We start from the raw sequence: 50,010 nt of genomic DNA, 5'->3' as shown, positions 1-50,010 counted from the left end.
GACTGCGGCTATTTTACTGATTATATTCTTAACCTTTATCTTCATTCTTCTACCTCCTCTTTTAGTCATAACGAAGTGCATCGATAGGATTGAGCTTTGCTGCTTTCTTCGCCGGCATATATCCGAAGAATACACCGATTCCGGCGGATATGCCGAAGGCTGTAAGCACTGCCGTTATTGTAGGGACAACGGTTATTGATTCCTGCAATATCTGCACAATCAGCTCCGTTGCCACTCCGGAGAATATATATCCGAATATAATTCCGATTATACCGCCGATGGCACTGGTCATTGCCGCCTCTATAACGAACTGCGTCAATATGGTCTTTTCCTTTGCTCCCAACGCCTTTCGTATACCGATTTCCTTCGTTCTTTCCGTTACCGATACAAGCATTATGTTCATGATACCGATACCGCCGACAAGGAGCGATATGGCTGCAATTCCCGTAAGAATTGTTATCATTATGTTCTGCATATCGGTGAGCATATCAAGCATTTCGGAAAGTGAAATAATCATATATGCGTCATCATCTTTAAAATATTTATAAAGCTCCTTATCAAGGAGATCCTTTGCCTCACTTGCATGGTCGGTATCTCGGAAAGACACCGTATACGAGCTTATAATGCCGTTTCCGGAAAGTCTTGAAACTGTTGAATACGGAAGATAAATACTGTCGTCCGTTGAAGATTCTTCGCTGTCGGCTTTTTCCTCAAGCACTCCGACTATTGTATATGTATTTCCGTTTATCTTTAACGTATCGCCAAGCGCCTGACCGCCATAGTATGCCTTGTTTACATACGAACCGACTATACATACATGAGCGCGGTTTTTCATGTCCATATACTGAAAGCCTCTGCCCTGACTGATATTGTAATCATATATGCTGAAATACTGCTCATTTATGCCCTTTATTGATGTTGTGTCAAGTGTTTCCGTACCTACCTTTGCAACACCGTTTACCGTAACATCGGGTGAAACATATTCAAAGGTATCTATGTTGTCATCAACAAGCTGCTGCATATCGTCATAGGGCATTGTCTTTGAACCTCGTCCCATTATGCTTACGGTAAGAGTATTGGTTCCCATACTTTCAAAGGATTCGGTCATATAATTTTGCATACCGTTTCCAAGACCGGTTATAAGTATAACGGCGGCAACACCGATAATTATACCGAGCATTGTAAGTATAGATCTTGTTTTATTGGATTTTATGTTTTTTATCGCCATTGAGAAGGCTTCCGCTATATTCATTCCGCTTATTCCTCCTCTCCGCCATCGCCCGCGTGCAGACCGAATTCGGAATGTACAAAGGCATCGGGATTGTCCGAAGGTCCGTCATATACAACGTGTCCGTCCTCAAGTCTTATTATCCGCTGTGCAGTTGCGGCGATTGAATTATCATGTGTGATAAGAACTATTGTGTTTCCTTTTTTATGAAGGCTCTGGAGTATCTTAAGCACCTCTCGTCCTGTTTTGGAGTCCAAAGCACCGGTTGGCTCATCGGCAAGTATAACCGAAGGCGTTCCTGCAAGTGCCCTTGCTATCGAAACTCTCTGCTGCTGACCGCCGGAAAGCTGGTTGGGAAGGTGATTTGCTTTTTCTGCAAGACCGACTCCTTCAAGGGACTTCATGGCAAGCTCTTTTCTTTTTGCCTTCGGAACTCCGGCATACATAAGCGGAACCTCCACATTTTCTTCAAGATTAAGCTTAGGCAGAAGATTATACTGCTGGAATATAAAGCCCAGCATTTTGTTTCGTATTTCCGCAAGCTGATCGGTATTCATTTTTCCGACATTGTTTCCGCCGAGAAAATACTCGCCTTCACTGGGAACGTCCAGACAGCCGATTATGTTCATACAGGTGGATTTACCGGAACCGGACTGTCCGACAATGGCGATAAACTCGCCTTTATATATTTTAAAGCTGATATGGTCTGCGGCTCGTATTGTTTCATCACCCATGTGATAAATCTTCGATACGTCCTTAAACTCAATCAGCGGTTCAATGTTATTCATAGGCTGATTCCTCCTTTATTGAGGTCCGCCGCCGGGTGCTCCGCCACCGGCATCTCCACCGCCTCCGCCGTAAGAGCCGCCGCCACTGGGTGCTACACCGCCGCCCATCATCATTGCAAACGGATCAACCGAGCTGCCTGTTTCGATATATGCTACGGAATCGCCTTCATTTATACCACTCTTTATTTCAACAAAATCATCACTGCTTACGCCTGTTTCAACCTCAACATATTCATAGCCCGAAGGAATGCTTGTATCGTCGAATTTATTTCCGGTCTGAACAAGAACTCTGTTGCCTCTTGAAATAGCTGCGGCAGGAACACCAAGAACGTCCTTAACCTCATTTACTACAATATAAGTATCTACGTTCATTCCCGGAAGAAGATTGCCATAATCTGTTATCTGAACCTCAACTGGATATGTTGTAACTCCGTTTGTAGTTGTTCCGGCAAGGTTTACGGAGGTAACCTTACCTTCAAAGGTCTGTCCGCTTACCGCATCGGCTGTAATCTGAACCTTCTGTCCGACAGATACCTTGCTTATATCAAGCTCATCAACATTCATTGTTATCTTAAGGTAAGAAAGGTCATAAATTGTGCAGAGCTTTGTGTTTGAATCTATTGTGTCTCCTGCCTTCTGGTCTTTGCTGATTATTGTGCCGTCGATGGGAGATTTGATTGTGAAATCGTCAAGATTGTCATACTGGCTTTCAAGAGAAAGCTGTGCATCCTTAACACTGTCAGCCGCCGCACTTACGGAATTTCTTACGCTTGAGCTTTCGAGTGCGATAATTGTTGAGCCGTTGGAAACCCTTGTTCCTTCGTCTGCAACTATTCTTGAAACATCGCCGCTTACCTCTGCATATACGGCTCTGTTTTCTTTATATGTAAATGTTCCGCTTGATGTTGAAGCACTTGAGCCAACCTCAGCTGTTGCAATCTGGCTGTCGGAAATGGCTCCGGGATTTGTTACGTTTATTTTAACCTTTTTAACTATTGTGTTGCCTGTGCCTACGTTTGTTGCTCCGCTTATTTCGGCTACATTACCGTTAAGTGTTTCGAATGAGCCGTAAAGAGTTACAACAGCCGACTCGCCTACATAGAAGTTTTCTGCCTCATCGGCCGGGAAATCAAGCTCAAGCGACATTGTTGAGTCATCTCTTACAGTTGCAACCTGCTGTCCTGCGTTAACCTTATCGCCTAACTCGACAAGCACATCAACAACAGTACCGTTTACCTTGCTCTTTACATTAAGGTCGGACAGATTTTCCGATGCTGTCGAGTAATTTCTCTGTGCGGAAGAAGCGTTGAGCTGTGCTTTTTCGATTGAACGCTGTGCATCTGATGAATCCATCTGGTAGAGCACCTGATTCTTCTTTACAACGTCGCCTTCTTCAAATGTATCTGAAAGAATTTCTCCCGAAAGAAGAGTTGATACAGTGTACTGGTCAGCCGGCTGTAATGTGCCGCTTCCCGAAAGCGACTCGGTTATATCCATGTTCTCCGCCGTAGCAAAGGTATACTGAGATGAACTGTCGTTTTTCTTTTTGCCGCCTCTTGCAAGTGCGGAAACAACGATGATTATAACAACAATAACGGCTATAATCGCAATTATTTTCTTTTTTGGCTTTCCCTTAAGCTTGGGAATCTTTGACGTGCTTTCGCCGTCAATATTATTTTTTTCCTCCATGATTCCATTCCTTTCATATTTAATATTAATTCATATTTTTCATAAACTCGCCGATAACATCGTTTCCCGATGACGCCTTAACAAGAAGAGCAACAAGAGTTTTTTTCTCTTTTTCAGTCAGTCTGTAAAAGATTTTGTTAAATGCCTCTGACGCCCTTTCTACAAGAATGACTCTCTGTTTTTCACCTTCATCTGTAAGAGCGATTTTAACGCATCTTGAATCCTCATCGGAACGTGTTCTTTCGATAAAGCCGAGTTCTTCAAGCTTATCGATGGTTCTTGACATAGCCGGAGTATCGGTTACGCATATTTTTGCAATATCCTTTTGTGTAAGCACGTTTTTATCATAAACGCCGACAGACAGCAGAACCTTTGCCTGATTGACCGAAAGATTGCACTCAATGGCGGCCGTTTTCAGCTCATCGGCAAAATGTGATGACAGCTCACATAAAAGTACGCCGTTAATTTCCATATATAGACCTCCTTATATATTTATTGTTTATAACAATCTATTTTAAGCTTTTTTAATGATATTCCTATTTTTAAGCATTGTCAATTACAACAAAATTATAATCTAATTAACTTTTTTAATTTTCTTATCGTTTTAGTTCCAATATACATCAAAAAATATAGTTCGTGTACGGAATATCTATCAAAAAAGCTGATAAAATCAATGTTTTCGTCAATTTAATATTTAATTAAAACAGCTTAAAAAATTATTAAAAATTTCTAATAATTCTATTATTAATATGAATTATTTATTCTGTTACACATGTAACAATCATATATTTATCTTTGTGGTTTATTATTTTACCGATTCGTTCGGATTGATAAATAAAAGCCATTCTATATATAAACATTTACAGCTCCCCGCCAAAATTTTTTCAAATATAAATAAAATCATATTGACTCTATAATCGTTATAGACTTTACACTTATTTCTGTTAAAATAAACATAAGGAGCATATTTTTATGGAAAGAAATCTAACAGAAGGCAGTGTACTCAAAACGGTTATCTATTTTTCACTTCCGTATCTGCTTTCATATTTTTTACAGACATTATACGGCATGGCAGATTTATTCATAATCGGACAGTTCAACGGCGTTGACAGCACAACGGCTGTTTCGGTCGGCAGTCAGGTAATGCACATGCTTACCGTAATAATAATCGGGCTTGCCATGGGGACAACGGTGATGACCGGCCGTGCCGTCGGCGAAGGCAACCGCAGGAAAATATCCTGTGCAATAGGCAACACTATAACGCTTTTTGCTATACTTGCGGCTGTTGTTACGGTCGTTCTTCTTCTTTCTGTCAACGGAATAATCTCACTTATTTCCACACCGACGGAGGCGGTTCCGCAGGCAAAGGATTACCTCATCATCTGCTTTATAGGCATTCCGTTCATAACCACCTACAACATAATCAGCTCTGTTTTCAGAGGCATCGGCGATACCAAAAGCCCTATGTACTTTGTTGCGGTTGCCTGTGTTTTCAACATAATTCTCGATTATGTTTTCATCGGCTTTTTCAAGCTCGGTGCGGCAGGAGCGGCTTTGGGCACGACTCTTTCGCAGACGGTCAGCGTAATTATTTCTCTTGCGGCAATACACAAAAAGCAAATGCTGCCGAAAATAACAAAATCGGACTTAAAGCCGGACAGAGCCACAATGGGAAGTCTGCTTAAAATCGGCATACCGGTTGCCGTCCAGGACGGATTTATACAGGTATCGTTCATAGTCATAACAATATTTGCAAACCGAAGAGGCTTAAACGATGCGGCGGCAGTAGGAATAGTCGAAAAGCTTATCGGAATATTTTTCCTTATTCCGTCCTCCATGCTTTCCACCGTTTCTGCCCTTTCCGCACAGAACATCGGTGCAGGAAAGCCGGAGCGTGCTGTTCTTACATTAAAGTATGCGGCAATAATCGCCGTTGCCTTCGGAGTGACGACATCGATAGCTATGCAGTTTTTTGCCGAAAATGCAGTTTCACTCTTTGCAAGCGATTCTACTGTAATACAGCTTGGCGGAAAATATATGCACAGCTATGTATGGGACTGCGTATTTGCCGGAATAAATTTCAGTTTCTGCGGATATTTCTGCGCATGCGGCCTGTCCAACATTCCGTTTATGAACAACTGCATTTCGATTCTTGCCGTAAGAATACCCGTTGCATACATGGCATCAAAATTTTTCACGGCATCACTTTTTCCCATGGGACTGGCATCGCCGTTAGGCTCTCTGCTTTCGGTATTTATTTCGGTAACGGCATATATGTGGCTCAAACGACACCCGGAGAAGGTTATGCTGAATATATAAAACAGGAGAAAACATGGATAAAAAGGATCTTTTTCAAATCGGCGATGTGGCAAAAATGTTCCACCTTAGCGTCGGTTCATTAAGGCATTATGAAAAAATAGGCTTATTAAAGCCGGAATATACGGACAAAGAAACAGGCTACCGATACTACGGAATGCAGCAGTTTGAGGTTTTGACAATGATACGCTTTCTGCGTGTACTTGACATGCCTTTGGACGAAATACGGCTGTTTCTTTCTGACCGAAAAATTCAGACAACACAGGAAATGCTGAAAAAACAGAAAAAGATTATATTGCAGAAACAGACCGAGCTTAAGCTGATAGAACAGCGTATAAACCGCAGTCTTGCGATGATAGACGATGCCCTTTCCTCTGAGGTAAACATAATAACGGTCAAACACATTCCGCAGAAGAAGGTGGCATGGCTGAGAACCAGTGTATCACCGAAGGCATATTTCGATTTAGAGCCGTCCATACGTGCGTTGGAAAAGGACAGCAATGATGCCGTTGTATATCTCGGCAAGGTCGGCATAGGCATAGCAAAGGATAAGCTGACAAAAGGCATATTTGATGAATACGACATGGTCTTTATCACTCTTGAGCAGGAGGACAGCTACTACGGCGAAACCGACATATGGGAGGAAACCGATTGCGTATGTATACGGTTTCACGGAAGCCATAGAGACGCACCGGAGTATTACAAAAAGCTCATTGAGTGCATCAATGAGCATGGTATGTGCATAAGCGGTTTTTCAAGAGAGATAACAATGATAGACAACTGCATAACGGACGAAACGGATAAGTTCGTAACGGAAGTACAGATACCGGTAACATATGGGGCTTTGCCACAAACCCTACAAAACTTTAATTAACTACATTCATAGAATGTAGTTTTAGGAAATAATTAAAATTGACTACAAAAGTTAGATTTTGTATTTTCAAAATTGCGTTAAGATCGAGCAGCATTCCTGCGAATGTATATGGTTATATTTGGGAGTATCCTAAAGTTTGTGTAAACCTCCAAACTGATGTAAGATAAAATTACTCAGTTTGGAGGTTATTTTTATGGCAAGAAGAAAAGACAGCCCACAAAAAGCAGCAATGAGAGAAATGATGCGTGACTATCTGAAAAATAATGATATCAGTATCAAAGATGGCACCGATGTAAATAGTATCATGCGTGACATGATGTCTGTCATTTTGGAAGGTGCTTTGGATGAAGAACTGGATGAAGAATTAGGATATTCCAAGTATGACTATCGAAACAAAGAAACAGATAATAGTAGAAATGGACATTCCAGCAAAACCATGCACACCAGTTATGGAGATATGGATGTGGCAATCCCAAGGGATCGTAATGGTGATTATGAACCACAGTTGATTAAAAAATATCAGAATACCGTAACTCAGGACATGGAAGAAAAAATACTTTCCATTTGCCATATCTGTACCGCCCTTTACACTTCTTAATCATCATAGTGATTAAATTCATTAAATAACCTCATATTCTATATCTTTTTTACTCATAACATCATAAACCTATCATCTCAAATTCTTGTTTGATATAAGAATAGCACATTTTTTCCCCATTTTAAGTCGCATAGTAGGCGACATTCTTTCATTGCATTTATAAATATTATAGCATCTATAATTCTTCCGACAATATAAAAAATACCGGTAGGTTTATCCTATCGGTATTTTTATTAAAGTTTCGGTTCACAATTTTTAAAGGTTTATTGGAGGTGTAGTTCTAACCTCTTAAATATTATAGAACGACTTCATTCCTCTATATTCCGCACTTTCTCCCAGCTCGTCCTCTATTCTGAGCAGTCTGTTATATTTTGTAACTCTGTCGCTTCTTGCCGGAGCACCGGTTTTAATCTGTCCGGCATTTACCGCAACGGCAATATCGGCTATTGTCGTGTCCTCTGTTTCGCCTGAGCGGTGGCTTACTATTGCGGTCATGTTATGTCTGTTGGCAAGCTCGATTGCATTGAAGGTTTCCGTTAATGTTCCGATCTGGTTTATTTTGATGAGTATTGCATTTCCTGCATTAAGCTCAATACCCTTCTGAAGGCGTTTTGTGTTTGTAACAAAAAGGTCATCGCCAACAAGCTGAACCTTGTTGCCAAGCTCTTTGGTGAGCAGCTGCCAGCCTGTCCAGTCCTCTTCCGCAAGTCCGTCCTCGATTGAAATGATAGGATATTTATCGCAAAGCTTTTTCCAGAGCTCCACCATTTCATCACTTGTTCTGATTACTTCTCTGCCGGTCATTTTGCTTTCGCCGGGAAAATGATACTTTCCGTCATTTTCATCAAAAAGCTCACTTGTTGCCGGATCCATTGCGATTTTTATATCACTGCCCCAGCCATAGCTGGCGTTTTCGACAGCCTCTTTAATAAGGTCGATAACCGAATCCGCTGTCGGAAGGTCGGGAGCAAAGCCGCCCTCATCACCTACCGCAGTTGAAAGTCCTTTTGACTTAAGCACATTTTTAAGGCTGTGGTATATCTCCGCACACATTCTTAAGCCTTCCTTAAATGACGGTGCTCCTACCGGCATAATCATAAATTCCTGGAAATCTACCGTATTGTCTGCATGCTTTCCACCGTTCATAATGTTCATCATAGGCACAGGAAGAACCTTTGTGTTAAAACCGCCGAGATATCTGTAAAGTGGCTGACCGAGGCTTGCGGCTGCGGCCTTTGCGGCGGCAACGGAAACACCGAGTATTGCGTTTGCTCCGAGTCTGCCCTTGTTCTCTGTTCCGTCAAGCTTAATCATTGTGTTGTCAATGCCTGTCTGATCAAGAACGTCCATGCCAATTACTACCTTTGCGATTTCTTCGTTTACGTTATTAACAGCTTTTTCAACGCCTGCACCGCCGAAACGTGTTCCGCCGTCACGAAGCTCCACTGCCTCAAACTGTCCCGTTGATGCACCGCTGGGAACGAGTGCAACGCCCTTTATGCCGTTCGCAGTTGTTATTTCCACCTCAACTGTCGGATTTCCTCTTGAATCAAGTACTTCTCTTGCATAAACCTCTGTAATTTTTGTATTCATAAGACATCTTCCTTTCTATTTATTATATACATTATTCTAAGGGCTCTGCCCTTAAACCTGCCACCCTTTAAAAAGGTTGGATCCAAACTTTGTCAACCTATTTCTGCGAAATAGGTTTAGAATAGTATTAAAGCATAAATTTCAATATTTTCCCTAACTACATTCGTTAGAATGTAGTTAATCAAAGTTTAAAAGTTTGAATCAAAACTTTTTTAAAGTTTTGTGGGATTTGGGGCAACGCCCCATGGTTTTGACTTTATTATTTTCCAACTGCCTTGATTAATCTAAATACCTCTTCGGCGGTATGTGCCATGTTTTTCTTTGAGTTTTCCTTATCCACTGCCTCTTCAAGCGTCATTGCTCTTGGGATAATCGGGAAAAATGCGTCCATTCCCTGTGCATTGCATTCGTCTGCGTCCTCGGTTATACATCCGGCAAAGCCGATAACGACAGCACCATGCTTTTTTCCGAGCCTTGCAACACCCATCGGGCCTTTTCCCATTGCTGTCTGGAAATCTATTCTGCCTTCGCCCGTTATAACGTAGTCCGCACCTTCGATATAGCTTTCAAGCTCCGTTTCTTCAAGCACAATGTCTATGCCGGACTTTAACTCTGAGTTAAGATAAACCGAGAAAGCGTATCCGAGTCCGCCGGCAGCTCCTGCTCCGGGAAAATCAATATTGTCAATACCGTATTTTTTATATGTAACCTCTGCGAAGTTTTTACAGCCTTCGTCAAGATAGCTTATTATAGCCTCTGTTGCACCCTTCTGCGGTCCGTAAACATTACTGCATCCGTTGTCGCCGCAAAGCGGATTGTTTACGTCGCAGGCAATTTTGAAATTACATTCCTTCAATTCAGCTATAACCGCAGAATCATCAATCTCTTTTATCTTAACGAGATTTTCGCCGTTGCCTTCAAGCTCGTTTCCGTTTTCGTCAAGAAATCTCCAGCCGAGTGCCGTAAGCATTCCTATTCCACAGTCGTTTGTGGCACTTCCGCCGATACCGATTATAAAGCTTCTCATTCCATTTTTTACTGCGTTCTTTATTGTTTCGCCTACGCCGTAGGTGCTTGCCTTAAGCGGATTTTTCTCCTTATCAGGCACAAGCACAATGCCTGCCGCCGACGCCATTTCTATTACGGCTGTCTTTCTTTCGGGAAGAACGGCATATACGCTTTCTGTCGGCTTTCCCATCGGGCCTTTTACGGTAACCCTTTTCAGCTCACCGTTCATTCCTTCCGCAAGTGCCTCAACCGTTCCTTCGCCTCCGTCCGCAAGGGGACGGACGATAACGTCCGCTTTGTCCCCATATACTCTTTCAATGCCGTTTTTGATTGCCGTTCCTGCCTCAATCGAGGATAAGCTTCCTTTTAATGAGTCTATTGCTATAACTACCTTCATCGCTGTGACCTCCGTAAATGTTTATTTTACAGTTATAATTTTCATAAGGTTTGTCGAACCCGCACGTTCTTCGGAATTTTTGTTCACAATTCCGGCAATAACAACCGCCGTATCGTCTGTGCGGAGAATATCCTTGCCCTTGAGCATATCCACTGCCGAATCAATGAGTGACTCCGTTGTCATTTCCTTCTTTTCGTACATGGGTATTATTCCCCAGTACATCTGCATCTGTCTTACTATTTCTTTATTGGGCGATGTTCCGATAACAAGTGCCTCAGGCTTCCATTTGGAAAGCATCATTGTTGTAAATCCGCTGAAGCTCGGTGCGATAATCGCCTTTGCGTTGAGTGTGCTTGCCGCAAGAACAGCCGCATTGCACACAACATTTGCAACATTTCTTTTGTTGTCCTTTGAAATTTTTCTCTGTCTGAAGGAGTTGTAATCGAGATAATGCTCTGTTTCCTCAACAATTTTTACCATTACCTTAAGTGCCTCAACGGGATATTTTCCCATTGCGGTTTCGCCGGAAAGCATTACAACGTCCGTTCCGTCATATACCGCATTGGCAACGTCCGTAACCTCTGCTCTTGTCGGTCTGGGATTTCTTATCATAGAGTCAAGCATCTGTGTTGCTGTTATAACGGGCTTGCACGCCTCCGAGCATTTGTCAATCATCATCTTCTGAATATGCGGTACTCTTTCGGGAGGAATTTCAACGCCCATATCTCCTCTGGCAATCATAATTCCGTCTGCCGCCTCTATGATTGAGTCGATATTTTCGATTCCTTCTTCGTTTTCGATTTTTGCGATAACCTTTATTGTAGAATTATGCTCTGCAATCATTTTTTTGATTTCCGTAACGGCATCCGCTGTTCTTACGAACGATGCGGCTATAAAGTCAAAGCCGTTTTCTATGCCGAAAAGTATGTCCTCTCTGTCCTTATCGGTAAGACAGGGAAGATTTGTTTTTACTCCGGGAATATTAACTCCCTTTCTTTCGCCAAGCTCACCGCCGTTTATTACCTTACATTCGATTTCCGTTCCGTCTATTTTTTCCACCTTAAGCTCGATAAGTCCATCGTCAATGAGCACCGTTGAGCCAACGGTTAAATCGTCGGTGAGCTCGCTGTAATTTACATGTCCGATTTCACTATTGCCGGTAACAAGTCTTGTTGTCAACGTATATTTCTGACCTTCCTCAAGATAAACCTTTTTGCCGCCTTCGAGTGTTCCTGTTCTTATTTCCGGGCCCTTTGTGTCGAGAAGAGCCGCAACGGGAAGGTCAAGCTCTTCTCTTACGCTCTTGAGTATTTCAAGCTTTCCGAGGTGTTCCTCATGCGAACCGTGCGAAAAATTAAATCTTGCAATGTCCATTCCGTTTAAAACAAGCTGTTTCATTGTTTCTCTGTTTTCTGTGTTCGGTCCCATTGTGCAGATGATTTTTGTCTTTTTCATATTTACCATTCCCTTCGTTTATATTATTTGCTTTATTATTTGTTTTTCTGTTCTTTTCTATGTACATAATATAGCATAGATATATATATGCCGCTATGTTATACAAACCATAGTTTTAAAACAATTTAAAGAAAACATTGGTATTGATAACAATAACATTACAATTATTTTGCTTGTATCAAATGAGCTAAAATGACATAATTATTAAAATACACTAAGCAAAATTATTAATGTATAAAGAAACGATTGTATTAGGGAAAATAATTATGAAAAACAAATTTAAAAGCCTTCTGCCCATTATTATAGTAACAATAATTACCGCCTTTGTTTCGATAGGTGCTTACTATAATCTTTTGCATAAGGAATATAATAAGTGCAATTAAATTCTGATTGATTTATCGGAATCAATGAGTCAAGAGATACGAATACGTTTTGAGGATAATATAAATCTTCTGAACATCCTGGCAAAAAGAATACAGCGTGAAGGCATCATAAATTCAAAAGACAAATATTATAAATTTAATACATGATGCAGGTGCTACATCGGTTTTTTCGAGAATTTATGTTTTATATCCAGACAATACGGTTCTTTTTCCGGACGGTTCTTTATACATTCTTGATGACGAAATCACATTTGATGACATCTCAACGGGCTTAAGGAAACAAACGACAAGCTTGGACATGAGGCCGGCGATGAGCTTATAAGACGGACTGCCGAACAGTTCACGAAGGAATTTCCTAAGCATTCCTATCGTACCGGCGGTGATGAGTTTGTTGTGCTTCATGCGAATATAGACAAGCATGAGTTTTACCGCAAGGTGGAAACACTGGTAGAAAATCTGAAAATGAATGATATAAGTATTTCATACGGCATACTCTGGAAGGAGCAATGCGATAATCTGGAGCTGATGCTTAATGAAGCGGACAAGCTGATGTATGAAAACAAAAAGGAGTTCTACTCCAACAGCAAGTATGACAGGCGAAAAAACAGAAGAGAATAAAGAAAAATTTTATTTTATACCTATCGGTATTTTTACAAAATCATTTTGCGGCTTTACAAGTCGCAATTTTTTTATTTGTGAGGGAGGAAACTCTTAGAATTGCGAATACTGACCGCACAAGTATGCACCCCGAAGAAAACGGGGTGGTCGCAGACCGTTTTGCATAGCAAAATGCTTTGACCATGATGCGGCGGTCGAAGACCACTTTGCGAAGCAAAGTTCTGAATAGGCGGTTTTGCGTAGCAAAATGCTTTGACCAGTGAACCGCAAAGTATGCACCCCGAAGAAAACGGGGCGGTCGAAGACCGTTTTGCGTAGCAAAATGCTTTGACCTACTGACCGCACAAGACGGTGCGGTTGCCAAAGGCAACTTTCGTTTACGAAAGTCATGACCATGATGCGGCGGTCGCAGACCGCTTTGCGAAGCAAAGTTCTGAATATGGTGCGTTTGCGTTAGCAACTTTCGTTTACGAAAGTCATGACCAACGACTTCCTCCCTCACGCTCTCTCTTTTCCTGACACGCTTAAGTTACAAAAAACCGCTGACCTTCGCAGGAATGCTGCTCGGTCTGTCAGCGGTTTTGTAAATGTCGGCTATTTAAATTGGTACAAAATTTTAAATTAAATTTGTTATCCCCAAAAATCATTTGATAAAATGATTTTATAAAATTTAGATGAATCCTTTTTAAAGGATTCTGGGGTTTGGGGCAAAGCCCCATATGTTTTTATTATTATTTCATAATTGTATTGACATATAATACAGCACTGCGTCCTTGAACTCTCTCGGATTAAAGCCCGTTTTGCGATATATCTGTTCAAGACGGTACTGCAATGTATTCTTATGGATATGCAGCTCGTCCGCCGTCTGCTTAAGCGACATTGAATTATCATAATACACCGCAAGCAGTTTAATATCCTCATCGGTCAGACCCTTCAGCATACGCTCCGAAAACTTCTTTTTTGTCTTTGCGTCAATGCTTTCGGTTATTATATTTATTGTCATATCGTCAAAGGCGGTAATACGCTCATTATTTTTAACCGCATTACCGAGTGCAAGCTGAGCGTAGCGATATGACTCGCTTAGACCGTCAACCTTTTCCTTCGTTCCTATTCCGCAGTTCAGCTTATCCTCACTCAGCTTTTCAATGGTTCTTATAACAATTTTTTCATATATATTCGGCACAACAACGGCTATTTTATCCGGGAATATATAACCGCAGATGAGCTTTTTTCGGTTTTCGGAAACAAGCTCCAAATGCTTCTGTACCTGTGCCGCCCTATCCGTCTTTATCAGCATAACCGCATATTCACCGGTCAGGTCAAAGCCAAGCTCATGTGCGAGCGGCTCTATATCGTCGGCATAGTTATATATCAATGCAAAAACAAGGCGTTCTGTCCTACGGCGTTCGTCAAGGCTATTAACCTTCTGGAAATTTTCACGAATGAAAACCTCGCTTATCTTTGTTATCAGAAAGCCATAGCGTTCCACCTCGGTCGGCTCACCGGTTATGCCGATAACGCCCATTACATTGCCGTCGTATATAATCGGATAATTAATGCCCTTCTTTGTACCGCGGTATTCATCATCGGTTGAAACAACACCCATAACGCCGCTTTCTGCCGTTTTATAGCCGGATTCGTGGAAATCGCCTATTCTTTCGGCATTGGTGCTTGCGGTAATAATACCCTTTCTGTCTATGAAGTTGATGTCAAAGCTGACAACCGACTTGACCGAGTCAACTATCTGCTGTGCCAGCTCGCTGTTTATATCAAAAAATCTGTTCATAATATCACCAAAAAGACCTTGGGACTCCGTCCCAAACCCAGCAAGCCTTTAAACCATTCAGAACTTTGCTTCGCAAAGCGGTCTTCGACCGCCGCATCTATCTTTGCGATTCATTGCTTGACCTAAACTTTATTGAAAATCATTTTATCAAATGATTTTTGGGATATATAATAACTTATATCCCAAACTATTTCGCAGAAATAGTTTATCAAAAGTTTTACTTGATTTTTTTTCAAAAAATCATGGGGTTTGGGGCAAAGCCCCATAATATTAATCTTATTTAAATACGTTATAAATTTCGTCCTTCTCCTGCGGCACAAGCTCTTTTCTTTCGCCACCGGCAATCACATATCTTCCGCCATCGGTTATCTTTCCGATTATTGCGGCATTTACACCGCTTTCCTTAAGCTGTGCAACAAGCTTTTCTCCGTCAAAAGCCGTTATAATCATTGTTCCGCTGGAAATAAGTCTGTATAAATTCACACCTGCGGCATTGCATATCTTTCTCGTACATTCAAGAACGGGAATTTTATCAGCATACAGCTCCAGACCTGTTCCGGAGCACTCTGCAACCTCCCATACAGCACCGAAAATGCCGCCTTCGGTTGCATCGTGCATTGCAGTTGCACCAAAGTCTGCCGCTATCCTGCCTTCCTTAACTACGCTTATCATCTCCGCAAGCTTTTTAGCCTCGGCTATTTCGGCTTTATCCATTGTTTCGGCAAGCCTGTCCTCATAATCATTGGCAATTATGGACGTACCTTCGATAGCCGCCCATTTGGTCATTATAATGTCCTGTCCTGCCTTTGCTCCGGATGACGAAATAAAGTTTCTGCCCTTTGTTTTTGCCACAACCGTTCCGCTGACAACCGGCTTATTAACAGCTGCAGTTATCTCCGTATGTCCGCCGAGCACTTCAATACCAAGCTCTCCGGCAGCTTTATAAACTCCATTTATTATATCGCTTAAGTCCTCCTCGGTGCTGTGCTCCGGAAGAAGTGCCGTAAGCAGAATACCGATTGGCTCTGCACCGGCTGATGCGGCATCATTGCAGTTGATATGCACAACAAGATACCCGGCGTTTGAACCCGATGCCGTAATGGGATCGGTGGAAAGAACGCATATTTCACCTTCGGTATCAACTGCCGAGCAATCCTCGCCTGTTGACGGACGTATAACAACGTCCTTTCTTTTGTGCTTATTGTTATTGATTGGATCAAGTACTATTCTGTTAAGTATATCAACGGGTACCTTGCCCGTTTCCAGCTCTTTTGACATTTTTCTGTTCTCCGTATATTTTATTCCGCACCTATTGTCGGTAAATCATCATCTCCGCCGATCGGCTCGGTTGTTTCCGGTGGTGTTGTCGGCTCTGTCGGTGTTGAAGGCTGTGTCGGAACCTCGGTAGGTGTGCTCGGTGTCGAAGGTTCTGGATTTGAAGGCGTTGAAGGCTGTGTTGTTTCGCCGCCGCCGATAACAGGTGTTTCCTCTGTGTTTTCCGGCTCTCTTACCTTTGTTCCTACCGTAACCTCATCAGCCGTTGCAGAATATGTCGAAGACGAGAACCATTCACGGCTTACAAGCTTTCCGTCCTCATACACAAGCTTATAGGTATCGACCTTTGCACCTGTTTTTCCTGTATATGTAACAACTCTTTCATCTGTATACATATTCGGGTCTTCCGTTATTTTTTCAGCCGGTTTATTAACCGTTGCAACCCATACCTTTTCAAAGTCTACCTTATGTCCGGCGTCATGTATTTCCTTGCCGTATATATTGCAGACTACCTTATAATTATCTATATATGCCTCAATTCTTACGGGATAATCCGTATCATTCTGGAATCTTAAGTTTTTATATGTTCCGGCAACAGCCGCATCTCTTCCGAGCGGAACATAACCGACCATAAGCGAATGGTTATATCTTTCTACAATCTTAAGCTCGGCAAAAATAGCCGCATTATAAACTGTTGTTGTTACCTGGCAAACGCCTCCGGCAATGGCAGAAACGATTTTGCCGTTTTCGATAACTCCGGCATTTTTATAACCGTTTGCGGCTGTCTGCGGCCCAAGAAGGCTATTCATATCGAATATATCGCCCGGCTGAAGAACAGTGCCGTTTATCTTTTCGCAGGCAACACGAAGATTTTCGTTTCTGTTGGCATCGCTTGCAGTGAATGATGTAGAATATGAGCCGATAAGTGTTTCCTCATAATCCTCATCAACATCGGCCGAAACAGGCACAATGCCCTCGAAAACTCCGGCTTTAATGCTGTTTTCGATTGTATCGGCGGTCTTTTCAACGTCCATGCTGAATTTTTCCGCATCTGTCAGCTTATCGGTTTCCTGTTTGATTGCGTTAAGCATGGAAACAAGCTTTTCCCTGTCGCAGATATACGAAACGGCAATATCCGCAGGCTCTTCGGCAAGTGCCTCAACCTCGGCAACTCTCTCGTCCTCCGTGCCTGTTCTGCCAATTTCCGCAGCGGCCTTAACCGCTGTGTCTATGTCCGGCTTAACGTCTATTGTTTCTGAAATTATCTCTCTTGTCTGGTCTTTAAAATCAACGGCTATCTTTTCCGGCACAACAAGCTCTGCCTCAAGCCTTTCTCTTGCCGCTTTTTCGGTAAGGCCGCCCACATCAATGCCGCCTATTGATACGCCATCGTATATTATTTCGTCGTCCTCGGCATTTTCTTCCTCCTGTGTCGATTCTTCGCCGGATTTATTTTTTCCACAGGCTGCCGCCGGCAAAACAAAGCTTACAGCCAGCATAAAAGCTGCTGCTTTTTTTAATTTTGTAGAAAATTTCTTCATATCTTATGCCTCTTCAAATATATATTTTAATTGATTTTTATTGTTCCCAATCATCATTTATATTATCACAAACCGCAATGTCATACAAGGAAAAACAAGCTGAAATATCGTTCGAAAAATACGATATTTTATAACTTTTATCAAAAGAATTATGGGGCTTTGCCCCAAACCCTACAAGCCTTTAAACCGTTCAGAACTTTGCTTCGCAAAGCGGTCTTCGACCGCCGCATCTATCTTTGCGATTCATTGCTTGACCTAAACTTTGATTAACTATATTCTACGAATGTAGTTTTGAAAATAATTCTTGTTCAAATATGTATCTTGTGAACTAAATAATATAATCTTTAAAATCATTTCAAGAAATGATTTTTATAAAGTTTAGATGAATCCTTTTCAAAGGATTCTGGGGTTTGGGGCAAAGCCCCATAGGTTTTGATTTTGAAAAAGCGTGCCGTTTAGACACGCTTTTATCTATTTCTTTCTGTTTCGTTTAAGCTCCGCAAGCCTATCCGCCGAGGACTTTTCCTCTGCCGGCTTATCGTTTTTCTTCGCCTTTTCCTTGGTTTTTGTTTTTGGCTTATCCTCCGCCGGCTCGGCCTTCCTCTGCTCTGCCATCTCAAAGACTGCCTTTCCTTCCTTCTTCTTCGGCTTAAGCTTGGCAATCACAGCCGCCGCCCTGTCGGTTATCTCCGGGAACCTTCTTAATACAATGTCAATCAAAAGTGCTATTATCGCCGCAACAATAAGCCCAACCGTAATATCTCTTTGTCCCATTGTCTGCGGAAGTGCCGATGAATAGACCTCATCGGGCGATGTTATGACCGATATTCCCTCATATGACGCAAGCTCATCTATAACGCCGTTATCGGTAAAGCTGCGTGTGTCATATTCCTTCGGATAGCTCAATATAAAGCCTGTGTTATATACATTATCGTCACCTTCGGAAACCTTTTCCGTAAGTGTGATTATATATGCACCTTCCTTGTCTGTCGGTATCGTTCCCTTGTATTCACCGGGAGAAACCGCCGTCATGCCTATGCTGTATTCCTTGCCTTCAGTATCAAGCACCAGTGCCGAAAGTTCGACTGTTTTTGTGCTGACCGGTATCTTTGCCGTTATCTGCGAAACGCCGTCAGCCGCTTCTGCCGAAACATCGACATCATAAAGCACATCACTGCGCATTGTATAGCTGACAAGATTTCGTATTATCTGTGTTCCCTCGTCTGCACCGAGCCAGTCGTTTGTCCACTGTCCGCTTAAGTCGCTTGTCCATGCGGCCGTTCTTCCCAGACCATACTGCCATACCGCAAGCACCGGCTCTTCGGTATCGCTCTGGAGTATTACATCTGCTCTGCTCTTTGCCGTTGTGGAAACATATCCGTGAAGCATAGGAACGGAATCAACTCCGTCCGTTATCGTTGACTGCTCAACCGCTGTCGGATAAAAATCCTCATTGTTCAGATAATCCTTACTTGCAACCGTTGTTTCATATACAAATATTTCCGGAAGACTTGAAAACTGGCTTGCAAAATAATAACGTCCCTTTCCTTCGTCTGCGATATACTGAAGAAGCTTTGTATCTGCTCCATTGCCGACCGCTATTGTGGAAATGGTTATTCCGTCATTTCTCGCCATGGAAAGCAGTCCGCCGTAGCCCTCCTGTTCAGCCTGTCCGTCCGTAAGGAGTATTATATGCTTAACCTTTGCGTCTGTATCGGCAAGCTTTGAGCATGCAGCTCTCAATGCCGGAAGTATGCTTGTGCCTCCTCCTGCCTGTATTGTGCCGATTTTGTCGCCTATTGTTTCAAGATTGCCGCCAACCTTGGTCAGGTCAACAACCCATTGTGCCTGTGTATCAAAGGAGATTACGCCTACCCTGTCATTATCGTCAAGCTGTTCAATGCCTCTGTATGCCGCTTCCTTGGCTATATCCATACAGGATATTCCCTGACTTGTGTCATCCATTGAACCCGAACGGTCTATAACCATAACCATTGCAAGGTCGGGATCTTCGGACTGTGTTTTTATCTCCGACTCGACCGGAAGAATGTCCTCAAGCACCGTTCCCTTATAATCGCCCATTCCGTAGGCATCTTCGCCGCCGATTGTTATAAGACCGCCGCCGGCATATTTAACATAGCTTTCAAGTGAGTTTACAAAGTCCTCATTCAAATCATTATATGCTGTGTCCGCAATAACCACTGTGTCATAGCCTATGAGCGAATCATAGTCGTTTGGCGTATTTGACGGACTGACCTTTGTTACATCAAGCTGTGCCGATTCAAGAATATTTTTCATATTCTCCGCAGACTCATTATCACCGACAACAAGCACCGCCGGAAGGTTCTGTGCATAGCAGTAGCCGTAAACCGAGTTATTCTGATAGAATGTATCTTTTTCGGGAGTTATCTCCGCATGGTATGTTATGCCGCCGCCCGTAAGTGCCCTATCAGTAAACACATATCGGTTTTCGCCGTTTTTAAGGCTTATCGTTTCGTTTACGACAAGCGTACTGCCTCTGTAAAGTCTGAGCACAGCCGACTGTGAGCCGACCGAATCAATTACGACATTAACGTCATAATCCATATTCAGATTTACATACTGCGGAAGCGATATTTCACGCACTCCGGCTTCGTTTTCAACCGCATTGCTTATGTCATACACAAGAAGGCTTATGCTATCGCTCTTAAGCATATTTCTTAATGAAACAACATCACCCTTTGTTTCCTGTCCGTCTGTCATAAGCACTATACGCTTATTTGTATTTTTGTCGTATATTGTCGCCGCCGATTTTATTGCCGACTCAATATCGGTGCTTTCCTTTCCGGCTGTCGGTGTGTCCAGCTTAACGGCATTATATTCGTTGGTTGCCGGAAGAACGGTTATTGGTCTTGACGCAAAGGCAACGACCGCCGTTTTATCTCCGTTTTTCTTATGCTCCTGTGCGGAATCTATAAAGCTTTCGAGCTTGGACGTACTTACCGATGTACTGTCCGATACATCCGCAAGGAATATTGTTGTGTCGTCCTTTGCCTTATCGATTATGCTCATTCCGCTTAATGCCATAATAAGGAAGGACGCCGTTATTATTCTTATTACCGTTGATACCCATGTATACCTGCTGCCCTTGACAATTTCTTTTTTTATTATGAACACTGCCGCCGCAATAATAATGGGTATCAGTATCAGTAAATATGCTTTATCAGCGTTTAATGCCATGATATTTCACCCACCATTCCGCTATAAGTGCCAGTATTGCCAAAACAACAAGTGCATTCAGCAGCGAACCGCCGCCCTTTACCGCTGTTCCCGTGCTTCCGGAGGTATCCTGTCCTTCCAGTGCGGAAAGACGGCTTTCGGTATCGGTTTTTACATTTACTGCCGTTGGATATTCCCTTACCGTTCCGTCCGTACCGTATACGGAAACCGTATAAAATCCGGGCTGTTGTGTATCGCTGTAATCTGCCGAAGGGAAAGGAGGAGCTACCGTTCTTTCCTCTCCTTCAGTATTTGTTACGGTTATTCTTTCCGCAGCCGCAGAGTAAGCCGTATTCAGCTTTTGTCCGCAGTATATGCTCGTTGTGCCGGAGCGTGACGGAAGAAAATAATCCGCAAGGTTATATATCATAACAGGAAAATCCTTCATAAGCGGAAGCTCGCTGTCATGCAGATCAAATGAAAATACGCATATACGCTGTCCGTTGTTCTCTCCTTTTATTATCACAGGCGTTCCGTCTGCCGAAAGCTCGGTGACTGCCCATGAAGGACGGACAATGTTTTTCGTCTGCGAAAGTGCAAAGCTCAATGCACCGTCTGCCGAAAGCTCAGTGTTTCCGGTCGCATAGCCGTTTATGGTTTTTGTTCCGTCGGTTTCTATGAAAGGATTTCCGTCGGGCGGATTGAGAACAAATATACCACCGTCTGTCGGCATTTCATCCGGCAGTGTGCCATCGAAAATATAGAGGTCATAGCCTGTCAGATCCGCTGTTTCCATAACCGTCGGGCTCATTTTATAAAGCTCTGTGCCGTCAACAAGGCCGACTGCATTTTCAAGAAAGGTGTTTCCGTCAGTCACAAGAAGCACCCTTGCGTTTTCGGATTTATTAACCGCCGTATAATAAGTATCATCGGCAGAAAGTATATCCTCCGGCGTAAGTGTAACGGTTATTTCCGCATTATCCGTTGTTTCTGCATCATATACATTTTCGAGAACAATGGTTTTCTGCTCATTGCCCTGTAATATAACGTCATTTACAGCCACAGCCATATCGTTTACATAGACCGTAACCGTTTTTCTTGCGTCCTGTGTGCCATAATTTGCCATGCTGACAAGAACATTCCCGCCGCTGGCAGATGCAAGGGTTATTGCGGCATTTTCGGTGCTCTGGCCTGTATAACGCATATTTGCACTGTCCTTAAGCGTTTTAAAATCGTCCGCATTATCCGTAAAAATATATATTCCGCCTTCTATTTTTGCCGCCTCTGCCGCCGCAAGAGATTCGAGTGCATCGGTATCAATGCCACCATAGGTCTGTTCAATTCCTCTTATGGCTGACTGTGCCGCATTTTTATCGTTTCCAGAATACACCGTATAGGGAACCTCGCAGGCAGAAATAACCGTTATATTGCTCGATGCAGATGCTGAACCGATAAGCTTTTCGGCTCTGTCCTTTGCAAGCTCAAGACGGGATTCACCAAGCTCATCTGCGGACATACTTGCCGAAGAATCCATAACGACAACATAATTATATGATGTTCCGAAAGCGGTTACATAAGGTCTTGCCGCCGCAAGACCGAGCGCCGCCGCCGCAATGAGCTGAAGTATAAGCGGAAGGCTCTTTTTCAGCTTCTGCCATGGCTTTGACTGCACGCTTGTATCCACCGCACGCTCCCAGAGAAACGTGCTCGGAATTTTTACATCTTTCTGCTTCTGCTTAAGCATATGGAGTATAATTACTGCCGGAACGCCCAATAACGCCAGCAGACCTATTATATTGAAAAATCCCATAAAAAACTCCTTATTTTTTACCTATCCTTAAGGACAGAATACAATTTGCGGCTTTACAAGTCGCAAGGTCGTCTTTGCGAGGGGTGCGCACTTAAATTGCGAAGTCCGCCTCACCCCTCGCAGCTCCCCTGTCCCGGACACGCTTAAGTTACTGAAAAACCGAAACTTCGCAGGAATGCTGCTCAGTTTTTACGGTTTTTAAAAATACGAAATCGAAATTTTGTAACTAATCGGAAGGGTTCGGGAAACCGAAGGTGTCCCGAGTGGAATCCGCAGACGGAATTCACTTCCGTCGAGGAGAATTGAGAATTTTAAAAATTTTGGTTTTTAAATTTATTAAAATTCTTAATTCATGCCTCTGTTTAAACAAGTTGAAAACGAAGTTTTCAACTTAATGCTGAGAAGTACTCAGCAATAATTTGTTTCATCCCATACGGAATATTTCCGTTTTCCGTTTCCGCAAGCGCCTTATCCTTATACTGTCCGACAACAGAATCATAGGGTACGCTTTCGCCCTTAGAGCCGTCCGAGCGTGTTTCGGAATAGGATACCTGTCCCTGCTCGGTCTGCTGTGAGTTAAGCTGTTCCTCTTCGCCCGAAAGTCCGGAGGCATTCATTGTATATACCTTCTCCGGCTCTGCATGGCCGAAGCCTCGACCGTTTCCGCCTGTTCCGGTTCCGTTGCCGCCCTGTCCATTGCCTTGACCACTGCCATTGCCCTGACCTTCACCATTGCCGTTGCCTTCACCATTGCCTTGGCCTTCACCTTGTCCTTGACCTTCGCCACTGCCTTGGCCTTCGCCCTGTCCTTCGCCGGTTCCGTTGCCGTTCTGCGAAGCTGAGCTGTTCGGTGTGCTTGTGGCAGTTTTGCCTGTTCCGTCAGATGCCTTTGCCAATGATGACGCAGTTCTGTTTGCGGCTGACGATGCGGCTGACGCTTTTGTCATTGCCGACGATGCCGCAGAAGAAACCGCCTTTGTAAGCTTTTCAATATCGCCTTCCTCTGCCGCCTTTGCCGCCTCCTCAAGAAGCTCTGCAAGCTCTTCGTCGCTGAGATTGTCGGCAAGCTCACCCAACTGCTCCGCAAGCTGTTTAAGCTCCTCGTCCGTCAGCTTGTCCAGCTCTGCCGCAAGCTTTTCCATTGCCTTTGCCAAAGCCTCGCTGTTGCCGGTATCCATTGCCGCAGAAATATCCTGTCCGGCAGAATAGTCCGAAAGTGCGTTTTTAATGCTGTTTTTGTCATCAAGTGATTTTTTCTCTAATTTTTTAAGCTCTCTCTGAGCCTCATTGATAAGCTTTTTGGCTTCCTTGGAATCCTTTGCTCTTTTCAAATCCTTATTGAGATTTTTTATTATCTCGTTATATTCCTTTTTAAAGCCTTCCGAAAGCCTTTCGTCCTTATTAATCGTTTCTTTTATTTTGTCGGTTTCCTCAAGTGCATTTTTTGTGATAGCTGACAGCTTATAAACACCCTTATCCGGTGCAAAGCCGGTAAGGCATGACGCTCCCAACGCGACAACAAGCACTATCGCCAGTCTTTTAGGAAATGTCATTTTGTATTTTTTAACAAGGTCTGTCTGCTTTGCTGTTTTTACCGCATCTTCAACCGCAAGCTTCTCCATGGGCGTTTTTTCGCCGTTTTTCTCCAATATTCCGTAGGCTGTTATCAGTCTTTCATTACAGCCCAGTCTGTCGCCTGTTTCTGCCGCATTATAATCGGTAATTTTATACTTCGTGAACGCAAGTATTATTCCGACGATTACGGCCATCGCAAGCACAGCCGCACATATCAGTACTTTGTCCGGAATATAGGTCAGCTTAGATGCAACAAGCACAACGAACACCGCCGCAATGCCGACTGCCATGGACTGCATAAGCCTTAATATTACATTATGAAGAACCATTCGGTTTTTAAGCGGTTTTAAAATTCTTTTAAGCTCCTTCACGAATCATCACCCTTTTTTAGATGTTCTCTTTATTCTTGAAGCCGCAAGTAATATAAACACTACCGTTATTATAACAAGTGCAACTGCGTTTATTATCCACATAGGTACAGAGGTTGTTATCGGATTATAAGCTGATCCCCAGTAATTGCTGTAATCAAGTATATCGTTCATAAAGCTGTTGCCGGTCTGGCTGCAAACGATACTGATAAGACCTATTGCCGGATTGATTGCAAGCATAAGTATTCTGACCGATGCAGGAAGTGCCATCTGATAATATGAGCCATAAGCCTGACAGGCAATGGCATATACGATAAGTGTCACGCCGACAAGCACGCCCATGATTATATATGTGAACACCATTGATATAACCGTTTTTCTGAACACTGTCGAGAAAAATATGGCTATTGCACCGAAGGCACAGCAGACAAGAAGCATATACACCGTAACTGCGATTATATAAAGCATATTTGTTCCGCCGAAATACATAATCAATGCAAATATAGGCATTGTCGCAAAAACCATAAGTGCTATAACCGAAAGACCGGAAAGGAATTTTCCCACGATAATCGACATCGGCTTCATCTTTGTTACAAGAAGAAGATCAAGCGTCTGTCTTTCTCTTTCGCCGCTTATACTGCTGGCTGTAAATGACGGAGTAACCAGAAGCACCAGTCCGAGCTGTACAACCGTAAGAATTATATAAACCGTAAGCATTTCGCTCGGATCAAAGCTTGGATTATAGGAGTTATACATTAACTGCCATATAGAAATTCCGGCAATTGCCGTTATTATAAGCACATATGCGGCAACAGCATAAAATATTTTCCAATTTCTTAACGAGGTCTTTGCCTCTCTTCTGAGTACGGGATTTATCATTTCTCATCACCTCCGGTCACAGTCATGAATATTTCTTCAAGGTTTCCTTCCGCCTCACCGAAGGAGAACACAGGAATGCCGTTCATTATTATGTTTCTGAGAATCGAAGTAAGGTCATTATCGTTTCCGTTGAAAACGAACTCGATATTATCGGCATTTTCGGTAATCTCTCCGACCTTTGTCTGTTCCTTAAGAAGTCTTATGAGTGTATCCTTTGCGGAGCTTGTCTTTACCCTTACGATTCTGTTTTTATGTATCTTGTTCATAATCTCGTTTACAGTTCCCTGTGTAACGAGCTGGCCATGGTCGATAATGCCTATCTCCGAGCACATCTCCGCAAGCTCCGGAAGAATATGCGAGCTGACGATTATTGTCTTGCCCATTTCTTTAAGCTGTTTGAGAACCTCTTTCATTTCCACTCTTGCTCTCGGATCGAGTCCCGACGCAGGCTCATCGAGTATGATAAGGTTGGGATCATGTATAAGGCTTCTTGCAAGGCAGAGTCTTTGCTTCATACCTCTCGAAAGCGAATCGACATAAGCGTCCTTTTTATCCGAAAGGTCAACAATCTCCAGAAGCGAATCTATGAGCGTAGGTCTGTCGGCATAGGGAATATAGTATGTTCCGGCATAGAAATCCATATATTCCGTTACCTTAAGGTCGTCATATACACCGAAGAAGTCCGGCATATATCCTATCTTTTCCCTTATCTTCTGCGGATTTTTCAATACGTCCTCGCCGTTTATATATATACTTCCGGAGTCCGCACTGAGAAGTCCTGCCATTATTTTCATTGTGGTTGTTTTTCCCGCACCGTTGGGGCCGACAAAGCCGAATATTGAATTATCGGTAATATTCATCGACAGCGAATTGAGTGCTGTAAATTTACCAAAGCTTTTTTTAAGTTCAAGTATTTCCGGCATTATTTGTTACCTCCCTTCAGGCTGAGTTTCGGAAATGTTATATAAGTATCGCTGTATACGTCCGAATAAAGTCTTAACTTGCCGTCCTCTGAAACATAAACACCTACGTTATTCTTAATGTCGGCTGTCTTAAGGCTTTCATATCTTCCCGTTACATTATTATAGATTAACGGTTCGTTTCTGAAGCCGTCGTAATTATCCCATGTTATGCCGATTTCCCTAATGCTGTTGCACTGGCCTAAATCATATATACATTCGATTGTATCACTTGTCATTGTGTATATCTCGAAGTTATAAATATCCATGCTTGATGTATCGTTTATGTTTCCGAGATATATTTCCGTAGGAACAAGATAGCCTTCGGGAATGTCATAGTTTGTTGACTTTGAAATATCGACCGGAACAGATTTTTTATAAAGATTTTCCCAGTTTTCGTTTACCTCTTTGCCGTTTATTGTTCTTGCTCCGTCGAGAAGGCTGTTTTCGGTATAAGCATATAAGTTTACTTCAAATTCAAGGTTATTGTCGTTCCAGATGTCGCCTGTGTAGTTCAAAAGCTCGAAACGCTGTTCAAGCTTATAAGCCTCATCTGCCGAAACACCGTTTCTGAATACCATTGAAGCCTGCTGCTGGTTTTCGTTAAGACCGTAGAAAATCTGACTTATCATCTGGTATCTGTTGTCTGTCCATTTCTGTATTTCTTCGGTGGAAAGCGGTATGCTTACGTCAACGCTGTCGCCTGCCGCAACAAAGCCTGCTCTTGCATACTGACCGCCAAAGCTGACAACAAGGTCAACTATATCATTTTCGGAATTGTTTGTTACCGTTCCGACAATATTTGTTCCCTCTATTGTAAAATCGCCTTTTATGTCATCAGCAGACATTGTGTTTTTCACCGTTGAATAGAATATATTTGACTGCCAAGATGAACAATCGTAATATGTTACCGCCGTTTCAGTGTCATTTGTCGATACCGTATATTCGCAATAATCACTGTTATTCGAAGATGAATTATAATTGTAATAATAATAATTGTCGTCCGATGTAATATTTACGTTGCTTCCGACTCCTATTTTTACATCGCCTTTATCGGGTGTTCTTATTCCGACCGAAATATTTGTTTCATGGTTCAATGCGTCCAAATCGGTATAGCTCATTATGCTTATTAGTGCGTCCTTTTGATAGCTAACAGAACTCATAACGAATATGATAACAGCAAAAGCAACCGATGCCGCCGGAATAACTATCCAGCCCTTTTCTCTCTTATCCGCTTTTTTTAGAACAAGATAGCACACAGGGCCTATAACTGCCGCATAAACAAGAAGTATAACGATAAGAACCGTAAAGCTGCTCTTTTCTATCGAAGGAAGTCTGTTTATTGAATTTACATTATTAGGAGAGTAAACATAATCTCTGTCTGCCATGAATTTCTGCGGATAAATATCTCTGTAATATGAAGTAAGATAATTGTTTGCTCCGCTGTTTGCAAACGGTGCCGAACCGAGATCGAATGTATGCACAACAACCAATCCTGCACCTTCATTTTTTATGTATGCGGTTACGGTTCCGTTCTCAATTCCGCTTTCTTCTCCGTCAGCAACGGTTATATCTGCAACGTCTGCAGTTCCGCCGAATATATTTGCCGTTGAATAGCCGTTTAATGTTATTCCGAGCTTGTCGCCGATATTCTTAAGAGTTTTATCGGCATTAAGGCCTGTGCCGATTGCGAGCATACCGCCGTTTTCAACCCAGCCGAAAAGTGCCTCAAGCTGTTTTTCATTCAAGGACTCCATATGGAAATCATCAACGATGATTGCACTGAAGTTTTCGAGCAACTCAGAGCTTTCGGGCATATTGTCGGCATTCAGAAAGCTTACATAGTTTGTCGAATATCCTCTGCCTGAGTTTGTATAAATATCCTCACCTACTTTGAGGTTTGAAAGATAATCAAGATTTTTTGACTTTGTATCGGTAAGCACACCCGTCATAACCTGTTCGGGAAGTATAGGTATTACAGTAGGATTTTCCGAAAGCACCTCTGTACCGTTTTCGTCAAATATTTTTACATTCATATATGTAGCCTGTGCTGCTGGAAATACCGTAAATTTATATTCGCCTGCACCGCCTGCGTTTATATCAATTTCCTGTTCATATTCAACGTATCTCGCACTGTTGTACTGGCCGGAAAGCATTGAATATGCCTTAACAACAGCCTTGCCCTTGAATTCGTTCTGTGACTTATTGTATATCATTACTTTAACCGGCGTCTGTCTGTTAATCATATATACATTGTCATAGCCGATTTTAATGTCTGCCTCAAGCATTTCCGAGCTTAAAGCCTTGTCTTCGTCCTCAACCGGTGTTGTTTCGACTCCCTGTCCGGCTTCTGCTGTGCCGTCAACAGCAACCTCGGTAGATGTCGTCATATATGCTGCACCGAAAGCAACGCTTCCTGCCAGCGGAACAATTATGCTCAATACCATTGCCGCAACTAATATTATGGCTATTAGCTTTGCCGCCGGTCTTCCCTTCTTTTTCTCAGTTTTCATTACTGCACCTCCCGCAAATTTTTTTATAATTTCTTCATAAAACAATGATGATACCTTTATATGTAAATATTATACTTTCATTACATTTGTAAAGCCATTAATTAATTCTTACAATTTTGTACTGATTATTAAGAATTTAATCCTTATATGTCGCTTATCATTCACTTAAATAATTAAAGTTCCACATATTATTTGTTCACTGCTTATAAATCCATATAAATTTTAAACAACAGACCATAATAAAAGAACTGCAATATGATATAAGTAATACCAAAATGCAGTTCTTTAACTATACATTATTGCAAAGACCTAAGGGCTTTGCCCTTAAACCCACGAACCTTTAAAAAGGTTCGACCTAAACTTTATAAAAATCATTTTAGCAAATGATTTTTTGGATAATATTGTTTTTAAATTCTGTATCAACCTAAACAGCCGATATTTTCAAAATTGCGTTAAAACCGAGCAGTATTCCTGCGAAGGTTAGCAATTTTCAGTAACTTTAGCGTGTCCGGAAAGGAGAGAGCGCGAGAGAGGAAAGTCGGACTTCGCAATTCTAAGAGATTCCTCTCTCGCAAAGACAGCCTTGCGACTTGTAAAGCCGCAAAATGATTTTGTAAAATTGCCGATTGGCAGAAATGTATACCTTTACTTTATTTCAATAAATTTAGCCGCCATTTTCTTTCCGTAGGATTTTCGCATTGTATCCATATATTCATCATGTGTTATCGGCTCATCAAAGGCAAGCAATGCCAGCTTTACTCCGTCGGGATTGATATGTGCCAATCCGGTTTCCTTAAGTCCGTTTCTCAGATAAAAGCCTTTTCTTGAAAGACGCTGTGCATTATTTGGTGCATTTTCCTCCGGAACCTCAATCTCAAGCTCCATTCTTTTTCCCTTATATCTTTCTCTGAATGCCTTAAGCACCTCTGTGCCTATGCCCTTTCCTCTGTATTTTTCGTCAACCGCAAAATAATCCAGAAGGACTATATCGTCATTAAGCATATTTATAATAAGTCCTCTGAACTTTCCGTCCTCCATTATGGAAAGCACTTCCGTACAGCCGCCAAGCTGTTTTTCTATCTTTACCCATTGCTTTCTTTCCGCAACCGGAAATGCCGTTTTGTACAATCTTCGTATTCTTGAAATCTGTTTTTTATTTGCTTCCTTTATCTCTATCATTTTCATTTTCCTCCAAAGTCTTTATTCCTATTTCCTCAAGGAACGGCGATAATCTTACATATTCTCCGTTTTCCTGTCCCGTATAGGACGAGAAAATCAGTCTGTCCCTTGCTCGTGTCGAGGCAACATAGAAAAGCCTTCTCTCCTCCTCTGTTTCACCTCGCAGTTTTGCCGAGCCGTTTGGAACAATCATATCCACAAGCGACGGCACAAACACCGTTCCGAACTCCAGTCCCTTTGCCGAGTGCATTGTCGTAAGCGTTACAGCATCGGCATTTCTTGCTTTAACGGCTTTTCCTGTTATATTCCGTTTATATTCGTCCAGCTTTCTGCCGAAAAGCCTTGTGTCCGATACCTCTCTGCCGACCGAAAGCACCTCTGCCGCTATCTGTCTTAAAAAAGCCACAGAGCATTTTTTGAATGCTGCATAGTCCTCAAGATACATTTCATAATCGCATTCATCATAAATATATTTTATACGTTCAAAGCCCTGCTTTTTTCTTGCAAGCTGAACCGTTTCATAAAGTATCCGCATATTTTTTTCGGCAAGTCCGGTTAAATCATCTGCATTTATTACATTATAAAACACCGAGCCGCTCAAGGTATCCGCTTTCATAAGCAGACGCTTGCTTACCATTCTTCCCGGCTTATTCACTATGCGGAAAAATGCATCATTGTCATCGGTATTATCAACAAAATCAACATAGGCACGTATATCCTTCGCTATCCAGTGGTCATATACATTGTAGGTATTGTCACGCAGATAATAAGGTATGTTTCTCAATATAAGCCTGTGTGCAAAGGCATTCGACGAAAGATTATTCCTGTATATAACCGCCATATCTCCATATGGAACGCCTTCCTCATTATGGAGCTTTTCTATCATATCGGCTATTCCGTCTGCCTCATCGGACGGAGAGCAGTTCAACATAAATTTAACCGATCCTTTTCCTCTGCCTGTTCCCTTTATGTCCTTCTCAAACCGATTTTTATTATTTGAAATAAGCCGTCCGCCAAGACGGATAATATTTTCGGCAGAGCGGTAATTGGTGTCCAGAAGTATGGTCTTTCCGCCCTTATCTTTATAGTATTTTTCAAAATCCAGCATAAACTGCGGTGACGCTCCTCTGAAGCCATATATGCTCTGATCATCATCACCGACGGCAAATATATTGTTTTTCGGCTCTGCCATAAGCTTTATACATTCATACTGCGCCTTATTTATATCCTGAAATTCATCTATCAGTATGTAATCATATTTTTTCTGCTGTGTCGAAAGATATTCGCTGTCCTCGGTCAGCAGCTCATATGCCATTGCGGTCATATCGTCAAAGTCGATTAGCTCATTACGTCTTTTATGTTCCTCATAAACCTTATAAACCGCAAGAAATTCCTGCAATTTCATATCTCTCGGCTTAAAGCTCTTGAGGTTATCAAGATTATTTTTCAAAAGCGACAAGTTCATAAGAAACACATCGCCCATTTCCTCTATATCCTCGCAATCGGCACAGTATTCCTCAACCGTTTTGCGTATGAAAGCCTTTTTTCTGCCTTCGTCAATTACGGATTCAAGCGTTATGCCTCTTTTTTCCCTTAGCATACGAAAAAACAGTGCATGGAATGTGGAAAAATGCACACCACGAATATTGGGACATATTTTTTTGAAACGTGTTTCCATCTCCACAGCCGCTGCTTTTGTAAATGTTATGGTCAGTATTTTTTCCGGCGGCACACCGTAAAGCCTAAGCAATGCGTATATTCTGTTTATTATGACAGTCGTTTTTCCGCTTCCCGGCCCGGCAAGCACAAGCATAGGCCCGTCCTTATGTCTTACGGCTGTTCTCTGGTTTAAATTCAGCTTTCCCTTTTCCTGCATTGTATATGTCCTCCGTTTAAACTTGATTATAGCATACAAAGCGAACTTATGGCAAACCGCATATAAGTTTAATCATTTAAAGCATTAAAATAATCCTTGCATTTTTATATGGATTGTATTAAAATTTTACTAATGACAGAACAATTTTACAAAAGGAGTGTTTTAAATGATTTCAGATCAGATGCTTAAACTGGTAAACGGCAGCTCTGCTATCCGTGCCATGTTTGAAGAAGGAAAAAAACTTGCCGCTATATACGGTGCGGAAAACGTATACGACTATTCTCTCGGAAACCCGTCCGTTGAGCCTCCGCTTGAGGTTAAAAAGGCTATTTACCATATTCTCGAAACAGAGGAGCCAAACCTTATTCACGGTTATCCCAACAACTCCGGTTTTGAGGACGTAAGACAAGCCGTTGCGGAGCATTTAAACAAAAAATTCGGCACAGCCTTCTCTTTTGAGAACATCGTTATGACAAACGGTGCGGCTGCGGCTCTCAACATTATTTTCAAATGTATACTTAATCCCGGTGATGAAATCATTACATTTGCACCCTTCTTTACAGAATACAGAAACTATGCGGCAAACTACAACGCAACACTTACGGTTGTTCCTGCAAATCTTGAAACCTTCGAGGTTAATTTCGATGAATTTGAAAAGCTTATTACTCCAAGAACAAGAGGTGTTCTTATAAACACACCAAACAATCCTTCCGGCGTTGTATATTCCGAGGAAACAATAAAGAAAATTGCCGCAGTAATGGAGAAAAAACAGGCTGAATTCGGCACAGATATTTATCTTATCTCTGACGAGCCTTACAGAGAGCTTGTTTATGAAAACATTGAAGTTCCCTATGTTTCAAAATACTATAAAAACACATTTGTTGCATATTCATTCTCAAAATCGCTTTCTCTTCCCGGCGAGCGTATCGGCTATCTTGTTGCCAACTCGGAAATGGCTGATTTCGAAAAAATGATGTACGCATTAAATGTTGCCAACCGAGTATGTGGCTTTGTAAACGCAAACTCGCTTTTCCAGAGAGTTGTGCCCTACTGCCTTGACTGCAAGGTAGACATTGAGATTTACAACCGCAACAGAATCGATCTTTACAACAAGCTTACAGAGCTTGGCTTCAAGTGCGTTAAGCCCGTCGGAGCCTTCTATATGTTCCCCGAAACACCTATCGAGGACGACGTAGCCTTCTGTAATGCCGCTAAGGAATTTAATCTTCTTCTTGTTCCCGGCAGCGGCTTCGGCTGTAAAGGCCATATGAGATTGAGCTATTGCGTATCACATGACACAATAATCAATTCTTTCCCTGCTTTCGAAAAGCTCGCGGCTAAATTTATTAAGTAAAAAATTTAAAAAAACTATTACATCAAAACAGAGAATGTGCTAAAATAATCGAAAAGCAATAAATATCTGGTATTATTGGAAACGCACATTCTCTGTATCTATAACGAATGATAACGAACAACACTTATATTTGGTGTTGTTTTTTTATTTAATTTTACGAGGAGGATTTTCAAAATGCCAAAAACTAAATTTCAAAACTTTATTTTCACTGTTATCATGCTGATATGTATGGTTTATGCCATGGTATGCTACAATATAGCGATTGACATGGGCGGTATGAAAAATGAGATATTCATATTTGCTCTCAGTGAACTGCCTGTCATGTGTACAATCGGATTTATTTTCGAATACTTCATTGTTGGAAATGCAGTTGCAAAAATCACATTTTCAACACTTGATCCTGTTAAAACACAGCCTATATTTATTACAATAATGATTTCGGCTCTTACGGTCGTATTCATGTGTCCTATAATGAGCTTTTTTGCAAGCATTCTTTTCAGCTTTGACGGAATGGAAAATGTAGTTGCAAACTGGCTTACTATTACAATACGTAATTTTCCCATGGCCTTGTGCTGGCAGTTATTCGTTGCCGGACCGGTTGTAAGGTTTATATTCAGAAAGCTTTTCAGCAGACAGCTTGCAGTCGAAAATGCCTGAAATGAGTTAAGACCTTTGGGCTTTGCCCCAAACCCCACAAGCCTTTAATAAAAGGCTTGATCTAAACTTTAATAAAAATCAGATGTATTAATTTAAACCTACTAAATTTGCAAAAACCTCGAAAGCTCAATTAAGAATTTTCGAGGTTTTGTTGTCTTTGTCTTAATAATTCCACTAACCTATTTCGTAAAAATAGGTTAATAAAATTTCTGTCCACTCTTTTTAAAGAGTGGTTGGGATTGGGGCAACGCCCCATGAGGTTTTATTTTTCCGTACTTTCGGCTTTTCTCGTTGCCTCAATATGGTCGATTATTTCCTCTCTTGCGAGTGCAAGGTGGCGTCTGTTTATTTCGTCTGCCTCTTCCCATTTACCGGCAAATATATTTTCGACCATTGTTTTATGCTCGATTATCGAATTATCGAATCTCTTCTGCGTTGTGAGCGAATATATTCTGAACTGCTGTGTCTGGGAATATATTCTTTTGTATATATCCATAACAAGGCTGTTGCCGCTCATTTTTATTATATACTGATGAAGCTCTGTATCGTATTCGATATACTGGTTAAGGTCATTCTTATCATAGCATTCGCTGAGGTTATCGATAAGCTCTCTGAGCACCTTAATATCATTGCTTGTAATAAGCTTAACGGAATTTTTTATTGCATAGCTTTCCAGCATAATACGCACATCATAAATTTCCTCAATATCCTTTGACGTAAATTCCTTTACGAACACGCCCTTATTGGGATAATCAATGGCAAGACCTTCATCGACAAGCTGCTTAAGCGCCTCTCTTACGGGACTTCTGCTGACGTCCATCTTTGCCGCAAGCTCCTTCTCCTGAAGCCAGTATCCCGGCGGATAGTGTCCGTTACATATTTCATCCTTTATTATTTTATATATCTGGTGTTTCATAGTCATTATAGGACGTTTTACAGCTGCCATAACAATTTATCCTTTCAAAAAAAATTCATTATGTATTAAATATACATACTGTTATTATAGGCTTATTTTAGATAAAAGTCAAAATTTATTTCTAAGGCTTACAAATAAGTTGCAAAATCACAGCTCATAATGAACTAATAGTTTACTCAGACTTGAGAATAATCAGTACTTGTTGCTACCTTAAATTGACTTTAAAAATTGCCATCGTATAACTGTTACAGACTACCACTTTAAGTTATCTTTACTTTTGTCTTATTTATCTCTTGCTATCCGGAACAGGTTTATGTATTCTTTTAGCTATATTTGATCCTTCAGCAGTCCTCTTTAAGTTTACTTTTTATGAATTTCTTTGTCATCTTTTCATCCTTTATGAATGTACATATAATATTGTCTATACCATAATTCTCTGTTTTTATATTTATATTTTAATTCGCATATCAATCGAATACCATTAGTGTACTCTTACTTTTGAGTGCCCTGCAAATTATAATACGATTAACCCTAATCAATTTTGTTTAGAGATTATTTTTTATCGTGTTTACTTTTCTTTTGAATCTTTGATTTATCCGTATTATCTTGCCTACATGAGCCAATGTTATTAATTTGTTATCTGTATTAATAACACTTGCTCCTCAACTGTGATAATAGCAATATATTCCAATTCAGATTAACGGCGGTTTTCTTATAAACCGCTTCGTACAATTCCATGTTCATTCCTCCATTTCCTGATTGATAAGTTCTGTCAGATTTTTTGTATATGTCCGTGAAAGATCAATTAGCTGTCGTTGTTCTTCCGGAGAAAACATGGACATAGCTTTATCTTCTGCCCAGGTAATATGGCGGACGATTTTTTCACAGTAGATTTTTCCTTCTTCCGTTATTTTCACTAATTTCTCACGTTTATTGTCTTTTCGTGTCTCGACTGTCACATAAGACTCACTTAAAAGATTTCGTATAATCAGATTGACGGTTTGCTTAGATTGAAATGTGCGTTGACATATTTCAGCCTGCATCATGCCGCCTTTGTGATAGAAGTCATCACAATATAGGACATTAAACACAAGCAGCGTTTTCATCAGCATACCGCGACGTTTGGCGTATTCATCATACAATGCAAATTGCTCATCTCGAAATTTGCAATACAAGTAAGCATTTTTTTAGTTTTTTGTTATGTCAAACTCTTCTGCATATCCTTCCGGCAAAAAGTCAAAAAATTGACTATTATAAATATAAAAAATTCACACTAATCTTTCAAAAGTAATTGTTATTAGATATTAAAATAGCAAAGATTTTCTTTGGTTCAACTAATTATAAATTAACCGATATTATTGTAAAGTAAAGAGCAAGCCATTTTCTGACTTGCTCCCAATCATGTTATTTTACTGATAAATTATCTCTTATCTAAAATCTTTCTCTCACTCACCTGTATATGCCTACCCAGTCATTCTTCGGAAACGATGTTATTACAGCATTTACCGTTTGCTCTGGAAGAAAGCAATCTTCTGCCGGTTCATTTATCCAGATAGTCCGGCTTTTCGCCATATCAAAATAAAAAACCTTGAAATACAGGCTGTTTTTGCTCATATCTCAAGGTTTCATTTTTTATTGATTGCCAAATATTTTTATCCGTTTCGGGATAATAATATTTGTCCTCTAAAGTATATTATTCCCACTCTTAAAACTTAGTGTAAATCCCTGTGTTTTGCGGTCTATATACTTACATTTGGGGGTGTGGACAATCTCTACATTCCATCATTTCTTTACAGTCCACCAGTATAATTGCGTCAAAAATTGCGTCAGCTTGCGTCAAAATATGTTGCTGCAAATTAAGCGGAAACTATACTCTCTTCCTCTTGCCAGAGGATATTTTCGTCAAGTTTGGAACAGGATTAAAGGACATTGGACTTTTAGCCAACTCAGCGTTTTTCTTATCAATCAGTGCTATTGCCATCTCTCGGCTAAAGCCTATTTGAAATGCTTTCCTGCACACTTCGTCAAATACACGCCCCTCACTGTTGAATGTGTAACCATTATAGATGAGCAGCCGTGACATCGATGGATAGGGCAAAGCAAGGGCAAACCCTAAATTGATGAAAAACTTTTTGTCGAACTCTTTTTGAGATGTTCGCTCACCGTGGAACTCATGGTATGTAGTCGAAGACACTCCGCAGGCATCCAACGCAGCATTATAATTGCTTTTCTTCTTGTTTGCAACTGCTGTGATTCTGTAAGTATCATTCTTTTCACATTCAGCCATGAACTCTTGGTAAGTCATTGCACTGAATTTCTTGCCATCCTTTTCAGCCCGAATTTTAATATCAATATTGCAAAATGCTTGTTCCGAAACCACCTCATGCAACAGCGTTTTATAGCAGCTCTTATTTTGCGGCTTAAACACTTCTAAAATGTTTTGATAATCCAACGATACGCTATGCTCAATTGTTTCAAGTGCTTCTGGCTTCCACAATATAACATCATTTGAATGGATGTTGCCGTATGTGTCAAACGGGATAGTTTCTATTGAATTTCTTTCTTTGCCGAACCTAACTTTTAGATTAACACGGTTTTTATAGGTGGCGAAAAGCCGAGCCATTCCAAACTTTTTTGACGCATACACCTTTTTGTTCTGCTCATAGTGGTATTCCCAATCTTCACAGAACGCATCAAGAGCAGCAAAAAAGTCTTCCTCATTAGAATAATTATCTCTTATAACTATAGAGCGACATAGTGAAAGCCATTCTGAAAGCTGCAAGAAGTCCATTTTAGATATGTCTTGTTCAAATGGACTCATATAGCTCATTTTCTCATCTCCTCATTGCGGGATTTATTATAATTTGAGCCTTTCTTTTAACTCAAGCCTCTTTAAGTAAGCGGATACATTTTTATCGCATTTTAACTTATCAGATAAATATTCTGATATATCAATATTATTATCAATCATAAGAGAAAGTGCAAATTCCGCATTGTCTTTCAATTCATCACCTACATACAGGTACATTCCAGGATTATTCTGAATGCACATAGTTGCCATTAAAGCGTCGTTTCTTAAACAGTCTGGGAGGTATTTGAGTAAATCCTTATGGTGCATATGAGTTGGATTTTCAGTAATATTTTCAAATAATTGCATGAGAAATTCGCACAATTCATCTGAACTTTCATTCCACAACAAGCTATAACAGCAATAATCTTTCTTTTCTGCCAACTCAAGCAACTTTGGGTCATTCAAAAAACTGCTTTCAATTTTGTTCAAAACATAAAAGAAATTGTCGCCATCTAATTCTTTCAATATGCTCCATACAAAAGCACTATCTTTGAGAAGTCGCTCGGATATAAAATCAACGGCATATCCAGAATTTTTTAGAGCAATTGTCACATACTCATCGTTATCCCTTATGCAGGCTGGCATTTCATCTAGTATCTGACCGTTGAAACTCAAGACCATTTTGATAATTTCATCATCCATTTTTAGACGGTCAGATAAAATGGAATAGTTTCCTTTGCACAAATCAAATTTTCTATTAGAAATAGCATTTCTAATAGCCAAAAGCGCAATCTCTCTATCATCAGCATACTCTGGTTCGAGAACGCAAACATGATAAGAAATCAAGCAATCCTTGATAAAATCTCTATCATTCACTAAAGAACTTCTATACGGAGCAAGCGATTTATCATCAACAAACGCTGCGGGATTGTTGCGATAAGCACATTTTATTATCTCAGCATCATTTTTCAGAGAATCATCTATATAATGATAATTATGTGCTGATGTTAAAACAGCAGCTAAAGCAACATCTCTGTCTGCACTGTACTTTTTTGCAGCATAATAGAAAAAGCCTGCTATGAAGTGCTTAGAAATAAAAATTGCGTTATTTTTATTCTTTATCAGGTCTGGGCATCTATATCTGTAGGTATCAGATAAATCACGATAAATTATATATGGAGTTTCGGTTTCAATGACCATTCCATCAGACATTTCTTTATAAACTCGATTTGGAATAAACGGCTCTACCTCAAAAGTGTTTTCGAGTGCAGTAAGAAACAGTTGAGCTGGTGCATATTTTGCAGGAACATATGCAGCTACCATACCATCTGTCGCAACAAGTTTTTCTAAAAAGGTAAAATCGCCCAGCAATTCGCTATCTGCATACTTTATTGCTTTCGGATTCATCGCAACAGCTTCTTTGATAAACTGTTTTTTCTTCAAAGAATCCGAGGGAGCCATCTTTAATATCGCTGGCTTTTTTGCGACTTGAGAAAGAATCTCCTTTTCTTTTTTAGTCAATGCCATAATACCTACCTCCAACTATATCTATTTACAGCCTTTCCATATCTTTTGCAAATTCGTTCATACGGACATCTGTGTTAAAGAAATGGAAACCCCAGATTTTGTACTTGTTGTCATCTACAAAGATTTTTGTTGTGACTGCCTTGTCCTCGATTTCAAGCAAGAAGTCCTCTTTCCACTTGTCATCAGCAATGAGGTGTGTTCCTTTTGGTTCAATGAACACTTGCAGCTGCTCATAGCCCGCATCGTTCTGTTTGTGTAGAAATAACAGATAGTCTGGCTCAAAGCGTTCACCACCATCAAATGAATAGATGTGCAGCTGGCGTTCATTTCTGACAAGAAACACTTTATCGTACTTCTCTTTCAAGTGGGGTATAAAAGACTTGAAATAAGCGACAAATGCCTTTTCTTCGCTTGTTCCGAAGTTGTCTTCAAAGGCAAACCAATCTTCCTTTGACAAGTCAATTTTCCACCCATTCGGAACAGATGCATCGTTCTGAGAATAACCTAAACCGCCGTCATGCACGATGGTATAGTTGCACTTTTTGTCTTTGAACATTTCGCTGATGCGTGTAGGCTTAAATTCTGTCGTGCCGACATAGGTTATTTCAATATCAGAAACAGACTCAGCGACTTTTCCCAGAACATTTACACAAGCAGAGAAAAGAATGGACGGCGTAGGCGTTTCGTACTTTGATGTGATTTCAATCTTAATCGCCCCCAGATAGTTCGGACTAGTTATAAACTCTCTGGTAGACTTCAAATTAGGGAAATAGCTTTTCAGAGTATTAAACTTGAACACGCTGTATTTGCAAAGTGCCTTATGGACGATTGCGTAATTCATATCGGCAATTGTCTGAATGTCCGTCCGATAGGTGTATGTTGCAACAGTCTTTTCCGTCAGCGCATTACCCGCTCCGAAAATGGTATCTTCGCCAGAGCTGCCCGTTGAGAGCTTAACAGCATAGATGTGTTCTCGGACAGACGGAAGCAGTCCGTCAACATCATTTCTGCTTTTTTCAACTCGGTCATTCGTGAAGACAAGCCCCTCACGGTACAACGAATCTGCCTTAAAAGTGTCTTTCAAAACATAGGTACGAACCGTCTGATTCTCAATGTCAACGCCGATTTCACGCAGCGCATTATTAAGTTCACCGATATAACGGCTGTCATTCTGACAATGATAATAAAGTTCCTCGCAGATACGCAGCGGATTGTCAATATCAGTATCGTACTTTCGCTTGTATTTTTCCTGCTCATCGTCAATCTGGAACGGACAATAGCGTGCGCCACGACCGATTAGCTGTGCTTCTGAAATTGTCGCAGGAGATATTCTTTTACCGCTTGACTGTCGTGTTTCATATAAGCGGACAATATCAAACAGATTGAGAACATCCCAACCCTCATCCAACTTCTTGACCTCAAAAACGGCACGATATGGATTTGTTGCATCTTCCAGAGAGTTTAGCGCAATCTGTCTTGCCGCCGCTTCCTTGTCATCGTTGGCAGAAATACAATGCTCTGCGGAAAAATCATCCCGCAATTCCTGCGCCAACTGCTCAAAACTGATACCGTTCTTCTCAAAATAAGTGTATGCTTCACCCAGCGTTTCATTGTCCGTCAGTTCGGAAACACGACGCAGCTCATCACCCGTCAGATTTTTCACGGTGTCAATAAGATCTTCCATGAACGCATTGCTGTCCGCAATTTTTGCTGCTTTGAACAGCACAACAGGCTTTACAGACAGGCGATTGTCTTGAAACACTTTTAAACGGTACTGACTCAGCATTATCGCTTGAATCGCCCGTTCCATAACTGACACATCGGAGCGCAGAGTCTTGATTTCTTTGGAGTAGCCATCTGCTCTGAATTTTGAAAGTGGATAGTCATATACGATTTTGCTTTCGTATTCAGCCCGAATCTGCGGATTGTGAATATCGCAGGTAGCCGTAAACTCAAGCAGCACATTATCCTTGTTCATTTCAAAGATACGGCGCACTGTATATTCCCAACTCTTATAATTGTCCTGTTCGTCCTTGTTCTTGGCAAGTGCCTTTGTGTCAACATTCAGATGGTGCGCTTCATCCGAGATAAAAACGACCTTTTTATTTGCGAAATCGTCATCGGACAGGGCGTTTTCCTTTGCAGTCCACATATCTGAATGAAGCCCTTGCGTTGTCGTAAAGCAGATATTGATTGCATCATCGTCCGAATACTGGAAGTTGCTCACTTCCTTAATCTGGATACGCTCACCGTTCAAGCGGATTTCATCGGCAAACAGATATTTGCTTGAAAGAGCGTTCAAGAAATTTTCTCTCGTCTTGTTGACGATATTTGACAGGTTTACAAAGAACAAGAAGTTGCGATACCCCTTTTTGTAAAGGTACAGCATCAATCCAGCCATTATCATCGTCTTGCCAGAACCAGTTGCCATGTGGAACAGCGTTTGCGTCGGTTTGCAGCACATTTTTTCATTTTCAAAGTAAGTGATGAAGTTTTCAAATGCACCTATCTGATACGGGCGCAGCTCGAAACGCTGATTCACATTCTCCTGTATGTACGGCGGAATCTCGGTGTAACTGCCGAAATCCCGCAGTGTGTCAAGCTGTTCGTAAAGGAACGGCATCTCGGTTACACCTCCCCGTAGAAACTCTTTGTAAACGCCTTGTCTTCTTCCGAAATAGCAAAAGTTTCATCTTCCATGTCGCAATAGTTCACATACAGCTGGTTCTTGTCAAGCATTTCCATGAGGAAACGCTTCTTATCGGAAAGCGACAGTTCCGTAAAGGCAACATCATCCAAATCAATATCTTTCGGATTGACCTTGCAGCTGATGAAGCCCGTTTTCAGCATATCCTGCCAGATGGTAACAATCTCGGCATCGGTGGACGCCGCTTGAATATCGTCTACATACTTTTGGTTCAGTTTGGCAAGCTCACAGTAAACAAAAGAGCCAATGGAGTTTTTCTTGATTACCGCTTTCAATCTGGGTACAGAAACGGTATTTATATAGTCCATTTGCTCAACAAGGATAAATTTTCTGCTGCCATTATCCCGTTTGTTCAAATCCATAACTGCTTGACCAGTTGTACCGCTGCCACCAAAAAAGTCCAAAATAATTGAGTCTTCATCGGTTGCAACTTGCAAAGAATCAATTACTAACTCGACGGATTTGGGATAGGAAAAATCGTTGTAAGAAACTAAGTCTTTTAATTCGTTTGTTCCTGTTGTTCCAGAATACTCAGGTCTATTCCACAGAGTCTTAGGTCTATCTCCTTTAATTCGGATTTTAGTATAGAGCTTATATTCGCCTTTGACTTGTTTTACAACCATTTCCGTTTTCCATTCTTCTTCTATCTTTTTTTTGCCCCATCGCCATCTTCGCTCAATGCCATCCGAATCGATAGGATAAATAGCCACAAAACCATCTTTTTGTTTAGTCGAAATTTCTTCAGTCTGTGGATTATAAAACACAGGATAAAAGAGATTCGGTCGTTCTTCACGAAGCGAACCGTTACCTGTTCTTTGAAGTCCAACTATTTTGTACTTACTAATTTCATCTTCAAACGGGTAGCTATCTGAGTTGTCAAACTGATAGTCTTTGATGACAGCGTTTTCTGCATTTTTTGCATACACCAATTTATTCTCGTGTGCGACAGAGAAAAATTCGCTATAACGCCCCTTTAAGTTATGAACAACAGCCAACACACCAAGTCGGTTTTCATATCCGAATATCTCGTCTGCCAGCGCCCCTAAATAAAACAATTCATAGTGGTCTATATCTATATAAATAATTCCATCATCACTTAGCAACTTTTTGGCAAGCTCCAAACGGTTTTTCATAAATGTGAGCCATGTGGAATGATTAAAGGTATTATTGTACGCAAAAGTGTTTGCGTCACTTCTTGTATTGTATGGAGGGTCAATATAGATACACTTAATTTTCCCCTCATACCGTTTTAGTAAAGACGCAAGTGCGAGTATATTGTTGCCTTTTATGAAAATATTGTCATTTTCTGTTATCTCCGTAATCCGTTCCGCTGCGTCAGCTGTGTGCCGCGTTGCATTTACTAACACTTTCGGATAAAGAAGCCTGTCAACTTCATCGGGCGCAAGCGTTTCATTATAGAAAATCTCGCTGCGCTTCTGGTCTTCTTTGGTTTGCCCGCCCTCAAGAACGCAATCCTTGTACGGAAAAACAAGCTCAACATCGTTCGATGTGGAAATGTAGTCGCCATTCCCGTTCACCAAACCGATTTTATTTTTATAGCGTGTATAAGAATCGGGGAGGAATTGACGGTTATTGATGACCCATCCGAATCCGACCTTATCAAAAACAGAAATACCCTCAACATCCGTGAAGAAGCGTTCTCTTGTAACTTCGTTATTATAGAGAAGCTTTAGCAAGGCACTATCCATCTTCATGGCAGCTTCATAGACAGCGTTGCGGAGCAGTTCACCCTCTGCCGAAAAGAACCTTTCATCCTGTTTCAGTACACCGATAACGGTATCAAAAAAATTAGCCATCGTTACGCCCCTCCACCGTTTTATCTTCGTCAACATACTCGATAATATCACCGTATGAAATACCGAATGTTGCACAGATTTTATTAAGGATAGTCATAGAAACTTCTTCGCCCTTGTTGATTTTTGTCCATGTATTCGGTGAAATGCCGCACTTCTGGCGGCACTGTGCCTTTGTAATATCATGCTCAAGACAATATCGAAAAAGCGGTTTATAGCTAACCATTGGCGACCTCCTTATGAATACAATACACCATATTAAAATTATAACACAAGACTCGCTAAACTTCAACAGTTTTTCGCAAAAAGTTACGAAGTTTTCACAATCAAAAAGCCGAATTGATACCCACTCGGTCAATTCGGCTTTTTCATTTAGAGTACAGATAAGAAAATAGTTTTCGGAAAACGGTTTGTCTGGGTCTCGCTACATACCCACTCCCCAATTTGCCGAATCCAGCAAATTCAGTCGGGGCAAGCAGCCCGAAAAATGCTGTCGCACCGAATTTTTGCAAGCAAAAACTCTTTTTTCGCACTGTATTCCGCTCGACCCAGACGGCTACGCCGTTTGGGAATGGTAAAAACATTTTTTCATTCGTAGAATATAAAAAATGTTTTTTCAAAGGAGGTACGCCTATGCGAAAAGCCTACTATGTTCGTCTTTCGCAGGTCAAAGACGAACAAGCCTATTCGCTTTTGCTCAACTGCCGACATTGTACTCATGACCAACTCCGTGAGTACATAAGCGAGAACCGAGTAAAAAGTTATATGAAAGCAAAATTGATTGAAAAAATCCCTACGCAGCAAGGAACGGTCTACCGACTGACCGAAAAGGGCTATCGTGAGTTTGATAAAAGCATCATTCACGACCATTACCGCTACCACAGTAATTCAATCGAACACGATATTGCGCTTGCGGACAAGTACATTCAAACTATGCGAGATGACCCGTACTGCCGCTGGCGGAACGAGGAAGATTTGAAGCACGACCGCAAGGAACAGATAGAAGATTTGCGGGAACAAGGACGCTACGAGGATGCCTTACGCCTTGCCTGTTCCTCTGTTCCCGATTGCGTCATAACAACGACTTTTGGCTTGTCATACGGCTTTGATATTGTAACTGACAATTATACTGCCGCCGACATTCAAGAAAAAATAGACTACTGCGAAGAAATGCAGATTGATTTTAGAAGCTAAAGGATTTGATGCTATGGATTTTGATAAGCTAAAGCAAAAATATGAAAATAAGTTGGAAGCACTTGCGGCGTTTCCAGTCTGGACAGTCGAGCAGATTAAAGAAATTTTGAATCTGGACTTCAACACGATTCAGCGATTCGTAACCGCTGGCTGGCTCTGTAAATTCACCGTGAGCCGCTGCACCTTTTATTCGACCGAGAAAAAGCAGTATAACAACCAGACAATCATAAAATCCGTAATGTCGATTGACGCACATTACTATGTTACTTTTAATTGCTACGCCGATATTTTGCGTTTGGACAGCACTCTCGATGATAAATCGCTGATAGCCCGCAATGTCAAAAAAATCGGCTGGTTAGACAATGAACGCCAATTTCACCTATACCATGCGTTGATGATTTACCCTATGAGCGCAAAGGATTTTGCAAAGGTGGAAAAGCTACTCATCGACATACATAACAACAATCCATCAGACTACATATTTGTTGCAATCCTTATTCACGATACGGATGCAGCAGCATTAGCAGAGTTTCTGGAAAATAGCGAGAAACTGCTCTTATACCGAATGTGTAATTATATCTGCTATAAAGTGATTCCGTTGCAAAGGAGCTGCTATAAGTATCTGCGGACTTGATACTTTTTGGGTTATATTCTTCGTTTTTCTACAATAAAATCTAATATTTAACAAATCAAAAACAATAAAAGTGGCAGATGATATAGAAAGGTTGGAAAAACGATGATTCTAACGGATAGCGAAAGACAGTTTTTAGAAGAAATCTATGCTGACCCCGAATTTCAAAAGGCTGAATTTGAAAGCTGGGTGTGCCACATGGAAGAAGATATTGCTGCTGGTCTGCTTTCGCTGTAAAAAAGCAATATCTTTATGACTTGAATCTTTGAGGTTCAAGTCTTTTTTGTCGCATACTGTTATATTTTGCCTTTTGACACAATAGAATATATTAAGTATCCCTCCGTAAAGGAGGTAGCGAAAAATCAGAATAATAACAGGGCAGGAACAATCACTGTTGTTCGACACCGTTTTTGAATAATTGAACGGCAAGGATAATATATTCAAGTATAATTTAATAATAGGTTTTCTGTTGTCTAGTTTCCATCCAAAAAACTAGAGAGGTAGGCTCTAACTATAAAAACGCCTCGGAGAGATACGGGTATCTGTACGCAATACTCCTCCCCGTCAAGCAGACTTCCAGAGATTGCAGACTGCTATAACAAAGAATCTCGGTGGTAGAAATCTCATAGACACATCACCGTAAACTGATGAACAGAGATAACCTCTAATTGTAGACTGGGTGATTGCAGTATAAAAACAATCGTTGAATTGTGCTAATGCTTATGAGGACTTTGTTTGAGATTATTGAAGCAGAAAATGAATACATACACATTCCCGTTTACGATTTAGGGGGCAAACTGGGCTGCCGTGTTTGTGCTGAAAAGCGTGGGTATGATAAGCAAGCAGCATTTTTGCTACGAGCTTATACTATGCGTACTGTCTAAACTAATTTAAGATACTCCTGTTTGAAATAGCAGGCTCTAGGGGGGAGCATCGAAAAAATATCGCATTGTGCGATACGCCGAACGATTGACAGCCAGCCGATTCCCACATAAAAGATAAGCCCTGTCGGTAAGCCGTTGCTCCTAAATTAAGTAAAAGACATAGTTTTTCCTCGCCGTAGGAATAACTATGTCTTTCGTTCCTTGTAGGGTTTATATAACAGTAGCTACAAAAAATCAAAAGTAGTTGAAACGAATACTTTGGTTAAAAAATTTCGCTTATTTTGAGCTTGCTTTCTGGCAGGCTCATTTTTTTAACGCTTTTGGCTTGCTACGCAAGCGGTATCAAATCAAACATTGATTTTGGTTATAGCGTCGGGCTTCTGCACTTCCTTATAAAACATGCAAAGTAGTGCAGACCAAAATTATATACGCATTTTGTTTTCCGTAAAATATAGCATCAAACAGTGTATAAGATACGCTAAAAATCAAGTAAATACGAATGTTAAGAAGCAGAAAGGTAGGAAAACAAAATGGCAAACAAAGTCTATGAGCTTGTGACAGAGCAAATCATTCATCAGTTGGAAACAGCCATCCAACAAGGGAGTCCCGCACCATGGTGTAAACCGTGGAACTGCAATACCGTTCCGATAAATCACATTTCTGGAAAGCAGTACAACGGAATCAATCTGTTACTACTTCCAGATTGTGACGAATATCTCACATGGGCGCAGTTGTGTGATTTGCAGAAACACAGACCAGAGTTAAAGCTCAAAAAAGGCAGCAAATCACACATGGTAGTTTATTTTTCTTTCAAAGAGTCCGAAAAAGATACAGTCACCACAGATGGGCAACTTGAAAAGGAACGGGTACAGATTCCGTTTCTGCGATATTACCGAGTATTCAGCATCGGAGATGTCGAGGGCGGTTTGCAACCGAAACGGAAGGTTTCTCATTACGAACATGACCCTATCGAAGAAGCGGACAAGGTTTGTAATGACTATATCAACCGTGAGGGAATAACGCTTCACTTTGCCGACGCTGACAGAGCTTTCTACAACCCATCGTGCGATACAGTGCAAGTGCCGCCGTCTACAAGTTACAGCAATCTGGCAGAATATTATTCTACCCTATTTCATGAGCTGACCCACAGCACAGGGCATCCAAACAGGCTTAACCGCATTAAAAGCACTTCGTTCTTTGGAAATACCGAGTATTCAAAAGAAGAACTTGTTGCTGAAGTCGGCGCAAACATGATTATGTCGGCGTTAGGTATTGAAAATAATGCTGCACAGAAAAACAGCATTGCATATTTACAAGGCTGGCTACAAGCACTCAAAAACGATATGACCATGATTGTTTCGGCTTGCAGCAAAGCGCAGAAAGCCGCTGGCTACATCTTAGAGCACAACGAAGAACGCAGCGCAAAAAGTTTATCATCACAAATCTCGCCGTCTGGACGGACAGGAACGATTGTCTGAGGAAATTTGATATTTTATCCTAAAAGTGTGAGAACCGCAAGCGGTATTACACAAAATCAAAATTTAGGAGGTCAAATGTTATGACTAAGACATATACAGATAATCAAGAAATGTTCATCCGAGCCGACGAGGTGCGTTACACTATGGGCGTTTCTAGAGCTTATGCGTATAAAGTAATCAAGCAGCTTAACGATGAACTAGAAAGCAAAGGCTATATGGTCGTAAACGGGCGCACCAGTAGGAAATATTTTAACGAAAGATTTTATGGAAAGGTGTTGTCAGCATGAGTGATTACAAGAGTAGAGTTATTAAGTATGAAAGCAAAAGTGGCACAAAGTATCGTGTTGACTATGCTTACAAAGCCGCAGACGGCAAATATCACAATTCCTGCAAACGGGGCTTCTCTCTGATGAGAGAAGCTGCCAGTTGGCAAAAGAATATGCTTCCTATACTTATTGCTGATTTAGAGCAAAAAGGAACTTCTAAGAAAAACGCTGATGAGGAAATGCTTTTCAGCGAATTGGTTGATGAGTACATGAAGCGTTCCGTGCTACGCAGAAAAGAAACGACCTGCGGCACAAAGGAAAACATCATCAAGAATCGCATACTCCCGTTCTTTTCAGACAAAAAAGTATTTGATATTACTGTCAAAGACATTGAGAACTGGCAGGACAAATTGCTGCAAGGCACAACAAAAAGCGGAAAACAGTATTCTCAGACTTATATCAGAACAATACGCAGTCAGTTTACAGCCATCATGAATTATGCTGTTCGGCTGCATGGGCTTCCCTTTAATCCGCTAGATAAAGCAGAAATGGTTGGATGCAAGGAAGCTGAACCACGGGCATATTGGACACTTGACGAGTTTATACAGTTTAGAAATGTGGTTGCAGATAAACCAGAATACTATTACGCATTTGAGGTCTTGTATTGGACAGGTATGCGGATGGGTGAAATGCTGGCTTTGCGATTGGGCGATATTGATTTCGATAATCTGACTATCAAAGTGGACGAAACCTATACCCGTCTTAAAAAGAAAGACTTGATTACCTCGCCAAAGACGAAAGATAGCAAGCGCATCATTCACATTCCAAAAACTCTTGCCGATGAACTCCGTGAATATGTAGGCGGAATTTACGGTTTGGAGAAAGAAAGCCGTATTTTTAATGTCAGCAAATACGGCTTGCACCGAGAAATTGACCGAGCCGTTAAATCGTGCGGTTTACCAGATATTTGCGTGCATGGGTTAAGGCATAGTTGTGCTTCGTTTTTGCAGTCAGAAGAACTCAAAATTCCAGAAGTCGTTGTTTCTGCAATCTTAGGGCATTCAAATACGAAGTCGATGACGGGGCGTTATTCACACGCATATGAGAAAGATTTGATTGCCGTTGCAGAACGGCTCAATAAAATCATGGAGGACATAGATAATGTCAGCGAAGAATCTTGATAAAAAGAACAGATGGCGCAGTGTTACGGTTGCTTTCAGAGTTTCACCAGAAGAAGCATACCGCCTTAACATGGTGGCAAAAACTTCTGGACTTACGAAGCAGGATTACATTTTGAATCAACTGCTCAAAGAAGAAGTCATTGTTCATCCGAATTGCAGAGTGCAAAAAATCCTCAGTCAATATCTTACAGAACTGACCGAGGAACTAAAGCGAATACAGCGAATTGAACAGGATGATGACATTTTGGAAAATATAATTTACCTTGTCGAGTTGATAGCTCACATGGGAATATCTTGATTGGAGGTCAATAAATGATGTACAGATTTGAAGATGAAAAATATTGTGTGTGGAAGTTACCACAAGATGAGCGTTACTGCTATAACTGCTCGCTTTGCAACTTTGGTTTGGACTGCCGCAACAATCCGATTCATTACTCAGACACCGAGGATGATGAAGAATAAAGGAAATGCTCTGACGATTGGTTTCGTCAGAGCATTTTTGCATTGTGCGCTTAAGCATGAAGCAACCACCAGCTATGCTGGTGGAATAAGATACTTATAGAAATAGACCTCCTTTGATATAACGGAAGAGGTTCCCCAACCGTCTTCATAAATCAAAGGAGGTTTTGTCATGAATGACATTAAAAGTTTATCACATTCAAAATGGAGATGTAAATATCATATTGTATTTGCACCCAAATACA

40 protein-coding genes and 1 pseudogene are annotated in these 50,010 nt (G+C 41.2%); 14 read left to right on the top strand and 27 right to left on the bottom strand.

Features of this window, described 5'->3' with window-relative positions:
* Window positions 1–61: 61 nt before the first annotated feature.
* From KQI66_RS10265 to KQI66_RS10250, 4 genes are read right to left on the bottom strand one after another with little or no spacing between them, the layout of a single operon-like run.
* On the bottom strand, window positions 62–1,252 hold the full coding sequence (locus tag KQI66_RS10265; protein ID WP_216429254.1) for an ABC transporter permease: 1,191 nt from the start codon (window positions 1,250–1,252) through the stop codon (window positions 62–64).
* 5 nt (window positions 1,253–1,257) lie between these two features.
* A complete protein-coding gene (locus KQI66_RS10260; RefSeq protein ID WP_253287746.1) occupies window positions 1,258–2,016 on the bottom strand; it encodes an ABC transporter ATP-binding protein in 759 nt (252 codons plus the stop codon).
* A gap of 15 nt (window positions 2,017–2,031) precedes the next feature.
* Window positions 2,032–3,705 carry an HlyD family efflux transporter periplasmic adaptor subunit gene (locus KQI66_RS10255; RefSeq protein WP_216429252.1) on the bottom strand — a complete coding sequence of 558 codons (1,674 nt, stop codon included), beginning with the start codon at window positions 3,703–3,705 and terminating at the stop codon, window positions 2,032–2,034.
* Between the two features lie 25 nt (window positions 3,706–3,730).
* A complete protein-coding gene (locus KQI66_RS10250) occupies window positions 3,731–4,177 on the bottom strand; it encodes a MarR family winged helix-turn-helix transcriptional regulator (protein WP_216429250.1) in 447 nt (148 codons plus the stop codon).
* A gap of 500 nt (window positions 4,178–4,677) precedes the next feature.
* Here KQI66_RS10250 and KQI66_RS10245 point away from each other — a divergent pair, with 500 nt between their 5' ends.
* The 3 genes and pseudogenes from KQI66_RS10245 to KQI66_RS10235 all read left to right on the top strand — a co-directional run.
* Window positions 4,678–6,024, top strand: a complete 1,347-nt coding sequence (locus tag KQI66_RS10245; protein WP_216429248.1) for an MATE family efflux transporter — start codon at window positions 4,678–4,680, stop codon at window positions 6,022–6,024.
* Window positions 6,025–6,037: 13 nt separating this feature from the next.
* The gene (locus KQI66_RS10240) at window positions 6,038–6,895 is read left to right on the top strand and encodes a MerR family transcriptional regulator (protein WP_216429246.1); all 858 of its coding nucleotides are present in this window, start codon (window positions 6,038–6,040) and stop codon (window positions 6,893–6,895) included.
* Window positions 6,896–7,088: 193 nt separating this feature from the next.
* A pseudogene (locus tag KQI66_RS10235) lies at window positions 7,089–7,460 on the top strand (transposase); the annotation flags it as partial.
* Between the two features lie 321 nt (window positions 7,461–7,781).
* Here the strand turns inward: KQI66_RS10235 and eno are convergent.
* From eno to KQI66_RS11345, 4 genes are all read right to left on the bottom strand, one after another.
* Window positions 7,782–9,086 carry a phosphopyruvate hydratase gene (gene eno / locus KQI66_RS10230; protein ID WP_216429244.1) on the bottom strand — a complete coding sequence of 435 codons (1,305 nt, stop codon included), beginning with the start codon at window positions 9,084–9,086 and terminating at the stop codon, window positions 7,782–7,784.
* Between the two features lie 259 nt (window positions 9,087–9,345).
* A complete protein-coding gene (locus KQI66_RS10225; protein ID WP_216429242.1) occupies window positions 9,346–10,491 on the bottom strand; it encodes a glycerate kinase family protein in 1,146 nt (381 codons plus the stop codon).
* Between the two features lie 21 nt (window positions 10,492–10,512).
* Window positions 10,513–11,946 carry a pyruvate kinase gene (gene pyk / locus KQI66_RS10220; RefSeq protein ID WP_216429240.1) on the bottom strand — a complete coding sequence of 478 codons (1,434 nt, stop codon included), beginning with the start codon at window positions 11,944–11,946 and terminating at the stop codon, window positions 10,513–10,515.
* A 560-nt stretch (window positions 11,947–12,506) separates the two neighbouring features.
* Entirely contained in the window at window positions 12,507–12,731 is a 225-nt protein-coding gene (locus KQI66_RS11345) for a hypothetical protein (RefSeq protein WP_253287744.1), read from the bottom strand.
* Between KQI66_RS11345 and KQI66_RS10215 the strand changes: the two genes are divergently transcribed.
* Window positions 12,648–12,947: a diguanylate cyclase domain-containing protein gene (locus KQI66_RS10215; RefSeq protein ID WP_330655118.1), complete on the top strand. Its 300-nt coding sequence runs from the start codon at window positions 12,648–12,650 to the stop codon at window positions 12,945–12,947. The two genes, KQI66_RS11345 and KQI66_RS10215, sit on opposite strands and share 84 nt — an antisense overlap.
* Window positions 12,948–13,683: 736 nt before the next feature.
* Here the strand turns inward: KQI66_RS10215 and KQI66_RS10210 are convergent.
* The 11 genes from KQI66_RS10210 to KQI66_RS10160 form a co-directional block, all read right to left on the bottom strand.
* A complete protein-coding gene (locus KQI66_RS10210) occupies window positions 13,684–14,733 on the bottom strand; it encodes a CdaR family transcriptional regulator (RefSeq protein WP_216429239.1) in 1,050 nt (349 codons plus the stop codon).
* A 276-nt stretch (window positions 14,734–15,009) separates the two neighbouring features.
* Window positions 15,010–16,011, bottom strand: a complete 1,002-nt coding sequence (locus KQI66_RS10205; protein ID WP_216429237.1) for an AIR synthase family protein — start codon at window positions 16,009–16,011, stop codon at window positions 15,010–15,012.
* Window positions 16,012–16,031: 20 nt separating this feature from the next.
* Window positions 16,032–17,549, bottom strand: a complete 1,518-nt coding sequence (locus KQI66_RS10200) for a VanW family protein (protein WP_216429235.1) — start codon at window positions 17,547–17,549, stop codon at window positions 16,032–16,034.
* Between the two features lie 471 nt (window positions 17,550–18,020).
* Window positions 18,021–20,768, bottom strand: coding sequence for a VWA domain-containing protein (locus tag KQI66_RS10195; RefSeq protein WP_216429227.1), 2,748 nt, complete (start codon window positions 20,766–20,768; stop codon window positions 18,021–18,023).
* Window positions 20,752–22,557: a vWA domain-containing protein gene (locus tag KQI66_RS10190; RefSeq protein ID WP_216429225.1), complete on the bottom strand. Its 1,806-nt coding sequence runs from the start codon at window positions 22,555–22,557 to the stop codon at window positions 20,752–20,754. The genes KQI66_RS10195 and KQI66_RS10190 overlap by 17 nt, the downstream gene beginning before the upstream one ends.
* 386 nt (window positions 22,558–22,943) lie before the next feature.
* The gene (locus tag KQI66_RS10185; RefSeq protein WP_216429223.1) at window positions 22,944–24,503 is read right to left on the bottom strand and encodes a hypothetical protein; all 1,560 of its coding nucleotides are present in this window, start codon (window positions 24,501–24,503) and stop codon (window positions 22,944–22,946) included.
* Between the two features lie 6 nt (window positions 24,504–24,509).
* Window positions 24,510–25,379 (bottom strand): ABC transporter permease, encoded by an 870-nt coding sequence (locus tag KQI66_RS10180; RefSeq protein WP_216429221.1) that lies wholly within the window; start codon window positions 25,377–25,379, stop codon window positions 24,510–24,512.
* Entirely contained in the window at window positions 25,376–26,302 is a 927-nt protein-coding gene (locus tag KQI66_RS10175; protein WP_216429220.1) for an ABC transporter ATP-binding protein, read from the bottom strand. The genes KQI66_RS10180 and KQI66_RS10175 overlap by 4 nt, the downstream gene beginning before the upstream one ends.
* Window positions 26,302–28,851: a hypothetical protein gene (locus tag KQI66_RS10170; RefSeq protein WP_216429218.1), complete on the bottom strand. Its 2,550-nt coding sequence runs from the start codon at window positions 28,849–28,851 to the stop codon at window positions 26,302–26,304. The genes KQI66_RS10175 and KQI66_RS10170 overlap by 1 nt, the downstream gene beginning before the upstream one ends.
* Window positions 28,852–29,496: 645 nt before the next feature.
* Window positions 29,497–30,030, bottom strand: coding sequence for a GNAT family N-acetyltransferase (locus KQI66_RS10165; RefSeq protein WP_216429216.1), 534 nt, complete (start codon window positions 30,028–30,030; stop codon window positions 29,497–29,499).
* Window positions 30,005–31,906 (bottom strand): ATP-dependent helicase, encoded by a 1,902-nt coding sequence (locus KQI66_RS10160; RefSeq protein WP_216429214.1) that lies wholly within the window; start codon window positions 31,904–31,906, stop codon window positions 30,005–30,007. The genes KQI66_RS10165 and KQI66_RS10160 overlap by 26 nt, the downstream gene beginning before the upstream one ends.
* Window positions 31,907–32,072: 166 nt before the next feature.
* Between KQI66_RS10160 and KQI66_RS10155 the strand changes: the two genes are divergently transcribed.
* A complete protein-coding gene (locus tag KQI66_RS10155; protein ID WP_216429212.1) occupies window positions 32,073–33,260 on the top strand; it encodes a pyridoxal phosphate-dependent aminotransferase in 1,188 nt (395 codons plus the stop codon).
* A 174-nt stretch (window positions 33,261–33,434) separates the two neighbouring features.
* A complete protein-coding gene (locus KQI66_RS10150; RefSeq protein WP_216429210.1) occupies window positions 33,435–33,917 on the top strand; it encodes a DUF2798 domain-containing protein in 483 nt (160 codons plus the stop codon).
* A 262-nt stretch (window positions 33,918–34,179) separates the two neighbouring features.
* Here the strand turns inward: KQI66_RS10150 and KQI66_RS10145 are convergent, their stop codons facing one another.
* From KQI66_RS10145 to KQI66_RS10115, 8 genes are all read right to left on the bottom strand, one after another.
* Entirely contained in the window at window positions 34,180–34,863 is a 684-nt protein-coding gene (locus KQI66_RS10145; RefSeq protein WP_216429208.1) for a GntR family transcriptional regulator, read from the bottom strand.
* Window positions 34,864–35,573: 710 nt separating this feature from the next.
* Window positions 35,574–35,975, bottom strand: coding sequence for a MarR family winged helix-turn-helix transcriptional regulator (locus KQI66_RS10140; protein WP_216429206.1), 402 nt, complete (start codon window positions 35,973–35,975; stop codon window positions 35,574–35,576).
* A gap of 307 nt (window positions 35,976–36,282) precedes the next feature.
* Window positions 36,283–36,405, bottom strand: coding sequence for a hypothetical protein (locus KQI66_RS11420; protein ID WP_256441588.1), 123 nt, complete (start codon window positions 36,403–36,405; stop codon window positions 36,283–36,285).
* A gap of 295 nt (window positions 36,406–36,700) precedes the next feature.
* The gene (locus KQI66_RS10135; RefSeq protein WP_216429204.1) at window positions 36,701–37,663 is read right to left on the bottom strand and encodes a hypothetical protein; all 963 of its coding nucleotides are present in this window, start codon (window positions 37,661–37,663) and stop codon (window positions 36,701–36,703) included.
* Between the two features lie 27 nt (window positions 37,664–37,690).
* The gene (locus tag KQI66_RS10130; protein ID WP_216429202.1) at window positions 37,691–39,151 is read right to left on the bottom strand and encodes a DUF4116 domain-containing protein; all 1,461 of its coding nucleotides are present in this window, start codon (window positions 39,149–39,151) and stop codon (window positions 37,691–37,693) included.
* A 25-nt stretch (window positions 39,152–39,176) separates the two neighbouring features.
* Complete coding sequence (locus tag KQI66_RS10125) at window positions 39,177–41,774, bottom strand: DEAD/DEAH box helicase family protein (RefSeq protein WP_216429201.1); 2,598 nt, start codon at window positions 41,772–41,774, stop codon at window positions 39,177–39,179.
* A 5-nt stretch (window positions 41,775–41,779) separates the two neighbouring features.
* Window positions 41,780–43,675, bottom strand: coding sequence for a DNA methyltransferase (locus KQI66_RS10120; protein WP_216429199.1), 1,896 nt, complete (start codon window positions 43,673–43,675; stop codon window positions 41,780–41,782).
* A complete protein-coding gene (locus KQI66_RS10115) occupies window positions 43,668–43,898 on the bottom strand; it encodes a helix-turn-helix domain-containing protein (protein WP_216429196.1) in 231 nt (76 codons plus the stop codon). The genes KQI66_RS10120 and KQI66_RS10115 overlap by 8 nt, the downstream gene beginning before the upstream one ends.
* 407 nt (window positions 43,899–44,305) lie before the next feature.
* On the opposite strand from KQI66_RS10115, the gene KQI66_RS10110 reads away from it, so the two are divergent.
* The 8 genes from KQI66_RS10110 to KQI66_RS10080 all read left to right on the top strand — a co-directional run bounded on the left by KQI66_RS10110 (window position 44,306) and on the right by KQI66_RS10080 (window position 49,768).
* A complete protein-coding gene (locus KQI66_RS10110) occupies window positions 44,306–44,866 on the top strand; it encodes a hypothetical protein (protein WP_216429195.1) in 561 nt (186 codons plus the stop codon).
* A complete protein-coding gene (locus KQI66_RS10105) occupies window positions 44,850–45,500 on the top strand; it encodes a hypothetical protein (RefSeq protein ID WP_216429193.1) in 651 nt (216 codons plus the stop codon). Before KQI66_RS10110 ends, KQI66_RS10105 begins: the two co-directional genes overlap by 17 nt.
* Before the next feature lie 102 nt (window positions 45,501–45,602).
* Window positions 45,603–45,734 (top strand): hypothetical protein, encoded by a 132-nt coding sequence (locus KQI66_RS11415; RefSeq protein WP_256441587.1) that lies wholly within the window; start codon window positions 45,603–45,605, stop codon window positions 45,732–45,734.
* Window positions 45,735–46,911: 1,177 nt separating this feature from the next.
* Complete coding sequence (locus KQI66_RS10100; protein ID WP_216429191.1) at window positions 46,912–47,859, top strand: ArdC family protein; 948 nt, start codon at window positions 46,912–46,914, stop codon at window positions 47,857–47,859.
* Window positions 47,860–47,939: 80 nt separating this feature from the next.
* Window positions 47,940–48,146, top strand: a complete 207-nt coding sequence (locus KQI66_RS10095) for an ICEBs1 excisionase (protein ID WP_216429189.1) — start codon at window positions 47,940–47,942, stop codon at window positions 48,144–48,146.
* Entirely contained in the window at window positions 48,143–49,306 is a 1,164-nt protein-coding gene (locus tag KQI66_RS10090; RefSeq protein ID WP_216429187.1) for a tyrosine-type recombinase/integrase, read from the top strand. The genes KQI66_RS10095 and KQI66_RS10090 overlap by 4 nt, the downstream gene beginning before the upstream one ends.
* Window positions 49,287–49,604 carry a plasmid mobilization protein gene (locus KQI66_RS10085; protein ID WP_216429186.1) on the top strand — a complete coding sequence of 106 codons (318 nt, stop codon included), beginning with the start codon at window positions 49,287–49,289 and terminating at the stop codon, window positions 49,602–49,604. Before KQI66_RS10090 ends, KQI66_RS10085 begins: the two co-directional genes overlap by 20 nt.
* Before the next feature lie 14 nt (window positions 49,605–49,618).
* Window positions 49,619–49,768 (top strand): hypothetical protein, encoded by a 150-nt coding sequence (locus tag KQI66_RS10080; protein WP_216429184.1) that lies wholly within the window; start codon window positions 49,619–49,621, stop codon window positions 49,766–49,768.
* Window positions 49,769–50,010: the final 242 nt, after the last annotated feature.

The sequence above is a fragment of the Anaerotignum sp. MSJ-24 genome (genome assembly GCF_018918145.1).
In the GTDB taxonomy this organism is placed as follows: domain Bacteria; phylum Bacillota; class Clostridia; order Lachnospirales; family Anaerotignaceae; genus Metalachnospira.
Note: the sequence above shows the minus strand (reverse complement) of the source record. Positions and strands in the feature narration are given on the sequence as shown.

What these genes read in the sequence shown, in the direction of transcription:
- KQI66_RS10135 (WP_216429204.1), bottom strand. Translation starts at nt 37,663, where the DNA reads ATGAGCTATATGAGTCCATTTGAACAAGACATATCTAAAATGGACTTC.
- KQI66_RS10190 (WP_216429225.1), bottom strand. Translation starts at nt 22,557, where the DNA reads ATGGGATTTTTCAATATAATAGGTCTGCTGGCGTTATTGGGCGTTCCG.
- KQI66_RS10145 (WP_216429208.1), bottom strand. Translation starts at nt 34,863, where the DNA reads ATGGCAGCTGTAAAACGTCCTATAATGACTATGAAACACCAGATATAT.
- KQI66_RS10115 (WP_216429196.1), bottom strand. Translation starts at nt 43,898, where the DNA reads ATGGTTAGCTATAAACCGCTTTTTCGATATTGTCTTGAGCATGATATT.
- KQI66_RS10100 (WP_216429191.1), top strand. Translation starts at nt 46,912, where the DNA reads ATGGCAAACAAAGTCTATGAGCTTGTGACAGAGCAAATCATTCATCAG.
- KQI66_RS10205 (WP_216429237.1), bottom strand. Translation starts at nt 16,011, where the DNA reads ATGTCAAAAGAGCTGGAAACGGGCAAGGTACCCGTTGATATACTTAAC.
- KQI66_RS10080 (WP_216429184.1), top strand. Translation starts at nt 49,619, where the DNA reads ATGATGTACAGATTTGAAGATGAAAAATATTGTGTGTGGAAGTTACCA.
- KQI66_RS10210 (WP_216429239.1), bottom strand. Translation starts at nt 14,733, where the DNA reads ATGAACAGATTTTTTGATATAAACAGCGAGCTGGCACAGCAGATAGTT.
- KQI66_RS10165 (WP_216429216.1), bottom strand. Translation starts at nt 30,030, where the DNA reads ATGATAGAGATAAAGGAAGCAAATAAAAAACAGATTTCAAGAATACGA.
- KQI66_RS10170 (WP_216429218.1), bottom strand. Translation starts at nt 28,851, where the DNA reads ATGAAAACTGAGAAAAAGAAGGGAAGACCGGCGGCAAAGCTAATAGCC.
- KQI66_RS10255 (WP_216429252.1), bottom strand. Translation starts at nt 3,705, where the DNA reads ATGGAGGAAAAAAATAATATTGACGGCGAAAGCACGTCAAAGATTCCC.
- KQI66_RS10125 (WP_216429201.1), bottom strand. Translation starts at nt 41,774, where the DNA reads ATGCCGTTCCTTTACGAACAGCTTGACACACTGCGGGATTTCGGCAGT.
- KQI66_RS10095 (WP_216429189.1), top strand. Translation starts at nt 47,940, where the DNA reads ATGACTAAGACATATACAGATAATCAAGAAATGTTCATCCGAGCCGAC.
- KQI66_RS10250 (WP_216429250.1), bottom strand. Translation starts at nt 4,177, where the DNA reads ATGGAAATTAACGGCGTACTTTTATGTGAGCTGTCATCACATTTTGCC.
- KQI66_RS10120 (WP_216429199.1), bottom strand. Translation starts at nt 43,675, where the DNA reads ATGGCTAATTTTTTTGATACCGTTATCGGTGTACTGAAACAGGATGAA.
- KQI66_RS10175 (WP_216429220.1), bottom strand. Translation starts at nt 26,302, where the DNA reads ATGCCGGAAATACTTGAACTTAAAAAAAGCTTTGGTAAATTTACAGCA.
- KQI66_RS10260 (WP_253287746.1), bottom strand. Translation starts at nt 2,016, where the DNA reads ATGAATAACATTGAACCGCTGATTGAGTTTAAGGACGTATCGAAGATT.
- KQI66_RS10150 (WP_216429210.1), top strand. Translation starts at nt 33,435, where the DNA reads ATGCCAAAAACTAAATTTCAAAACTTTATTTTCACTGTTATCATGCTG.
- KQI66_RS10090 (WP_216429187.1), top strand. Translation starts at nt 48,143, where the DNA reads ATGAGTGATTACAAGAGTAGAGTTATTAAGTATGAAAGCAAAAGTGGC.
- KQI66_RS10085 (WP_216429186.1), top strand. Translation starts at nt 49,287, where the DNA reads ATGTCAGCGAAGAATCTTGATAAAAAGAACAGATGGCGCAGTGTTACG.
- KQI66_RS10240 (WP_216429246.1), top strand. Translation starts at nt 6,038, where the DNA reads ATGGATAAAAAGGATCTTTTTCAAATCGGCGATGTGGCAAAAATGTTC.
- KQI66_RS11415 (WP_256441587.1), top strand. Translation starts at nt 45,603, where the DNA reads ATGATTCTAACGGATAGCGAAAGACAGTTTTTAGAAGAAATCTATGCT.
- KQI66_RS10225 (WP_216429242.1), bottom strand. Translation starts at nt 10,491, where the DNA reads ATGAAGGTAGTTATAGCAATAGACTCATTAAAAGGAAGCTTATCCTCG.
- KQI66_RS10130 (WP_216429202.1), bottom strand. Translation starts at nt 39,151, where the DNA reads ATGGCATTGACTAAAAAAGAAAAGGAGATTCTTTCTCAAGTCGCAAAA.
- KQI66_RS11345 (WP_253287744.1), bottom strand. Translation starts at nt 12,731, where the DNA reads ATGAAGCACAACAAACTCATCACCGCCGGTACGATAGGAATGCTTAGG.
- KQI66_RS11420 (WP_256441588.1), bottom strand. Translation starts at nt 36,405, where the DNA reads ATGGCGAAAAGCCGGACTATCTGGATAAATGAACCGGCAGAAGATTGC.
- KQI66_RS10245 (WP_216429248.1), top strand. Translation starts at nt 4,678, where the DNA reads ATGGAAAGAAATCTAACAGAAGGCAGTGTACTCAAAACGGTTATCTAT.
- KQI66_RS10155 (WP_216429212.1), top strand. Translation starts at nt 32,073, where the DNA reads ATGATTTCAGATCAGATGCTTAAACTGGTAAACGGCAGCTCTGCTATC.
- KQI66_RS10160 (WP_216429214.1), bottom strand. Translation starts at nt 31,906, where the DNA reads ATGCAGGAAAAGGGAAAGCTGAATTTAAACCAGAGAACAGCCGTAAGA.
- KQI66_RS10265 (WP_216429254.1), bottom strand. Translation starts at nt 1,252, where the DNA reads ATGAATATAGCGGAAGCCTTCTCAATGGCGATAAAAAACATAAAATCC.
- KQI66_RS10180 (WP_216429221.1), bottom strand. Translation starts at nt 25,379, where the DNA reads ATGATAAATCCCGTACTCAGAAGAGAGGCAAAGACCTCGTTAAGAAAT.
- eno (WP_216429244.1), bottom strand. Translation starts at nt 9,086, where the DNA reads ATGAATACAAAAATTACAGAGGTTTATGCAAGAGAAGTACTTGATTCA.
- KQI66_RS10200 (WP_216429235.1), bottom strand. Translation starts at nt 17,549, where the DNA reads ATGAAGAAATTTTCTACAAAATTAAAAAAAGCAGCAGCTTTTATGCTG.
- KQI66_RS10110 (WP_216429195.1), top strand. Translation starts at nt 44,306, where the DNA reads ATGCGAAAAGCCTACTATGTTCGTCTTTCGCAGGTCAAAGACGAACAA.
- KQI66_RS10195 (WP_216429227.1), bottom strand. Translation starts at nt 20,768, where the DNA reads ATGGCATTAAACGCTGATAAAGCATATTTACTGATACTGATACCCATT.
- pyk (WP_216429240.1), bottom strand. Translation starts at nt 11,946, where the DNA reads ATGAAAAAGACAAAAATCATCTGCACAATGGGACCGAACACAGAAAAC.